At 39.9% G+C, this 57,671-nt stretch carries 54 protein-coding genes and 1 other RNA gene (1 of these 55 cut by a window edge); 10 read left to right on the top strand and 45 right to left on the bottom strand.

What is annotated here, in order from left to right:
• The 3 genes from PQ578_RS15495 to PQ578_RS15485 form a co-directional block, all read right to left on the bottom strand.
• Positions 1-1,459, bottom strand: partial view of an ATP-dependent DNA helicase gene (locus PQ578_RS15495; RefSeq protein ID WP_273835284.1) — the 5' portion only. The gene continues 839 nt to the left of window position 1, outside the view; 1,459 of the gene's 2,298 nt are visible here — the first part of the coding sequence; the start codon lies at positions 1,457-1,459; its stop codon lies off the left edge, out of view.
• Positions 1,460-1,470: 11 nt separating this feature from the next.
• Positions 1,471-2,742, bottom strand: coding sequence for a cytochrome P450 (locus tag PQ578_RS15490; RefSeq protein ID WP_273835283.1), 1,272 nt, complete (start codon positions 2,740-2,742; stop codon positions 1,471-1,473).
• Between the two features lie 113 nt (positions 2,743-2,855).
• Positions 2,856-4,097: an aminopeptidase gene (locus PQ578_RS15485; protein ID WP_273835281.1), complete on the bottom strand. Its 1,242-nt coding sequence runs from the start codon at positions 4,095-4,097 to the stop codon at positions 2,856-2,858.
• Positions 4,098-4,205: 108 nt separating this feature from the next.
• Between PQ578_RS15485 and PQ578_RS15480 the strand changes: the two genes are divergently transcribed.
• A complete protein-coding gene (locus PQ578_RS15480) occupies positions 4,206-4,844 on the top strand; it encodes an SIMPL domain-containing protein (protein WP_273835279.1) in 639 nt (212 codons plus the stop codon).
• Positions 4,845-4,871: 27 nt separating this feature from the next.
• Here the strand turns inward: PQ578_RS15480 and PQ578_RS15475 are convergent, their stop codons facing one another.
• Complete coding sequence (locus tag PQ578_RS15475; protein ID WP_273835277.1) at positions 4,872-5,285, bottom strand: CoA-binding protein; 414 nt, start codon at positions 5,283-5,285, stop codon at positions 4,872-4,874.
• Between the two features lie 642 nt (positions 5,286-5,927).
• Here PQ578_RS15475 and PQ578_RS15470 point away from each other — a divergent pair.
• Entirely contained in the window at positions 5,928-7,130 is a 1,203-nt protein-coding gene (locus PQ578_RS15470) for an MFS transporter (RefSeq protein ID WP_273835276.1), read from the top strand.
• A 225-nt stretch (positions 7,131-7,355) separates the two neighbouring features.
• Positions 7,356-7,556 carry a cold-shock protein CspD gene (cspD, locus tag PQ578_RS15465; protein WP_048309367.1) on the top strand — a complete coding sequence of 67 codons (201 nt, stop codon included), beginning with the start codon at positions 7,356-7,358 and terminating at the stop codon, positions 7,554-7,556.
• 314 nt (positions 7,557-7,870) lie between these two features.
• Here cspD and PQ578_RS15460 read toward each other — a convergent pair whose 3' ends face one another.
• Positions 7,871-8,884, bottom strand: a complete 1,014-nt coding sequence (locus tag PQ578_RS15460; protein WP_273835275.1) for a GNAT family N-acetyltransferase — start codon at positions 8,882-8,884, stop codon at positions 7,871-7,873.
• 239 nt (positions 8,885-9,123) lie between these two features.
• Here PQ578_RS15460 and PQ578_RS15455 point away from each other — a divergent pair, with 239 nt between their 5' ends.
• Both PQ578_RS15455 and PQ578_RS15450 read left to right on the top strand, forming a co-directional pair.
• The gene (locus PQ578_RS15455) at positions 9,124-9,342 is read left to right on the top strand and encodes a hypothetical protein (protein WP_160919640.1); all 219 of its coding nucleotides are present in this window, start codon (positions 9,124-9,126) and stop codon (positions 9,340-9,342) included.
• A 362-nt stretch (positions 9,343-9,704) separates the two neighbouring features.
• Entirely contained in the window at positions 9,705-11,072 is a 1,368-nt protein-coding gene (locus PQ578_RS15450; RefSeq protein WP_420541563.1) for a YjiH family protein, read from the top strand.
• 159 nt (positions 11,073-11,231) lie between these two features.
• On the opposite strand, the gene PQ578_RS15445 is transcribed toward PQ578_RS15450, so the two are convergent.
• Entirely contained in the window at positions 11,232-12,170 is a 939-nt protein-coding gene (locus PQ578_RS15445) for an NADP-dependent oxidoreductase (protein ID WP_273835272.1), read from the bottom strand.
• 58 nt (positions 12,171-12,228) lie between these two features.
• On the bottom strand, positions 12,229-13,131 hold the full coding sequence (locus PQ578_RS15440; RefSeq protein WP_273835270.1) for a hypothetical protein: 903 nt from the start codon (positions 13,129-13,131) through the stop codon (positions 12,229-12,231).
• Positions 13,132-13,266: 135 nt separating this feature from the next.
• On the opposite strand from PQ578_RS15440, the gene PQ578_RS15435 reads away from it, so the two are divergent.
• On the top strand, positions 13,267-14,187 hold the full coding sequence (locus PQ578_RS15435) for a ketopantoate reductase family protein (RefSeq protein ID WP_273835268.1): 921 nt from the start codon (positions 13,267-13,269) through the stop codon (positions 14,185-14,187).
• 31 nt (positions 14,188-14,218) lie between these two features.
• Here the strand turns inward: PQ578_RS15435 and PQ578_RS15430 are convergent, their stop codons facing one another.
• From PQ578_RS15430 to PQ578_RS15320, 23 genes are all read right to left on the bottom strand, one after another.
• Complete coding sequence (locus PQ578_RS15430) at positions 14,219-15,217, bottom strand: phosphotriesterase family protein (RefSeq protein ID WP_273835267.1); 999 nt, start codon at positions 15,215-15,217, stop codon at positions 14,219-14,221.
• A 1-nt stretch (position 15,218) separates the two neighbouring features.
• A complete protein-coding gene (locus PQ578_RS15425) occupies positions 15,219-16,886 on the bottom strand; it encodes a long-chain fatty acid--CoA ligase (RefSeq protein WP_273835265.1) in 1,668 nt (555 codons plus the stop codon).
• A gap of 26 nt (positions 16,887-16,912) precedes the next feature.
• The gene (locus PQ578_RS15420; RefSeq protein ID WP_273835263.1) at positions 16,913-18,148 is read right to left on the bottom strand and encodes an ABC transporter substrate-binding protein; all 1,236 of its coding nucleotides are present in this window, start codon (positions 18,146-18,148) and stop codon (positions 16,913-16,915) included.
• Between the two features lie 32 nt (positions 18,149-18,180).
• A complete protein-coding gene (locus tag PQ578_RS15415; protein WP_273835261.1) occupies positions 18,181-18,888 on the bottom strand; it encodes an ABC transporter ATP-binding protein in 708 nt (235 codons plus the stop codon).
• Positions 18,866-19,645 carry an ABC transporter ATP-binding protein gene (locus PQ578_RS15410; protein WP_098443788.1) on the bottom strand — a complete coding sequence of 260 codons (780 nt, stop codon included), beginning with the start codon at positions 19,643-19,645 and terminating at the stop codon, positions 18,866-18,868. The genes PQ578_RS15415 and PQ578_RS15410 overlap by 23 nt, the downstream gene beginning before the upstream one ends.
• Positions 19,645-20,652 (bottom strand): branched-chain amino acid ABC transporter permease, encoded by a 1,008-nt coding sequence (locus PQ578_RS15405; RefSeq protein WP_273835258.1) that lies wholly within the window; start codon positions 20,650-20,652, stop codon positions 19,645-19,647. Before PQ578_RS15405 ends, PQ578_RS15410 begins: the two co-directional genes overlap by 1 nt.
• A complete protein-coding gene (locus PQ578_RS15400) occupies positions 20,652-21,515 on the bottom strand; it encodes a branched-chain amino acid ABC transporter permease (protein ID WP_098443790.1) in 864 nt (287 codons plus the stop codon). Before PQ578_RS15400 ends, PQ578_RS15405 begins: the two co-directional genes overlap by 1 nt.
• A 115-nt stretch (positions 21,516-21,630) precedes the next feature.
• Positions 21,631-22,422, bottom strand: a complete 792-nt coding sequence (locus PQ578_RS15395; RefSeq protein ID WP_224880513.1) for an enoyl-CoA hydratase/isomerase family protein — start codon at positions 22,420-22,422, stop codon at positions 21,631-21,633.
• A gap of 21 nt (positions 22,423-22,443) precedes the next feature.
• Positions 22,444-23,211 carry an SDR family NAD(P)-dependent oxidoreductase gene (locus PQ578_RS15390; RefSeq protein ID WP_273835251.1) on the bottom strand — a complete coding sequence of 256 codons (768 nt, stop codon included), beginning with the start codon at positions 23,209-23,211 and terminating at the stop codon, positions 22,444-22,446.
• Between the two features lie 15 nt (positions 23,212-23,226).
• Positions 23,227-24,978, bottom strand: coding sequence for an acyl-CoA dehydrogenase FadE (locus tag PQ578_RS15385; protein ID WP_273835250.1), 1,752 nt, complete (start codon positions 24,976-24,978; stop codon positions 23,227-23,229).
• The gene (locus tag PQ578_RS15380; RefSeq protein WP_273835249.1) at positions 24,959-25,714 is read right to left on the bottom strand and encodes a 2-phosphosulfolactate phosphatase; all 756 of its coding nucleotides are present in this window, start codon (positions 25,712-25,714) and stop codon (positions 24,959-24,961) included. Before PQ578_RS15380 ends, PQ578_RS15385 begins: the two co-directional genes overlap by 20 nt.
• Positions 25,715-25,722: 8 nt before the next feature.
• Positions 25,723-26,784, bottom strand: coding sequence for a phosphotransferase family protein (locus PQ578_RS15375; protein WP_273835248.1), 1,062 nt, complete (start codon positions 26,782-26,784; stop codon positions 25,723-25,725).
• A gap of 53 nt (positions 26,785-26,837) precedes the next feature.
• Complete coding sequence (locus PQ578_RS15370; protein WP_098443796.1) at positions 26,838-27,242, bottom strand: acyl-CoA thioesterase; 405 nt, start codon at positions 27,240-27,242, stop codon at positions 26,838-26,840.
• A gap of 18 nt (positions 27,243-27,260) precedes the next feature.
• Positions 27,261-28,037 carry an enoyl-CoA hydratase gene (locus tag PQ578_RS15365; RefSeq protein WP_273835247.1) on the bottom strand — a complete coding sequence of 259 codons (777 nt, stop codon included), beginning with the start codon at positions 28,035-28,037 and terminating at the stop codon, positions 27,261-27,263.
• Entirely contained in the window at positions 28,037-28,921 is an 885-nt protein-coding gene (locus tag PQ578_RS15360) for a 3-hydroxyacyl-CoA dehydrogenase family protein (RefSeq protein WP_273835245.1), read from the bottom strand. The genes PQ578_RS15365 and PQ578_RS15360 overlap by 1 nt, the downstream gene beginning before the upstream one ends.
• A 79-nt stretch (positions 28,922-29,000) precedes the next feature.
• Positions 29,001-29,570, bottom strand: a complete 570-nt coding sequence (locus tag PQ578_RS15355; protein ID WP_273835242.1) for a TetR/AcrR family transcriptional regulator — start codon at positions 29,568-29,570, stop codon at positions 29,001-29,003.
• 75 nt (positions 29,571-29,645) lie between these two features.
• Complete coding sequence (locus PQ578_RS15350) at positions 29,646-31,259, bottom strand: long-chain-fatty-acid--CoA ligase (protein ID WP_273835241.1); 1,614 nt, start codon at positions 31,257-31,259, stop codon at positions 29,646-29,648.
• Between the two features lie 18 nt (positions 31,260-31,277).
• Positions 31,278-32,030, bottom strand: coding sequence for an SDR family NAD(P)-dependent oxidoreductase (locus PQ578_RS15345; RefSeq protein WP_273835240.1), 753 nt, complete (start codon positions 32,028-32,030; stop codon positions 31,278-31,280).
• A gap of 11 nt (positions 32,031-32,041) precedes the next feature.
• Positions 32,042-33,211, bottom strand: a complete 1,170-nt coding sequence (locus PQ578_RS15340) for a thiolase family protein (protein WP_273835238.1) — start codon at positions 33,209-33,211, stop codon at positions 32,042-32,044.
• Positions 33,212-33,228: 17 nt separating this feature from the next.
• Positions 33,229-34,002, bottom strand: a complete 774-nt coding sequence (locus PQ578_RS15335) for an SDR family oxidoreductase (RefSeq protein ID WP_273835236.1) — start codon at positions 34,000-34,002, stop codon at positions 33,229-33,231.
• Positions 34,003-34,017: 15 nt separating this feature from the next.
• The gene (locus PQ578_RS15330; protein ID WP_273835234.1) at positions 34,018-35,226 is read right to left on the bottom strand and encodes an acyl-CoA dehydrogenase; all 1,209 of its coding nucleotides are present in this window, start codon (positions 35,224-35,226) and stop codon (positions 34,018-34,020) included.
• Positions 35,227-35,328: 102 nt separating this feature from the next.
• Positions 35,329-36,867 carry an acyl-CoA carboxylase subunit beta gene (locus PQ578_RS15325; protein ID WP_273835232.1) on the bottom strand — a complete coding sequence of 513 codons (1,539 nt, stop codon included), beginning with the start codon at positions 36,865-36,867 and terminating at the stop codon, positions 35,329-35,331.
• Between the two features lie 14 nt (positions 36,868-36,881).
• A complete protein-coding gene (locus tag PQ578_RS15320; RefSeq protein ID WP_273835230.1) occupies positions 36,882-38,510 on the bottom strand; it encodes a class I adenylate-forming enzyme family protein in 1,629 nt (542 codons plus the stop codon).
• A gap of 214 nt (positions 38,511-38,724) precedes the next feature.
• Here PQ578_RS15320 and PQ578_RS15315 point away from each other — a divergent pair, with 214 nt between their 5' ends.
• Positions 38,725-39,102, top strand: coding sequence for a hypothetical protein (locus tag PQ578_RS15315; RefSeq protein ID WP_273835228.1), 378 nt, complete (start codon positions 38,725-38,727; stop codon positions 39,100-39,102).
• Between the two features lie 30 nt (positions 39,103-39,132).
• Here the strand turns inward: PQ578_RS15315 and PQ578_RS15310 are convergent, their stop codons facing one another.
• Complete coding sequence (locus tag PQ578_RS15310) at positions 39,133-40,659, bottom strand: carboxypeptidase M32 (RefSeq protein ID WP_273835227.1); 1,527 nt, start codon at positions 40,657-40,659, stop codon at positions 39,133-39,135.
• Between the two features lie 163 nt (positions 40,660-40,822).
• Here PQ578_RS15310 and yppF point away from each other — a divergent pair, with 163 nt between their 5' ends.
• Positions 40,823-41,029: a YppF family protein gene (yppF, locus tag PQ578_RS15305; protein ID WP_273835225.1), complete on the top strand. Its 207-nt coding sequence runs from the start codon at positions 40,823-40,825 to the stop codon at positions 41,027-41,029.
• Between the two features lie 83 nt (positions 41,030-41,112).
• Here yppF and PQ578_RS15300 read toward each other — a convergent pair whose 3' ends face one another.
• The gene (locus PQ578_RS15300) at positions 41,113-41,421 is read right to left on the bottom strand and encodes a hypothetical protein (protein WP_273835223.1); all 309 of its coding nucleotides are present in this window, start codon (positions 41,419-41,421) and stop codon (positions 41,113-41,115) included.
• A gap of 159 nt (positions 41,422-41,580) precedes the next feature.
• Here PQ578_RS15300 and PQ578_RS15295 point away from each other — a divergent pair, with 159 nt between their 5' ends.
• Complete coding sequence (locus tag PQ578_RS15295) at positions 41,581-41,820, top strand: hypothetical protein (RefSeq protein ID WP_224594088.1); 240 nt, start codon at positions 41,581-41,583, stop codon at positions 41,818-41,820.
• A gap of 65 nt (positions 41,821-41,885) precedes the next feature.
• Here the strand turns inward: PQ578_RS15295 and PQ578_RS15290 are convergent, their stop codons facing one another.
• The 12 genes from PQ578_RS15290 to PQ578_RS15235 form a co-directional block, all read right to left on the bottom strand.
• Entirely contained in the window at positions 41,886-43,025 is a 1,140-nt protein-coding gene (locus tag PQ578_RS15290) for a THUMP domain-containing class I SAM-dependent RNA methyltransferase (RefSeq protein WP_273835218.1), read from the bottom strand.
• Between the two features lie 207 nt (positions 43,026-43,232).
• Positions 43,233-43,630: RNase P RNA component class B (rnpB, locus tag PQ578_RS15285), an RNA gene on the bottom strand.
• Between the two features lie 149 nt (positions 43,631-43,779).
• Positions 43,780-44,100 (bottom strand): cell division regulator GpsB, encoded by a 321-nt coding sequence (gpsB, locus tag PQ578_RS15280; protein WP_098443813.1) that lies wholly within the window; start codon positions 44,098-44,100, stop codon positions 43,780-43,782.
• Between the two features lie 90 nt (positions 44,101-44,190).
• Entirely contained in the window at positions 44,191-44,766 is a 576-nt protein-coding gene (locus PQ578_RS15275; RefSeq protein ID WP_273835216.1) for an SLOG family protein, read from the bottom strand.
• Between the two features lie 55 nt (positions 44,767-44,821).
• Positions 44,822-45,346, bottom strand: a complete 525-nt coding sequence (locus PQ578_RS15270) for a CotD family spore coat protein (RefSeq protein ID WP_273835214.1) — start codon at positions 45,344-45,346, stop codon at positions 44,822-44,824.
• 418 nt (positions 45,347-45,764) lie between these two features.
• A complete protein-coding gene (locus PQ578_RS15265; protein WP_273835213.1) occupies positions 45,765-46,487 on the bottom strand; it encodes a 3'-5' exonuclease in 723 nt (240 codons plus the stop codon).
• Between the two features lie 2 nt (positions 46,488-46,489).
• A complete protein-coding gene (locus tag PQ578_RS15260; RefSeq protein WP_273835210.1) occupies positions 46,490-48,394 on the bottom strand; it encodes a DUF294 nucleotidyltransferase-like domain-containing protein in 1,905 nt (634 codons plus the stop codon).
• 15 nt (positions 48,395-48,409) lie between these two features.
• Positions 48,410-49,651, bottom strand: coding sequence for a ribonuclease H-like domain-containing protein (locus PQ578_RS15255; protein WP_273835209.1), 1,242 nt, complete (start codon positions 49,649-49,651; stop codon positions 48,410-48,412).
• Entirely contained in the window at positions 49,635-51,932 is a 2,298-nt protein-coding gene (locus tag PQ578_RS15250) for a DEAD/DEAH box helicase (protein ID WP_273835207.1), read from the bottom strand. The genes PQ578_RS15255 and PQ578_RS15250 overlap by 17 nt, the downstream gene beginning before the upstream one ends.
• 86 nt (positions 51,933-52,018) lie before the next feature.
• Positions 52,019-52,744: a nucleotidyltransferase domain-containing protein gene (locus PQ578_RS15245; RefSeq protein ID WP_273835205.1), complete on the bottom strand. Its 726-nt coding sequence runs from the start codon at positions 52,742-52,744 to the stop codon at positions 52,019-52,021.
• A 56-nt stretch (positions 52,745-52,800) separates the two neighbouring features.
• Positions 52,801-54,861, bottom strand: coding sequence for a thioredoxin domain-containing protein (locus PQ578_RS15240; protein WP_273835204.1), 2,061 nt, complete (start codon positions 54,859-54,861; stop codon positions 52,801-52,803).
• Positions 54,862-54,941: 80 nt separating this feature from the next.
• Positions 54,942-55,481, bottom strand: coding sequence for a DUF6241 domain-containing protein (locus tag PQ578_RS15235; RefSeq protein ID WP_273835202.1), 540 nt, complete (start codon positions 55,479-55,481; stop codon positions 54,942-54,944).
• Between the two features lie 246 nt (positions 55,482-55,727).
• On the opposite strand from PQ578_RS15235, the gene PQ578_RS15230 reads away from it, so the two are divergent.
• Complete coding sequence (locus PQ578_RS15230; protein ID WP_273835200.1) at positions 55,728-55,982, top strand: hypothetical protein; 255 nt, start codon at positions 55,728-55,730, stop codon at positions 55,980-55,982.
• A 62-nt stretch (positions 55,983-56,044) separates the two neighbouring features.
• Here the strand turns inward: PQ578_RS15230 and hutH are convergent, their stop codons facing one another.
• Entirely contained in the window at positions 56,045-57,562 is a 1,518-nt protein-coding gene (hutH, locus tag PQ578_RS15225; RefSeq protein ID WP_273835199.1) for a histidine ammonia-lyase, read from the bottom strand.
• Positions 57,563-57,671: the final 109 nt, after the last annotated feature.

The following is a 57,671-nucleotide window of genomic DNA, read 5'->3' as shown; positions in this document are numbered from 1 at the left end:
CGTAAAGCTTTGCAATCCGAATAAAGTTTTGCGCTAAAAAGTACGTTTCTAAAAGAAGCTCATCATCTCCTTGTTGCAACAACTCTTTCTCACTTTCTTGTACAAACGTATCCAGTTGCACAATAATTTCTTCATCCACTTTTGACAAAACGAGAGATCCATTTTGAGTCGATTTCCGATAATCCAGGAATGTACGATTAAGCTTAGCTGCAGCATCCGAAATGGCGTTGTTATGATTTTTATAAACGCGCTTCAGGTTCAGAAATGGGGATTTCGTTAATTCTGCTGAATACATTTCTCGCGCACGATCTACAAGATTATGTGCTTCATCAACTAGTACGGTCGTTTGCTTCTTTTGTTCGTCAATTAACCTTTTTAGCGAAACGCGAGGATCGAATAAATAATTATAATCACAAATAACCACGTCTGCTGTATAAGACAAATCAAGGGATAATTCAAAAGGACATAATCGATGCTTCTCTGCATATTGTTCAACTACGCTTCGGGTAATACGCGTTTCATTGTTCAAAAGATCAAGCATTCCTTCGTTTATTCGATCGTAATATCCATCGGCGAATTCACAATAATCCTTTTGACAGATTGTTTTTTCTTTAAAACAGATTTTATCTCTTGCTGTAATGGTTACGGAAGAAGTGTGGAGGCCTTTCTCTTCCATAAGTTGAAAAGCTTCCTGTGCGGTTTCCCTCGTAATGGTTTTCGCGGTAAGGTAGAAAATCTTTTTACCAAACCCTTCCCCTATGGCTTTCATAACAGGAAATAGCGTACTGATCGTTTTCCCAATCCCAGTCGGCGCCATCGCAAACAGCGTTGCTTCCTCCTGTACCGTTTTATAGACGCTTCCTGCTAACTTTCGCTGACCTTCTCTGTATGTATCGAAAGGAAACGAAAGAGCTTTACAGCTTTCGTTTCGCAACATAGTATGTTTCTGCTTCCACTTAGCAAACGGGGCATATTGCTCAATCATGCGCAGCATGAAAGCTCGTAGATCGCTTGCTGTTAGATCATGTTGGAATCGAATGATGTCATTTGATTCTGACTGAATATACGTTAATTGAATGGTAATCTGATCAAGGTTATATTTCTCAACAGCCATATACCCATAACATTTCGCTTGTGCCCAATAAACGGGGTGTGTCTGTTCATTCACATCAGAGAGCGGAAGTGATGTGGATTTAATTTCATCAATCATATAGTGATCACCGTTCATTAGGAGACCATCGCACCGTCCTTCGATATGAAAGGTCATTTTTTCGTAATGGAACCTGGTATCAAATGGCACTTCCTTTTTATCTAATTCACCATACGTTTTTTGAACCATCTGATGAAGTCGCGTTCCTTCAGTCATAGTTGTCGCTGTTCGAAAACGATGATCAATACTTCCACTTCGTAATGCATACTCAACAAGCGGTCGTACTGACACATTAATTATTTCATCCATCTTATCACCTATTATTTTCGTTTATGCACTTTCATTAAGAGACCACCTTTGATCCTTAGGGAAACCAGTGGCTCTGCTTGTACAGGGCGATCGTGCAGTTGTTGAAGATGAAAGCTTTTTCCTATTGTTGAAAATATTAATTGAGCCTCATAAGTAGCGAATTGACTTCCGATACAGCTTCGAGGACCTCCACCAAATGGGAAATAAGCAAATGGGGCATGCTTCTCTTTCATTCGGTATAGGGAAAACTGCTCTGGATTTTCAAAGAATGAGGGATTACGATGCATAACGTAGGGACTAATCAAAAACGATGACCCCGATTTAAATTGATACCCCATTAGTTCTACTGGTGTAATCGCTTCTCTTAATATGACCCAGGCTGCAGGATAGAGTCTTAACGTCTCTTTAAAAAACAGATGTGTAAGATCGTGTTGGTGAATACCTGATTCTCCTGCCACTTTCCATTCCTTTAAAAGCTGCTGTTCAATTTCCTCATTTTTGGAAAGTTCATACCACATCCATGATAGCACGTTTGCAGTTGTTTCATGGCCGGCAATAAGCATTGTTAAGATTTGACTTCTCACTTCTTCGCTCGAAAGAGGAGATCCGTCAGTATACGTTGATTCTTGAAGGAGTGAAAGTAAATGATCGCCTTTGGGTGTGTTTTGAATTAGCTGATCTGCCAGTTCATTTAAGCTGTTTTTTCCTAATTTGTATTGTTTGTTCCGCTTTGTAGGCACAAACTCCGGTGATGGGAAAGGGAGAAATAAGTCAGCTGCAGATTTCTCGATAATATGGGTCACCGCTGTGACAAGTTCGATACTTTCTTTCTTTGAGATATCTTGACCAAACATGGCTTTCATAATAATTTTTAGCGTTAACCTCATCATTTCTGAGCTAATACAAATGACTTCTCCATCATCCCACCCATCAATAAACCGTTTTGTTTCTTCGAGGATGATTGAGATATATTGAGTCATTTTCTCTTTATGAAACGCAGGCATCAACATTTTTCGCTGCCGTGCATGTGTTTTGCCTTCTGAGGTTAATAGCCCACGCCCAATCGTTTGGCTCAATAACGAAGCAGAGCTCCCTTTCTGGAAAGATTCAGCATTCGTAACAAGGATTTGTTTAACTGCGTCAGGTTGATGCACGACAAAAGAAGAAGCACCGAGCTCTACGAAATCCGCTATATCACGGGTTTTTGATAAAAAACCTAATGGATCCTTACGAAAGGAGATATAATTCTTCAAACGTATACCAGATAACTTTTCAACACTCACGTAAACCACCACTCACTATTTTTCTCTATTATAGAAAGAACTGGATAGTACTTGCAATTTATAAGAGGTTACGATACAAAAATGCTCCCGCTAATCAGCGAGAGCATTTTTGCTTATTTGACATTAATTGCCCAGTTACCGTTTCGGAAAATCGCTTCCGTCGTCCCATCTGCTTTGACGCCGTCAATATTGAGTTCTCCAGAACCCATCATAAAATCAACGTGTGTGATGCTGTTATTTACACCGTGACGATCCAATGCATCATCATCCATATCAGCTCCGCCTTTAACACTACTCGGATAAGCTTTGCCAAGTGCTAAATGACAAGAAGCATTTTCGTCGTATAACGTATTAAAGAAAATAAGGCCTGATTGGGAGATAGGCGATTGGTGCGGAACGATCGCAATCTCACCAAGTCTCCGCGAACCATCATCCATGTTCAATAGATTTTCAAGCGTTTCATAGCCTTCTTCCGCTGAAAAATCCACAACTTTACCATCCTTAAATGTTAATGAGAAGTTATTGATTAAGTTACCGCCATAACTTAATGGTTTCGTACTAGAAACCGTACCATTCACCCCATATTTATGTGGTAATGTAAAAACTTCTTCGGTTGGCATATTTGCATTAAATTCAATGCCCTGCTCGGAAATGGAAGATCCGCCTTTCCATATATGCCCTTCAGGTAGTTCAATTTCCAAATCAGTACCAGGTGCCTTATAAGCAAGTTTCTTATAGTTTCGATCATTCAGAACACCTCTAGCTTTAGCAAGAGTAGCGTTGTGATCATTCCAAGCTGCAATTGGATCTGTTTGATCGACACGCGTAATGGTAAATATTTGGTTCCAAAGCTTTTCAACAGCATCCTCTTCTGATGATTCCGGGAAAATTTTCTTTGCCCATTCACCATTTGGGATCGCAACGATGGACCATGTGATCTTGTCGTTCATCGTATACTTACGGAAATTTTTCATTGCTTCGCCACTCGCTTTATTTGAAGCAGAAATACGTGATGAAGCAATCCCTTTTAATAAATCAGGATTGGTGGAGCGGATTGAAAGAATAGCAGCGCCTTCTTCAGCAAAGTGATCATACATTTTCACACGCCATTCAGGGACATTTCCAAGCACATCTTGGGCGGCATTCTCATACCATAAACGGTCAAGATCATCGTCACTCCAGTTAATATGTACAGTCTTCGCACCTATTTCGTAGGCTTTTTTTACAACGATTCGAGTAAATTCTGCACCTTCAATAGAGGAGTTAATTACAAGCATTTGATCTTTTTGTAAATTAACCCCTCTTTTAAGAGCAAGTTCAGCATACTTTTCTAACATGATTTGTTCTGGCAACATAATTCCTCCTTCGTATCCTTACGACTACTTAAAATTTTAACAAAACAGACTCTTTCTGTCCTCTTAATCCGGATGATTTGTTTAAACTATTGGAAAGTAGTGTGCAAAATGACAAATATGACGTTCAATGATCAATGTGTTTGCGATCATACCATTACAGTATTTGGAGCGGGAGAAGTAAGTGCTGCACCGGATAGAGCGGTCGTTGTTACTGGAGTTACAACAACTTCAGAACAAGTAGCAGAAGCTCAAGAAGAAAACGCTGCTCTCATTTCCTCCATTGTATCGTCTCTTCATTCTCTCGGTATTCCATCAGAGAATATTCAAACAACCGATTATCGGATTGAAGAAAACATACGCTATGAAAACAACGTGAAGATCTTTCTTGGTTACAAAGTAACGCATCTCCTTAAAGTATACGTCGAACCAGTGAGCAGAACTGGCGCGGCAATCGATGCAGCTGTAGCCTCAGGAGCAAACGTAGTCTCGGATATTCGTTTTGAATTAAAAGATCCAACGATCGCCTACCAAAAAGCTTTAGCCATTGCGATTAAAGATGCAAAGGAAAAAGCTAAAACAATTGCACAAGCGATTAACATTGTCCTTCCACATTCACCACATCAAATTATTGAGCTTAGTTCATTGTCGCCTTCCCCACGGATGTTTAGTGACGTTCAAGCAACTCAAATCCAAACAGGTCAATTAGTGATTAACGCTCAGTTAAAAATGAGTTATCTTCTTAAATAAAAAAAGGGCGTTCTAAACGCCCTTTTCTTATTTCGTCATCGCATGTTCAACTTTAATGCAACGATCCATGATGACTTTAATATCATGTTTCTTTCCATATTCATACGCTTCTTCATTGATCACGCCGAGTTGGGCCCAGAAAACATCCGCCCCAATATCAACGGCATCTTCCATAATATCTGGAAGAAACTCACTTCGTCTAAAGACGTTAACGATATCAACATGACCTTCAATTTCTTTCAGAGAATCTACCGCTTTTACTCCAAGCGCATCATCAATCGTTGGATTAACTGGGATAATGTTGTAACCCGCATCCTGCATCGCCTGAGATACCATAAAAGAGGTACGATTAGGGTTGTTCGATAAACCTACAACAGCAATTCGCTTCTTCGTTTTTAGGATGTTACCAATCTCTTCCCTTGATGGGTTTTGAATCGTCATTTACGCTCGCCCCTTTGTTTTTTTGTATAAGTCCATTATAAAAGATGTCCGACCACAGCAACACTATTTCGCTCAAATGCGAAAATAGAACCATTCCTCTTATGATCAGCTTGGGGCACATAGGGGATATTTTGTCCTCCATGCTTGGCCTTTATGTAAGCTGAACAAGGAGAAAGACTTGTTTAATTTTGAATTAACTTCTTCCATACTTTTATCTAAAGAAAACAGGACAGACTTACTTTTCCCATACCCTGCTCGGTTATAGGCTAAAACAGTAAGTTCGTGAGCCACCAATCCCCTATAACAATAAGATTGACATAGCATGGTAATTAGAAAGAAAATATTTAATAATCTCATTTTGGAGGTTGCTACGTATGAACCTCATTTCCATTCCCTCCAGTTATCCAATCGCACCTTAAAACGATAGGTAGAACAATAATTAGATTTATTCTTTTTTTCAAAAAATGAGTCGTGTCACGAGAATAGTTTTGCTATAATTTCTCTTAACTAGTGGAAGGGAGAAGGTAATATGTTAAAAATTCTGGAGCTAATGTCAATACACAGGAGGGACGAATGGCTTTAATGTAAATGACTCCCTCCTGTCTTTCCATTGTCAGAACTCACAATGAAAGTTGGAGGATCATGTCTTCTTTATCAACACGTAATCTGACCCTATTGTTCTGGGTACACTTTTTTGGAACGATTAGTTTCTTACAGCCCGTTTTAACATTATTTTATGTAAAAAATGGATTAAGTGAGGCAAACATTCTTGTTCTTTTAATATGCTGGAGTGGCGCTGTTTTAATAGGAGAAATTCCAACAGGTGTTTTCGCAGATCGTTATGGTGCTCGAGTGTCATTTCTTACAGGTTCCATTATTAAACTAAGTAGTATTGGTATCCTTTTACTTGCTAATAGCCTCGAAATGTTTATGCTATTTAGCGTTCTAAACGGATTATCGGTTACTTTTTTCTCCGGAGCGGACGAAGCGCTAATATACGAGTCATTAAAAAAAGATAATCAACAGCAAAAAATGGATGAAGCTATGGGAAAAATCCAATCAGCAGGGTTTATCGCTATGATGATCGCTGTTCTGTTTGGCTCATTTTTTGCAAGAGACCTTGAACAAGAACAGTTTCAGCTGCTGATTCTATTAAGCATGGTCTCCTATATCGTTGAATTCGTTCTTTTGTTCTTTATTCAGGAGCCTTCTGGTAAAGTGAATATACCCGGAACTTCGATCGAGAATGTTTTAGAAGGTGTACGAGTGATAAAACAAGCTCCGCGGCTTTTAGTTATGTTTTTGAACCTTACACTCGTCTTTATACCAACAGTTGCGGTTTTTCAGAAATTTGACCAACCTCTTATGATCGGTTCCGGACTTCCTGTCTACTTTATCGGACCAGTTTACGCCGTAGGTGCTTTACTCGCATTCTTTTCTTCAAGAAGTATCGGTATGTTAAATAAAAATCTTTCTTATTCAGTTTTAATGTACACGTCCGGTCTTCTTTCCGCTTTCGGGCTGTTGTTGGCTGCTCTGTTTCAAAATCAGCTATGGATAATCTTGTTTCTAGTATTGTTTTTAAGGTGGGTTGGTGCTATTCGCTATCCGATCTATTCCAAGTTAAGCAACAACATTATTCCGTCTCATGTAAGAGCGACAACGATCTCACTCCTATCTATACTTGACTCGTTATTTGACCTGGTGATTTTTTTGTTATTAATTTCTTTTGCTGAGGAAGGTATTCAGGGTATTTTATTTGGCGGAGCAGCGGTAGCCCTTATTGGATCAGTACTTCCAATTCAGCAACGAGAGAAAATGCGCTCCAGCCCGATAAATCGGTAAATAAATTTCCAGAATGGTTTGCAATTTAGAAGAGCCGGTGCTATTATATATTTAAACCATTTTACTATTAATATATTTAGGATTTAAATTAGCTGTAGCTTCGAAAGAGGGTAACAAAGTTAAATCCTCTTCCAAAAGCTGCAGTTTTTTAATGTAAACGTATTACAATGGTAAATGGTGAATTTTAAATTATGTACGATGAGGTACATTAGGAGGCAATTTTTTATGCAAAACGGTAAAGTAAAATGGTTCAACGCTGAAAAAGGTTTCGGTTTCATCGAAGTTGAAGGTGGAGACGACGTATTCGTACACTTCTCTGCAATCAACGGCGAAGGTTTCAAAACACTTGACGAAGGCCAAGAAGTTAACTTCGAAATCGTAGAAGGTAACCGCGGACCACAAGCAGCTAACGTAACAAAAGCATAAATCGCTTTACAAGCCCCCGACGAAACTTTCGTCAGGGGCTTGTTTATTTACTATAAATAACGAGTGTGGAACTCTTCCAAGTGTTCATAACATCGGATAACGGTAGACATTGCTAAGGATGAAACATCGTTTGTCTATTTTTGTTTAGGACGTGTGCTTCGCTAATAGCATAACAACCATCAACAGCTTGATTATTATGAAACCACACAAGAATGTCCTGATGCGTTACATGATTTCTTGCCTTAGCATGAAAGCCGTAGCTATTGAGTGAAGAAGACGATGAAACGAAATTCCTTGAAATCATTTCTAACAACTTAATAAGATGAAAGCTTTTTATAAAGAATCAGCTCATCATGAATTGGAATGTTTTGCTCTCCAATTAGCGGAATTTCAGGCTTTGCTTGTCGAGCGCGATCGACTGCCCCTTGAATAACTTCTTTTAATCGGTAACCTTTTCGTTGATAGAAGTTTAAAGCACGTATATTATCATTTGTGGTAATCACTCTAATGAGCGGATATTGATATTCTACTGCGATTAACTCTACCATCATAATTAATCTTGAGCCTATCCCCTGATTTTCTAAAACACTATCAAGTGAAATAATTTCAATAACACGATCATGACGCTTAAATGTGACAGCGCCAATTATTTTTCCAGTTGAACTGCAGGCTACAAATCCCTCTAATTCGTGAAGTTTGTATGTACCTGTCGAGATGACCATTTCTGAACTTCCCCACGATTCAGTAAAGAATTTTGTTACTTGTTTTTCATGCATACAAGAGAGCGGCTGAATTCGATATGTAGCAAAGTCATTAACCATTAAGAAACAGTCATTCCACTTACCTTCGTGGTATTCATGGTTCGGAATAACACCTACCTTTGTAAACCCAACATGCTCATAACAGCGAATCGCTCTTTCGTTCCATTTTTGTGGGTCCATTACAATCATAGATCCTTTTAAAGTCGTTTCAATATAAGAAACGACCGATTGAACAAGATTTTTCCCAATGCCTTGATTCCAATACGACGTTTCTCCTATAAACTGATCCATACCATAAGTGCTTGTAGGAAGAGTGATTCCATCAACCTCTATCATTAAATAAAATTGGATATAGCCAATTGGAGTATTCTTAAACAGCACCAGGCATCTTGTTTCATCGTCATCTAAAAAGAAATCTTCTAAAACTTTCTTGTACGTATACGGACGATCTTTCCCTTCATAATAAGTTAATACCACAGGATCTGTTAACCACTTTAAAAGGTATTTCTCATCTCCGTCTTTTAGATAACGGATGCTCACATCTCCTTTTTTAATAATAGGATGCATTTAGATCCTCCTAACTGATTTATTCTTCTATAACTCCTTTTTACTTTATCGGAATAGCATTATATGAATATGAATGAAAGCTGGAAAAATTTTTTAGAAAAAATACACAATAATAGTAATAATATTATCCTATTTCGGGTATAGTAATAAGTTTAGGATGTATAAATGTTATCATTAGTATGTTACACTAAGGGAAACTTATTAGAGATGGGATATGATAAATATATATGGGAAAATACATGATTGACCACCAAAAACAAATTGTCCATAGGACAGCTTACGCTGGTGATGAATGTCATTTACCCGATACTCCGATTAAAGACCGAACTGAAGCCAATCACGAACAAGAATTGCTTGTTTACTTAAGGCAAAAAGGATACAGTAAATGTGCCTCATGCTTTTTTGGCTCAACTTTTGAAGAATCTTATCAATTCGAGAATCCACATAGACACGCATAAATATGGATGATGATAAAATAAATGAGAATAAACTTATTCTAGAGGCAAGGATGCCACATCCTTGCCTTTTTTCTTTACTTATCAACCTTAACTAACAGAATAACAACTTGAGGTGATTTGCTTCGATAATAGTCGGTTTGTTTACTATTAATAACTTTCCATCTCTAATAACTTCTTTAATTGTTAGCGATTTCACGATATAATGCAATTGGTCGCTTTTTTCTGAACACTTTTTTTATTCAAGAGTTTGTATTTTCATGTTACATAAAAGGAGTTGATATGTTATATTCATAACTATGTTTTTATAAAAATACGTTTAGTTTGATAGAAAATCCGTTGCGAAACGACAGAGGTGACACTACGTGAACAGTACTCATCAAAGAAAAGTAACTTCAGAAGGTTTATTAAAATTCATAATTCCATCTCTCATTGGTATTTTCTTATTCATGATTCCAATCCCCAATGATGAAGGTGTTACCATTCCAATAGCGAAAATGGCTGGTTGGTTACAAGGCTTATTTGGAACAACCATTCCTTTTTCTCTATCCGCTCTTATGACGATCATTATTTCAATAACTGCTTTACTAAGTGCCTATGCAGTTATCACAAAACCTGATTGGATTACAAATCGTCCATTCCTCACCAGTCTTCTTCAAGTTTCATGGGTCTGGTTAATCGCTCGTGTTCTGGGCATGATTTTTGCCATATTAACTCTTTATCAGGTTGGTCCTGAATGGATTTGGTCAGATGCCACTGGTGGTTTGTTATTAAATGATCTTATTCCTATTCTCTTTTCTGTATTTTTATTTGCAGGGCTATTTTTACCACTGCTCTTAAATTTCGGTCTGTTAGAATTTTGCGGTACGCTTCTTACAAAGATAATGAGACCGATCTTCACACTCCCTGGTCGCTCCTCGATTGATTGCCTTGCATCATGGATGGGCGATGGAACGATTGGTGTATTATTAACAAGCAAACAGTATGAAGAAGGCTATTATACAAAACGTGAAGCAGCGGTTATTGGAACGACCTTCTCAGTTGTTTCGATTACGTTTAGTATTGTCGTACTTCAACAAATGAAGCTTGAGCAATATTTCATTCCCTACTATTTAACGATAGTACTAGCAGGCGTTGTAGCAGCGGTTATTATGCCTAGAATACCGCCTTTATCGCGTAAGCCAGATACTACTTATGAAACAGCGGCTGAAGCACCGGATGACACGATCCCAGAGGGGCACTCTCGTTTTCAATGGGGCGTCCTTCAAGCAACAAAGACTGCTGAAGATAATCGCGCTTCAAATGTCATTAAAGGCGGCGTTCAAAATGTACTCGACATGTGGATGGGCGTAATCCCAATCGTAATGGCTATTGGAACAGTTGCTTTAATTATTGCTGAAACAACGCCACTATTTAGTTACCTTGGTGCTCCATTCGTTCCGATTCTTAATTTAATGCAAGTACCAGAAGCAGCTGAAGCAGCTCAAACTATGGTAATTGGATTTGCAGATATGTTTTTACCAGCGATTATCGGTGCAGATATTGAAAGTGATTTAACCCGCTTTGTAATTGCCAGTCTTTCAGTTTCCCAGCTCATCTATATGTCTGAAGTTGGTGGTTTATTGCTAGGTTCTAAAGTACCTGTTCGATTTATTGATTTATTTATTATTTTTCTAGAACGTACGATTATTTCACTACCAATAATCGTAGTAATGGCACATATTATCTTTTAACAGGAAAACCGGGACAAATTTGTTCCGGTTTTTTCTTTTTTCTTTTGATTGCTTTATAGTTTTTAGTTACTGTTGTTAAATTATTTTATATATAGTACGGTATATGAAATTTTACAAAACACCAAAATAAAACAGCGGCAGTTAAGCCACTGTTTCGGTTTACTTATTAAAATTAATTACAATTTTTCCTTTTGCATGATGAGATTCGCTTAGCTCGTGTGCTTCTTGAATACCTTCTTGACTGAACGGAAAACGATGGCCAATCGTTGCTTTAATATGACCATTTTCCATCAAAGATGCGATCTCTTTCAACTGCTCTCCATTTGGCTCAAGCCATACATTCCCAGATCTAACGCCTTTTTCTTTTGCTTTCTCCTGGTCAGGTTCACCAACGATTGAAACAAGGCGACCTCCACCACGCAAAACATTAAAACTTTTTTCTTGTATGTCTCCTCCCATTGTATCAAGGACGACATCATACTCTTCTAATTCTTCCGAGAAATCTTGCTCCCGATAATTAATAACTTTGTCAGCGCCAAGTGATTTTAAATAATCTTCATTCTTACCACTTGCAGTAGTAGCTACATAGGCACCCTTATATTTTGCAAGCTGAATGGCAAAGCTTCCTACACCACCAGCACCAGCATGGATCAATACTTTTTCACCCTTTTGAATATCAGCAAAATCAATTAAACATTGCCACGCGGTTAATCCTACAAGTGGTACAGATGCTGCTTCTTCATAAGAAATACGATCAGGAATATGGGCAAGCAAATGATCATCTACGACAACTTCCTCTGCATATGTACCATTTGCTGTTGTTGCCGGTCTGGCAAATACTCGGTCGCCTTCTTTGAACCCTTCAACAGATGAACCGACTTCTTTAATCACGCCAGCAATATCCCACCCAAGAATAATAGGAAAGTTAAAAGGAAGCATCTCTTTTAAATAACCTTCTCTTAATTTCCAATCAATTGGGTTAATTGAAGTTGCATAGCTCGTTACCACGACCTGATTTTTGTCCGGCGTTGGTGATGCCACCTCTTTTTCAACTAGCTCATCTTTACCGCCATATTGTTCGATTACAACTGCTTTCATAGTAGAAAACTCCTTTCAATCAATGTCTCTCTACTATGTTCCCTTTCTTTCCTCTTTTCTAAACAGTCGAACTGTCGATACGATCAAATTTAGATAAAGTAATCAAGTTTTGGACAGTTAGTATTCCCTGCCATTCTTTTTTAGCAATTTCCCAATGATTTTCAAATTGTCCCCATGACCAGGTTGGTTCCCAGCTTCCATTCTCACGCTGATTTTCAATTAAATAATCTAAATTCACATTCAACTCCTGATTGAGTTCTCTAGCAAAAGGCGATTGGACAGAGTCCACCAGGAAAAGAGGCTGAACTCCATATTGATCCCATTTTTCTGGACGATCCACAATGTATGATAATTTCTTTTCAATCTGCTTGTGAATCTCTTGCTGGACATCTACGCCTGCTAGCCTTCCTAAGCGTAGATAACATTGCACCTCATGAATTTCATATTCATTTAATTGACTAAGATGATCCATTACCTTATTTAACATCTCTTTTGTGACATGATGGTGCATGTTATAGTGGAGGAGATATCCAACGATCTCAGCGTCAGGATTAGCAGAATAGGGGGATTCCTTTTCCGATACATGCCACCACGGTGCATGCGGAACATCATTCACAAGATTAGGTACCGTCTGCCAACCTTTCCTATCCTCTCGAAAAGTTTTTAGGAAATACTTCGTACCGTCAACGATAAACGGATGGTCAGCGTTTACTCCAAGATGGCTGAGATATTGAAATGCTACTGTTGTGGCTAAGGGAGATGATTCTTGCAAACGAAAGTCAGGCTCAATATGATTCCCAAAACCACCATCTTCATTTCGAAAAGCTTCAAGTTCGTGAAGAACTCTCTCTTTGTCTCCATTCCCTCTCCAGTATTCGAAATACTCTCGGTCGAGCGGTCTTGCATGTAGCTCTATAAATTGACTTGCTTTTTCATACTGTCGCTCTGATAAGGTTTTCATATTTATCATTCCTTTCAATCTTTTCCTCATTTAAGCTATTTCTGGACGATATTTTTATCTCCTGCCTTCTTGAAATTATGACACTAAATAAGTAGAGTAATAGAAAGAAAGCGATTTCGAAAAAGGAGGATGTTTATGAATATCATTATCATTGGAGCAGGTGCACTTGGTACATATTTTGGAGCGCGATGGATAGAAAGCGGTGCGAACGTATCATTTTTTGTACGTGAAGGAAGAAAAAAGCAAATAGAGCGTGAAGGATTACAGGTTACAAGTGTAAAAGGTGACACAAGAATCTCATCTCCTACACTTCTGACAAATCCTTCTCAAGCTTCTGCACCTAATTTAGTATTGTTAGGCGTAAAAGGATACCACCTTGATGAAACGATTCCAGTACTTAAAGAATTTGTAGCAAAAGGAGCAAAGGTACTTCCCATTCTAAATGGTATTGAACATATTTCCATTCTAAAAGAAGAGCTTGGGGAAGAAGCCGTTTTAGGTGGATTATCTTATATTATTGCAACACTTGATAACCGGGGGCATGTCCATCATACAAGCGAACTCCATGAATTGATATTTGGTCCACTCCATCCATCACAAAAAGAAATTTGCGCAACATTAAACGAAATAAATGAACGTGCGAATTTCAACTCACAATTAACTTCTACCATCGAAGAAGAAATGTGGAAAAAGTATATGTTTATTTCAGCTATGTCTGGTATAACCACAGCTGGAGATATACATACAGGAACCATTCGAGCTATACCTGAAACGCTCAAACTTGTTGAGAATGTGATGATGGAAATCAAAACTCTTGCTTCCTACTACGATGTTCACATTAATCAGGAAGATATCGATCGTCGTATGAAATCATTTCACTCCCTACCGTACGAAGCAACATCGTCAATGCATCAAGATAAAAGAAAAAAAAATAACCTTGAAGTTGAACACCTTCAAGGTGGTGCGTTACGTCTTGCGGAAAAGGTAGAGTTGAAACTTCCTTATACGGAAACGCTCTATCGATTAATAAAGCCTTACGAAACGCAAAACATTTAAAGCAAAAAAGCGAGGAGAACCCTCGCTTTTTTTACGCTTTCACACTAGATTTTGATAAAAATAGCTTTTTCGGATTTTCTTCAAATAAAATAGCTATCGTTTCATCCGAAATACCCGCCACCTTCAATTTAGGAATTATCTCTTCAAAAAGATACACCGGCTGCCAGTTTGCCATGATTTTTTCAACTTGTTCCGGTAGAACAGGGGGACGTCCCATCCAGTAGTTAACGGTATCATGTGAGAGCATAATTTGTTTTTCATATCCGCTATTCAGTAATCCAATTAACGTAATGAGACGCTCTTTATCGTAAGGCGCGCCAACGAGTCCCTGTATCCCAAAACGATCGAACCCGATGTTGACTCCCCATTCTAATGTTTTTAAATGGTATGCGGCATCTGTATTGCCACACATATGACCGATGATAATGGACTGTGGATTTACGCCATCTTCCACAAGCAGCTTCGCTTGGTCAGGACCCATTGTCCCTTCCTGAGTATGGGTAAGTATTGAAATGCCTGTTTCTTTATGAACTCGAGCAGCCGCTTTAAAAAACATCTTCTCATAACCCGTTATCTGATCTTTACTGGACGCTAACTTGATAATGCCTGGTTTAATTCCAGTCGTTCCAATGCCGTCTGTTATTTCTTTTATAAACATTTCGTAAATATCTTCTTCCGCCGTACCAAGACCTTGCCTAAACTTGAAATAAGGCGTTGCTCCTTCTCCTTCATAGTAGTAACCTGTCGCACAAATAATTTGAAGGCCAGTCTCTGTTGATATTTTCTGAAGAAGCTCTGGATTTCGCCCACATTCATTTGGTGTTGGATCTACAACGGTTTTCACACCGTGTGCCATAACACTTTCAGCTACTGAAATCCCAACTCGAAGCGCCTCCTGAAAATCAAAAGCACCAAGTGAAATATCGCCACTAAATCCAGGATAACCAAAAGCAAAATGTTCGTGAACTAATGTTTTCCCCAACTGACCAATCGCGATTGGTCCAGTAACCGTCTCGACTGTTTCCCCCACCTTACTTCACTCTCTCTGCTTTTTGACGTTCGTTATCCTGGAGCTTTCTCCATAAAATCTTACCACTACTCGTTGTTGGAAAAGCGTCCATGAACTCAATCATTCTTGGGTATTTATAAGCAGCCATCTGCTCTTTAGACCATTCGATAATCTCTTCTTCTGTAACTTTTCCTTTATCATTTTCATTCAAAATGACGAAAGCTTTCACTGTTTCGCCGCGCCTAGGGTCCGGTACACCAACGACACAAGCTTGTTGAACAGCTGGATGCTTATATAAAATTGATTCTACTTCTGTTGGCCAAACTTTAAAACCTGAGGCGTTGACCATGCGTTTCACACGATCAATCATAAAGAAGTATCCCTCTTCATCATAGCGACCAATATCTCCTGTTCGGAAAAAAGACTTTCCATCAAGTTCAATGAACGAACTGCGGTTTTCGTCGTCACGATTGTAATAGCCATCAAACACCTGTGGACCGTTAACAACGATTTCGCCAGGCTCACCAGGACCGAGCTCCTTCATTGTATTTGGATCGATGACACGTGCATCTACATCGAACGACGGTACACCAAGACACTGAAGTTTAGGAAAATCTGGTGGGTTGAAATGCGTATGAGAAATCGTTTCAGATAACCCGTATCCTTCAATAAATCGTAATCCAGTTAAGTTGTATAATTTCTCTCCAACCGCAGCTGGTAAGGGCGCGCCTCCCCCAGCAAGTATTTTCAATGATGAAATGGAGTAATTTGGTATATTTGGATTCGAAAGAAAATCGATTAACATTGTACTAATATTCACCCAATTAGCAACTTCGTATTGTTCAATGTATTTCGCAGCCAAATTGCGATCCCAACGTGTCATAATAACCATTGGTGCCCCGCTATAAATCGGTGCATGCATACTATGAAGCATTCCGGTTACGTGAAACAATGGAAGCGTTACAAGATGCATGCCATCCGCGGTAATATTCATCCACTGAGAGGCGCCTACCGCATTTGCTTGTAGCGTTCGATTCGGATGGATACACCCTTTTGGTAAACCTGTTGTACCAGAAGTATATGGCATAACCGCAACATCATTGATGGTTCGTACATATTTTCCAGGTACATACGAATGATGAATCGCATCTTCCCACGTATAGTGGTTCGGTTTATTTACTCTTTTTGCCTCTAAAGCCACTTCCGCAGGCATATCACTTTCATTACCAGCATAGTGAGAATAGGCTGCCGTAATCACATTAGTAAGAGTTGTTGTGTTCACTAAAGGCTCTACTTTCTCGTATAACTCCTGACCCACAATAGCAGTTTTAATTTCGCAATCTTTAATATAAAAAGATAGCTCTTCTGCTGTTAACATTGGGTTAATTGGGACAACGACGGCGTTAGCTCTTAAAATTGCATAGTAGCTAATTACGAACTGTGCTGAATTTTGCATGAAAAGAAGAACATTTTCTCCCTCTTTTACATGCAACTGCTCAAGAAATGCTGCAGTCTGATCGACTTCATGAAGTAACTCTTTATACGTCATCTTTGCTCCATAATAAAGAATCGCTTCTTTATTAGGATACCGTTTAGCAGATACAGTGAGGTTATCATAAATGGTTGTTTCAGGAATGGTTAGTGAATAGGGTACTCGTTTTGGCCAGAATTGAAAATGATTTGTTTGCACCTTGTTAGATCCCCTTTCAATTTCTCTTAATTTTCCACTTTCACAACTTTCCCATCTTCAACTGCTCCAATAGCAGGTTTCCAGTCAAATGCACCGCCATTATAAATACCTGTTAAGTGCCAAACCATCTTTTCATCAGGTAGTGATTGGATAGCTGCATCCATGCTCTCCATAATCTTCGTTGGATCTTCGACTGAACCTGATTCAGACATGGCATTGACAATGACATGCATCGCTTGATAGTTAAATGCACCTTCAGCAGTTGGAATTCGATCAAAACGTTCTTTGTATTGGCTTATAAACTCTTCTGCACCTGGCGCATCGCTATCAATAATTGGTAGTGCTCCAATTGTCCCCTCTAACTGATCAAGTCCACCTAGTACCGGCTCAATTTCCTCAATTTTTGCTTGGTCCATCAGCATAAATCCACCTTCAAAGCCTAATTCTCTAGCTTGTTTAATAACGAGGGCTGTTGGCTGTGATGGTCCCCCTACAAAAAGCACGTCTGGATTGTTGCTTAATGCTTTTGTGACAATTGAGAAAAAGTCAGTATCTTTACTAAAATCAATTGACCCTTCAAAAACGACTTCTCCACCATTCTCTTCCCAAACTGGTTTTAGTGCTTCCGTCCAGTCTTTTCCGTACTGAGATGAGGTTGGTAGCATTGCAATTTTCTTACCAAACCGTTCCATTTGATAGTTTGTAAAAACTTCAGGATATGCGCTGTACGCAGGTGGAATTCCTAAAGTAAGTGAATTATCCTGTTCCATAATTTTGGGTTCACTTGTATAGGCTGCGATTAAAAATTCTTCTTGTTCATTAAATACTTGTGTTGCGAAAACACCACCGCTATGTGGAACAAAAACAATCGGCGTATCATTTTCTTGAACAAGCCTTCTCGCGTTCGTTCCTGTTTCATTAGGCAAATACTGATCATCAAGCGTTACGAGATTGACCCCGTATTTTTTGCCATCAACTTCAAAGCCTTCCTTGTTAATTTCATCTACAGCCATCTCTAAACCACTTAACGTATTCTCTCCGTAGTAAGCTGCTGGTCCACTTAAAGGACCACTAAATCCAATATTCACAGTATTTTCGAATGTCGTATCTGCACTTGTATCCTTGCTTGTATCTTTCGGTTCGCTTGTATTTGAAGCCCCTTCATTGCTAGAGTTACTAACAGAACCCGCCGCACATCCCGCCACCACGATCATTCCAATCAACATCACCATGTAAACAAAAAGCTTTATCCCGATTCTCATTGTTTTCCCCCTATTCAAATCGATTCCGTTTTTTATGCCCCAATATAAGCTTTTCGAATTTGATCATTAGACAGAAGTTCCTCTTTACTTCCTTCAAGAACAATCTTGCCACTTTCAATTACATAGCCACGGTTAGAAATTTGTAGTGCAGCATTGGCGTTTTGCTCAGCTAGAAGAATCGTTGTTCCCTGTTCATTGATATCCTCAATAATATGAAACATTTGCTCCACAATGAGGGGAGCAAGTCCTAATGAAGGTTCATCTAGTAAAAGAACTTTCGGTTTGGCCATTAATGCTCGTCCAATCGCTAACATCTGCTGTTGACCACCACTTAGAGAACCTGCTGCCTCATGCCGCTTATCATATAAAATAGGAAAAAGGGAATACACCTCCTTTAAGCTCTGTTCCATTTCTCTTCGATGTTTTCGATGAACAAAGCTGCCCATTTTCAAATTTTCGTAAACGGACATTTGTGGAAACAACTTTCTACCTTCAGGACATTGCACGATCCCTTCTTTCACTAAAGTATGGGGCGATTTTCCAGTTAACTTACGATCCATAAAAACCACATCACCAGAGGCTGGTTTCATCAAACCACTGATCGTACGAAAGATTGTACTTTTTCCAGCTCCATTTGCACCAAGTAACACCACTGTTTCACCTTTTTTAACTTCGAGTGAAATATGATGAAGTACGGAAGAAGCGCCATAGTTCACATTAATATTGTTTAACTGGAGCATGAGCTTCACCTCCGAGATAGGCTTGAATAACCGCTTCATTTTGACGAATTTCATCAGGTCGTCCTTCTGCAATTTTCTTCCCGTGATTTAAGACAACGATTTGATCAGCAAGGCTCATGATCATTGGCATCTTATGTTCAATTAAACAGACAGTAATGCCGTGATCCGCCATTTTTCTCATTAAATATGCTAGCCCATCCGTCTCGTCAGGATTAACTCCAGCCGCCGGTTCATCAAGAAGAACCAGTTCTGGATCGGTTGCTAATGCAAGAGCAAAGGCAAGTCTCTTCTTCTCTTCCTGCGTAATAAGTGAGACAGGATGTTCAACAACATGCATCATTTCAACAAATTCCAGTGCGTCGAGTGCTTTTTGATAAGACCTTTTTTCTTCCTCTTTTTCTCTTTTCGTTCGAAAAATCGCATCCCATATCCCTGATTTTGTGCGCAATCTATGTCCGATTAGAACATTATCTAGAACGGTCGATTGCTCAAACAAGTTAGTCGTTTGAAATGTTCTTCCGATTCCAAGCCGTGCAATTTGCTGTGGGGGCATTTTTGTAATATCACGATCTTTGAAAAGGATTTTCCCTGAAGAAAGCGGATGGATCCCACTAATTAGATTAAAAAAGGTAGATTTCCCAGCACCATTTGGACCGATAATTGCCGTAATCGTACCTTTTTCAACCGATACACTCACATCTTCAACGGCTGCTAATCCCCCGAAACGTTTTGTAATCCCCTCTGTAGAAAAGAACATTACCCTGCCTCACCTACTTTCCTTTTCACTTCCTGTTCTTCATTCGCTATCTTTACTCTTTGCTGTTTCTTTCTTTGTAAATAACCGTTTATACTTCCGGTGATTCCACGCGGATAGTATAGAACTAATAGAACAACAACCGGACCAAAAATAAGCATGCGATATTCTTCAAGAAACTGTAATGATTGAGTAAGTGAAATGACAATAAGCGTTCCGACTAGAGGACCTGCAAGTGTTCCAATGCCACCCACTAGAAGATACATCAGCATTTCAAATGTTACGGTAATCGCTGATATTTGCGGACCGATAAAACGGATAAATGAAGCATATAACGCACCTGAAAGACCGGCAAATAAAGCAGATAAGGTAAAAGCTAACAGTTGGTTTTTCATAATGGAGATCCCAATTGTTTTGGCAAGTTCTTCACTGTTTCTTATCGCAATAAACGTTCGCCCTAGAAGAGAATGAACAATGCGGTAACAAAGGAAAATTGTAAAGGTTAGAAAGAACAAAGCAAGGTAATATTGAGAGGTTAATGTATCAAACGTAATGGGCCCTATGTTACTTGGTGCTGGTATCCCGATTAATCCACGAACTCCACCCGTTAAGCTATCCCACTTGTCTATTAAAAGATAGACAATGACACCTACACACATGGTGTAAATAGCAAAAAAATGAGATTTTGTTCGGAGAGCAATCACTCCAACTAAAGCCCCGGCAATAGAAGTGATAAGAACTGCCAGAAGGAGAGATAGCCAATAAGACATGCCTGCTTTGGTTGTTAATAGACCAAGTCCATATGCTCCAATTGCAAAAAAACCAGCATGTGCGAGAGACAAATACCCTACGTACCCTGAAATAATATTAAATCCGTAAACCGCGATCGACCAAATAAACACAAGCGTAAGTAATTGGAGAACATACATATTTGGAAAAACGAGGGGAAATAAAACAGCAGCGACGGCAACGATACCGATTAGCATTCGCTTCGATAAGACATTCAGCATTACTGAACCCCCTTCGTAAATAACCCAGTTGGCTTGGCTGTTAGAATGACTACGAGTAGAAGAAACGCAATAACGTCTTTATAATCAGATGATATGTACGTTGCCCCAATGCTTTCGGTTAAGCCAAGCAAATAACCACCAAGAATCGCTCCGGGGATACTTCCCATTCCACCGATGATGATGATAACGAAAGCTTTCATAATGACCAGGTTTCCCATAGTCGGAAAGACAAGATTAATAGGGGATGCTAATGATGCGGCAGCAGCTGCTAATCCACCGGCGATCGCAAAAGTAAGCCAAGCCACCTGATTTGCATTAATACCTACAAGGAACGCGCCCTCTCGATTTTGAGCCATTGCGACAATCGCCGCTCCTATCATTGTTTTTGTTAAGAAAAAATGTAGTGCAAGCATAAGGATGACAGCAGCAACTATAATTAAAAGACGTTGTAACGTTACAGTTAGACCAAATAAATTAACGACCGATCCATAAGGAGTGTCCATTCTGTGGTATTCCGTTCCCCACATAAATTGACCAAATGCTTCTAGAAAAAGGAGAATCCCGATGGCAGCAACCATCATCCTCATCCCATCTGCGCCTTCTAATTTTTTAAATATTAGCTGCTGTGTGACAACTCCAAGAAGAGCAACAACAGCCACTGAAGCAATAATGGCGATCCAATAATGAAAACCAAAACCAACCATCATCATTAACGTAATATAAGCACCAACCATATAAAAAGCACCGTGTGCAAAATTGGGAACATGTAAAATGCCAAAAACAAGTGTTAAACCAAGGGCGACAAGAGTGTAAACGCTTCCAATTGTAAGTCCGTTAAAAATCTGCTGGATAAGGAGCTCCATCATCTTCCTCCTTCTATTAAATTAGATCCAGACTAGGGGGACGGCGGACTTATGAAGGGGATTCAAGATGTAGGAATAAATCTGGATTGATATACTTCAATCCAGATTCAGAAAGTTATTTACCTTTAAATTGTGGCGCGCGTTTTTCTTTAAATGCATTTGCTCCTTCTTTGTGGTCGTCTGTCGTTACCATTAGCGCCTGTGTAATGCGCTCTTGTTCAAGTACTTCAGACAAAGAAGAGGTTAGCGAAGCATCTGCAATTTTTTTAATGAACCCATAAGCTTTACCCGGACCTTTAGAAAGCTTCTCAGCATATGCCATCGCTTCTTCTTCAAGACTAGCTATCGGATAAGTTCGGTTTACAATGTTCAACTCTTTCGCTTCTTTTGCTGAAATGGGTTGAGCTGAGAAGAACAGCTCTTTCGCCTTATAAGGACCTATTAAGCGAGGAAGAAACGAAAGGCCCCCGCCATCTGAAATTAATCCAACCTGAGAAAAGCTTAATACAAAACTACTATCTTCAGCTGCCAGAATAATGTCACTAGCAAGTGCTAGATTAAAGCCTGCACCAGCAGCAAAACCATGAATCACTGAAATGATTGGTTTCTCAAGATCCCTCATAGCAAGGACGAGCTCATTTAACTTACCTATGTGTTCATAAACTTCAGTTGAGGTTGTATCCCCCATTGTTTTAACATCACCACCTGCGCTAAAGGAACGGCCTGCACCTGAGAGCATAACTACTCGTATCTCATCGTTCTCCTTAGCATCTTGAATAGCTTTCGTCAGTCCTAAAATCATCTCTGGACTAAACGCATTTAATGCCTCAGGACGATTAAGCGTAAGATGAAGCACAGCACCATGTACATTTACTTTTAGATGTTCCGTTTTTACAGTCGTTTCCATTTTTAAACACTCTCCTTTTTTTTATACGATGAGCCAGCCGCCGTCGACTAATAAATCTGAACCAGTCATATAACTCGCTTCAGATGAAGCCGCAAATGAAATCACGTTTGCTATTTCCTCAGCCTGACCCACTCGTTTTAATGCTGTATTCCGTTTAATGGACGCCTCGAACTTTTCGTTTTTTAAACCTTCTTCAGTTAATGGTGTTTCAATAAACCCTGGCGAGACTGAATTTACTCGAACGTAAGGTGATAGTTCAACTGCAAGTGCTCTTGTAAAATTGATGACCGCTGCTTTCGCTGCACTATAATGAGGAATTTTCGCCCCTGCTTTATGACCAGAGAGGGAAGCAACATTAACGATAGAAAAGTCCATTTGATCTTCTTTCTTGGCGCTTTCTAACATCAGTTTACCGAGAGCTTTCGAGACGAGAAAAACACTTTTTAAGTTTGCATTTTGCGCATGATCCCAGTTTTCTTCAGTCATCTCAAGAATCGGCGATCCTTGAGATCCTCCAGCATTATTAATTAAGACATGAACGGTTCCTGTCTTTTCTTTAATAAAAGAGGACAATTGATCGACCTGCTCCTGACTCGTTACGTCTGCAACAAAAGTAAGAACATCACCTTCTAATTCTTTAAGCTCATCTCTCGTTTGCATTAACTTTGATTCAGTCCGACCAACAAGAATAACTGTTCCACCTTCCGATGCGATTCGTTTAGCTGTCATCGCACCGATACCACTTCCGCCACCAGTTATCACTGCTGTTTTTCCTGAAAATCTCTCCATTCTCCCCACCGCTTTCTAAACTTCGTACTTTAATTTTCCATAGCTATGCATTGCGATCATTCGATTTCGTTCAAGTGAATTTCCAAAATCATAACTTGAAAGTTCTCGAATAATAAGATTTATAACCTCGCTTTTTTCTCGAGTAGGAAGCAAACTCATGATTAATTTACGAGCTGACGCTTCCACTTGTAAGAGCGATTCTTCAAGGAATGTTCTCGTTAATGCTTTTTTAATATTGTGATCATCTCTTTGTGTATGTTTTACGGCACGTAATACGGAAGATTCAGCTGCGTATAGCATGATGGCTATATTAGCAAGTTTTATCACTGATTCCTGGTGCTTCATTAGTTCCTCACCATGCTTTTCAAACGCAACTCCGACACACAATAAAAACACGTTTCGTATGCTTCTTATCGCATCTTCTTCTGTTAATGAATCTTTTCCTTTTGAAGATAACTCTCTTTTCGCTTTTTCAACAAGCTCCTCTAAAGCTACCTCGCCTTTCAACGCTTTTTTGAGTAAATTACCTGGAATCAATAAGCGATTCACTTCATTTGTTCCTTCGAATATCCGGTTAATGCGTGAATCACGGTACATTTGTTCAATTGGATATTCTTGAATAAAACCTGCGCCACCATGTAACTGAAGTGATTCATCAACAACTTGATCCAGTGTTTCAGATCCAAAAACTTTACAAATCGCACATTCGACTGCATATTCCATCATTTGTTTCCCTACGATTCGATGGTCCTCTTCATCGTACAAATCTTTCATCGCCTCTTCTAGAAGGGATGCTGTGCGATATTGGAGCGATTCTGAAGCGTAGATTCGAGCCATCATGACTGCTATCTTTTCTTGAGTAGCCGTAAAACTTGCAATGGTTTGGCCGAATTGTTTGCGTTCATTTGTGTGTTGTAACGCTAAGCTTAGCGCGTGCTTTGCTCCTCCAGTACAAGCTGAACCCAGGTTGAATCGTCCCAGATTCAGAACATTAAGTGCAATAACGTGTCCTTTTCCTACCTCACCTAGAAGATGATCAATTGGAACCTGACAATCCTCTAAAATGACCGATCGTGTGGAAGATCCTTTGATTCCCATCTTTTTTTCTTCAGGTCCTAGAGATAGCCTTGGAAAGTCCTTTTCTACAATAAACGCTGAAAAATGCTTTCCATCAATTTTGGCATAAACGATGAACGTATCAGAAAATACCGCATTCGTAATATACAACTTCGTTCCGTTTAAAATATAATGAGTGCCTTCGCTATTTAATACAGCCGTTGTTTGAGATGCTAGCGCATCAGATCCTGCATTTGGCTCCGTTAAACAATAAGCACCCAAATATTCACCCGAAGCAAGTTTAGGTAGGTATTTTTGCTTTTGTTCATTTGTTCCAAAGTGCGTGATTGGAAGCGTTGCGATACACGTATGATTGGATTGGGCAACGCCGTATCCACTCGTCCTTCCAACAACTTCTCCTACAATCCCTTTTGATATCTTATCTAGCCCAAGACCACCGTACCTTTCTGGAATACTGTGGCCAAGCAATCCAAGTTCTCCTGCTTTTTTTAATAAAGTCACAACCTGATCAAAATCTTGTTTTTCAATTGTTTCTCTATGAGCTTCAACTTCCTTTGTAACAAACTGATGAGCTGTTTTTGCGATCATCTTATGCTCATCCGTAAAATCTTCTGGTGTAAAAATATCTTCAGAACCAGAAGACTGATACAAGAAATCAGCTCCCGATCGACTAGATCTGGTTTGTGTCATGATGAACCTCCTCTCGAACGACTGTTTTTTGACCTTTAACGAAAGGAACAATCGAAAAAATTCCTTCTGAAGCAACGAAACTTACTTCATCCTGAAAACCATACTTTTTAATCATTTGACCGACACGTGATGAAAGCAAAACTTCCTCTCCCCCATTGACGCTACCTGAATAAAAAGAAAGAGCAGCGCGTGAAGAATCTGTTAACTCCCATTTAGGTTCGGAAGAAAGCATTTGATCAATGAGATATCCAGCTCCATAGAAATCCTCCAGCGCGAACTCACCAGAAGAGCCTGAACAAACAATTACAATCGTTTCGTCGAAGTGATGATCATTGAGCTTTTTTGCAACTGCCTGACCATTAAGTAAAGAAGCAACATACACTTGTTTGGCTTCACTTGTTCGCTTAATTGCTACGGTTCCATTCGTTGTTGATAGAATGAGAGTTTTTCCCTTGACCGATTTTTTTAATTGCAATGGATTGGGGTCAAGGAACCCTTCTATCGTCCGACCTTCATATTCTCCTGAAAGCAAATAACTTCCTTCAGGTAACGTTTTTGCTACATGCATCGCCTCATGTTGATCGAGGACAGGGATAACCTGTTCTGCACCAAACTCAAGTGCAGCCGTAATCGTTGACGTTGCTAGCAGAATATCAAGAACAACGGCAATTTTATCTTCACTTATTTTTGCCTGATCAATGTCTTCTTTTTTCAAAACCACATGTATTTTCCCCATATGAGCTCCTAACGCTTTACTCTGGCATTGTCACGCGCGTGTGCAATTAGGCTAGCGACGAACTGATTAAGATGTCGGAACCGCTCGTCAGTTGTTTGGCCCATTTTCCATCGATAATAGATTTGCTGACAAATGACAGCTAGTTTAAAATAGGCAAACGTTAAATAGAAATTCATTTGAGATACGTCACGCCCAGATTTCTTTGCGTAAGACTGTATAAATTCATCCCTCGTAATAAAACCAGGCATAACTGTAACTGGTGCTTTCCCCATTCCAACTTTTAAAATATCTGGGTCATCCTGTTGTAACCAGTAGCCCATCGCTGCCCCTAAGTCTGCAAGCGGGTCTCCTACCGTCGTCATTTCCCAATCAAATAATCCAACAATTTCACTGTAGTCATGAGCGAACATCGCATTGTTTAATTTGTAATCATAATGAATAACGGTAGGACTTTGAGATTTAGGTATATTTGACGCCATCCAATTTGTAAGTTCATCAATACCTGGAAGATCGTCTGTTTTTGATCGATTGTATCGTTTAATCCAGCCGTGTACTTGCCGTTCCATAAATCCATCTGGATGAGTAACATCCGCTAAATTCGTCTTTTTGTAATCAATGCTGTGCAGGTCCACTAACGTATCTACCATCGTTTCGGAAATGCTTCGACACAAACCTTCAGTCGGTTGAACGCCTTCAGGAAAGGATGTATCAAGAACAATGCCTCTTCTTCTCTCCATAAGAAAGAATGGAGCATCAAGCAAAGTCTCATTGTAAAGATACGGTTTTGGTGCTAGTGGAAAAATAGGATTTAATTCTTTTAATATTGTAAACTCTCGCTGCATGTCATGAGCTTTCGGTGCTACTGGTCCATGTGGAGGTCTACGTAGCACCGCTTCCCAATCGCCAATTGATAGCTGATAAGTTAAATTGGAGTGCCCAGTACCGAACTGTTCAACGAGTAAAGGATCATCACTCAGATCATCAATGTTTTTCTTGATAAATTGCTCAAGTTTCTGTTTATCGAGCTCCTCTCCGTCTCGGACAGGGATCGTATCGTGTGAATAAGCCATACGCCACACTCCTGATTACATAATATTCAGTCATCAACTCTTAAAAAAACAAGTTAGAGGAGCTGATAAGATTCTTCAAGTTTTAATCGTAAGTCTTCTGGGATCACTTCACTCGCTTGTTTTTTGAAATCAAAATAAACGACTGTTGCTTCTCCCTCTGCTACAACGGTATCACTTGCCGTATCTTTTATATGATGCATAAGGGTAAAACTCTTTGTTCCAATACGTTTCACAGTCGTTTCAACATGTAAAGACTGTTTGAAATAGGCCTGTTTCAAAAAATCGCATTTTGTAGAAACGAGAATAAACGGCCAATCGTCTGTTCCAGATCGTTTACCAAGATAATCAAAAAACTGGACTCGCGCTTCTTCTAAGTAAATAAAATAACTTGTATTATTCACATGTCCGAGCGCATCCGTCTCACAAAATCGTACTCTTACACTTGTATGCACACTCATCAAACTTCCTCTTTTCTATTACCTGTGAGTAAAGGCAGGCTTTCTTTTTTCCATAAATGCTTGTACGCCTTCTTTAATATCTTCTGTTTGAAAAACTTCTTCAAACAATTCTGCTTCAAGTTCAACGGCAGATTCAATTGGAAGGTGCGCACCATTGTTCACTGCTTTTTTGATTCGGGATAAAGCCTGTAGTGATTGACCAGTTATTTTTGAAGCGAGTCCCTGAGCATAAGCCATGCCTTGTCCGGATGGTACCACGTGGTTTACAAGACCGTAACGATCTGCCTCTTCAGCTGAAATTGGTTCACCTGTGAACATCATTTCTTTTGCTTTGGCTTCTCCTATAAGTCTAGGAAGACGCTGCGTTCCTCCACCACCTGGGAACAGTCCTAACTTTATTTCAGGAAGTCCTAGCTGAGCATGTTCTTCTGCAATTCGCATATCACACGTCATTGCAAGTTCACAACCGCCACCGAATGTTAGTCCATTAAGCACAGCAATTGTTGGTTTTGGAAAATGATCTAAATAATTTAATACTTGGTGAGTTTCCATTACGATATTTTTAAAACCAGACTGTCCAATCCAATCTGGAAACTCTTTAATATCTGCACCAGCCATAAAGGCTTTGTTTCCAGCACCTGTTAAAATAACTACTACAGCATCTTGATTCGCTTCTAACTCTGTAAAAACCTCAAAAAGTTCAGTGGATACTTGTTTGCTCATAACATTTAAAGGGGGATTATTAATCGTAACGATAGCCGTCTTTTCATGAATTTCATACGTCACCATTTTCATTAATTTTTCACTCCTTCTTTTGTATAGTCATACCAGCCTTTTCCTGTTTTTCTTCCTAGTGTTCCAGCTTTTACTTTATCCTCAATGGCTTTCGAGGGCTTGTCTTCTGGATTTCTCGTTTCGTTATAACGTTGCTGCATCACGTAATACCCAACATCTATTCCAGATAGATCCATTAATTCGAATGGCCCAATCGGGTGATTAAGAGCTTTGCGACAAATCAAGTCGATATCTTCGAAGTCCGCAATTCCTTCTTCGTACAGATACATCGCTTCTTTTTGCAATGCACCTAGAATCCGATTCGCAACAAATCCAGAAATTTCTTTTTTTAGTAATACCCCTGTCCGATTAATGCGCTCGCAAACCGCCATCGTAAGCTGGGCCGTTTCTTCAGAAGTTGCTTCACTCATGACCACTTCCACACAGTCCATAACTAGTGGTGGGAAGAAGAAGTGCATGTTTACGACTTTTTCTTTACGATTCGTTGCGGATGCAATTAATGAGTTCACAATTGTAGAACTATTAGTCGCTAGAATCGTATTTGGATCTGCTAATTGATCGAGCTTTTCAAACACTTCACGCTTCACATCTAATTTCTCAACTATTGCTTCAATAATGAAGTCAGCTCTCACCGCTGCTTCTTCAAGATTTGTTGAAAATTGAAGTCTTCCAAATGCTTCTGTCTTTTGATCCTCAGTAATTTTACCTTTCTTAACCCACTTTGACATTATTCCTTCAAGCTTTTCACCTGCATCTTTTAGAGCAGCTTCATTGATGTCCTGAATCATGGTTTCATACCCACCAAGCGCACAAAGCATACCAATCTGATGGCCCATAGAGCCAGCTCCGAGTACTGTTATCGTTTTAATTTCTTCTACTTTCATTCTATTTCCTCCTCAAAGTAACTAACCGGTTAGGATGTAAAATCAGCAAGCGCTTTCATATGTTTGGGAAAAGGAAAGCTTATCTGCTTTCCTCAATCCCATTTAAGACCATATCAACAAAAATACTTGCTACTTCTTTATCTGACACTGGACCGTTCGGCTTGTACCACTGATAGGTCCAATTTGTAATACCTAGAATGGCAAACGTTACAATATCAATATTGAGTTCTTTTCTAAACTCTCCATTTTTGACACCTTGTTTTAGTAAATCCTGAAAGTAATAGCGGATTTGATCACGCTTTGGAAGGATTTCAGCGAGATTTTCTTCTTTTAAATTCTTCATTTCTCGAAAGAAAACTCGCGCACTGTGCCCTTCTAATTCAACGTTATGGATGAGCATATAAACCATATCATAGAGTTTTTCTTTACAACTCTTAGACACATCTTCTAAAATATCTTTCTGTTGCTTAATCATGCCATCGATATAAGAAGAATGGATGTCCATTAACAATGCTTCTTTACTCTTAAAATAATAGTAGAACGTTCCTTTTGTTACGCCGATTGCGTCCACAATATCTTGAATCGACGTTTCACTAAATCCATTTTTTTCAAATAACTCAATACTTTTAACAGTTAGTTTGTGTTTCATGCTAGTACCCTCTCAATCTATCAATCTACATTGATTAAGATTATATCATATGGAGGTTACTTCAAAGCATCCAACCTATACCTGACGTGCTTCATCACGGATGGAACGTCTTAAAATTTTCCCTACACTCGTTTTAGGAAGCTCATTACGAAATTCTATAATCTTCGGAACCTTGTAAGGCGCCATTTCATCCTGACAGTAAGAAGTAACCTCCTCCTCAGTCAAAGTTGCTCCTGGTTTCTTCACAATGACTGCCTTCACAGTCTCACCGCGATAAGGATCTGGGACACCTACAATTACTGCCTCCATAATACTTGGATGTTCATAAAGAACCTCTTCAATATCGCGTGGGTAAATGTTATAGCCGCTAGCAATAATTAGATCTTTCTTTCGATCAATGATTGAAACATAACCATCCGCATCCATTTTTGCGATATCTCCTGTAAACAACCATCCGTCACGCAACGTGTTCGCTGTTTCTTCTGGCAAATTCCAATACCCTTTCATCACCTGTGGCCCTTTAATAATAAGCTCACCGGATTCACCAAACGGCACCTCTATTTTCCCTTCACCTAGATCAACAATCTTGTACTCTGTTGAAGGAAAGCCAATGCCGACACTCCCAGGCTTACGCTCACCAAAAGGTGGATTAACATGCGTCGTCGGAGAAGCTTCACTTAAGCCGTATCCTTCAAGAATTTTAGCTCCAGTTTTTCGTTCAAACTCTTTCATTAATCCAACCGGCATCGGTGCGCTTCCACTATTACACGTTCGGATGCTTCCAAGATTATATTTTTCCGCATCTGGATGATTCGTTAAAGCGACATACATTGTTGGAACACCAGGAAACATGGTTGGTTTCTCTGTTTCTATTGTTTTTAAAACTTCATTAACATCGAACTTAGGCAAAATTACGCTCTCTGCCCCAATTCGAATCGATAAATTCATACACGATGTCATTCCAAAAACGTGAAACAGAGGAATGACTGTTAAACATTTTTCTTCACCAAACGTGAATTCATCTTTAAAGAATTCGAGACATTGCTCAACATTTGCAATCAAATTACGGTGAGTTAGCATAGCTCCTTTCGATCTTCCAGTCGTTCCGCCTGTGTACTGCAGAACAGCAATCTCTTCTTTAGGATCGATTGAAACTTCTTTTAACGTCATAGACGTACTTTGCATAAATTCATTGAAAGTAAAATCATGAGCGAAATTCGCTTCAGTAGGCTGAAGAGAAACAACAATTACATTCTTCACGTTTGTTTCGTTCTGTATGGCTTTCAACCTTGGGTAAAGAGCATCATAGATAACGATCGTTTCTGCTCCAGAATCAGCTAATATGTACTGAAGTTCACGTTCTACAAGCATCGGATTGATCTGGGTAATCGTACCTCCCGCTTTTAACACCCCATAATAACTAATCGCAAACTGAGGACAATTTGGTAACATAAGAGCAACGCGATCCTTTGGTTGCATTTCACAAGTATGCTGAAGGGCTGATCCGAAAAGGGATGAAAGATGTCCAAGTTCTTGATACGTTATTTTTTTATGATAAAAAGAGAGTGCGACCTGATCTGGATAGTCTTTTACTGTTTTCGATAACATGTCTTGTAGAGATACATTTGGGATATCAATTGTACTAGAAATGGAGTCAGGGTAATGCTTTGTCCAACTTTTTTCGTTCATGCTTGCACCTCCGAGTAATTAAAACGTTAATCCGCCTCCGTCAACAAGAAGACTTGTTCCTGTAACGTAAGAAGCTTCATCCGAGACTAGGAATAACACGGCGTTTGCAATTTCCTCTGGTTGTCCTACCCTTTTAAGCGCATTGGCTTTTGAAATAATGGGCCATTTACGTTCATCTTCTCTCCATGGTGTCACAATGTTTGTATCAATTACTCCAGGACAAACGGCATTCACTCGAATATTCTTGCTTCCGTATTCGAGTGCAGCATTTTTTGTTAATGTAATAACCCCACCTTTGGATGCGTTATAAGGGGCCATATATTTTTTCCCTTTAAAACCCAATAGACTTGAAGTGTTAACGATGGAGCCACCATTTCTCTTTTCCATCAATGGAATACTAAATTTCATTCCAAGGAAAACACCCTTCAAATTTATCGACACTACACGGTCCCATTCCTCAACAGAAACATCCGCTAATTTCACTTCTTCGTTACTAACACCTGCATTATTAAAAAGAATGTCGAGGCCACCATAGTGCTGTTCACACTCTTCTACAAGCGCTTTCATTTCTCCTTCATTTGCCGTGTCCGTTTTTACAAATATGGCATCTCCACCCATTTTACGAACTTGTTCGACAGTTTCTTCACCAGATTCTGCGTGAATATCAGAGACGACTACTTTTGCCCCTTCATCAGCAAAGCGAAGTGCGGTTGCTCGACCGATTCCTCCACCGCCTCCAGTTACAATTGCAACTTTATCCTGCAGCCTCATTTCATCCCTCCTTATTCTCGCTCTAAAACGGTGGCTATTCCTTGACCTCCACCAATACAAGCAGTGATCAGCGCATATCTTCCTTCTCGACGATCAAGCTCATAAATCGCTTTTGTTGCTAAAATAGCTCCAGTTGCACCTAATGGATGACCATGTGCAATCGCGCCGCCGTTTACATTCACAACATTTTCATTCATTTTCAATTCACGATCACAAGCAAGTACCTGCGCGGCAAAAGCTTCATTAATCTCAATAAGATCCATTTCCTCAAGAGATAATCCGCTTTGTTTCATTAATTTTTGCGTAGCTGGAACGGGACCAATTCCCATTATATTCGGATCGACTCCGCTAACCGCATATCCTCTCACTACCGCAAGTGGTTTTAATCCAAGACTTTCAGCTTTTTCACGGGACATCACAATAAGAGCAGACGCCGCATCGTTTAAGCCAGAGCTAGACCCCGCTGTAACGCTTCCGCCTTTTTTAAATACGGCAGGTAATGAAGCAAGACGTTCAATCGTTGTTTCAGGCCTTGGATGTTCATCCTTTGTTACTTTAATCGGGTCGCCTTTTCGGACAGGTACATGAACAGGAGCAATTTGGGAGTCAAAATAACCTTCAGCCATCGCTCTCCCCATCCGTTCTTGACTTCTTTGTGCAAATGCATCTTGTTCTTCTCGTGTAATCTGATATTTTTCCGCTAAATTCTCCGCCGTAATTCCCATAGGAGGATCGCCAATTTCCTCAGGAGAAAGGCGTGATTTCATAAATCGCGGTGGCATCGTACTAAATGGCTTTGATGGTTTTTCCATTAAGTATGGCGCCTGACTCATGCTTTCTGCTCCACCAACGACATACACATCCCCATCTCCTGATTTAATCGCTTGTGCAGCCAGATTTATCGCATTCAAGCCCGATCCACACTGGCGGTCAATTGTTAGTCCTGGAATTGTAAGAGGAAGACCTGCCTGCAACGCTGTTAGCCTCGCAATATTCCCTCCTCCACCAATAACGTTTCCGAAGATCACGTCATCGATTGATTCTACATCTAAGTTGATACGTGCTACCGCTTCTCTAAGCGCGATTGCGCCAAGCTCATGTGCTTGAATTCCAGCAAACGCACCTCCCTGTCTTCCGATCGGTGTTCGGACGCTAGAGACAATAACTGGATCACGATTCATATAATTTTCCCCCTTCATTACATTGCATGTTGTCCACCATCTACAATTAAGATATCTCCTGTTACGTAATTCGAAGCATTTGATGCTAGAAAAAGCGCCGCCCCTTTCAGATCATCGTCAGTTCCAAACCGATTCAATGGGGTCGTTTCTAGCATCCTTTCACCACCAGCGTCAATTAAACCTTTGGACATTTTTGTAGGGAAAAAGCCTGGAGCAATCGCATTAACATTGATATTATAGCTCCCCCACTTTACAGCAAGGTCTTTCGTAAATGTAATCACTGCACCTTTACTCGTGTTATAACCGATTGCATCCATGTAGCGCGGGTCAGCGCCGCCAAGACCTGCAACAGAAGCAATGTTAATGATCTTTCCACTTCTTTGTTTAATCATCTCTTTCCCAACTGCTTGGGCAAATAAGAACGTACCAGTGACGTTAACCTCCATTACTTTGTGCCAGGCTTGAAGCGGCATTTCCACTACAGGTGCCCCCCAGGAAGCGCCACTGTTGTTAACAAGAATATCGATACGACCAAATTCTTTCATTGTTGCATCAACGACATCCTGAACCTGTTCTTGGTTTGTAACATCACATTCAAATGCTAATGATTTCACTCCAGCTTCTTTTAGCTGCTCGCTAACGGCTTCACAAGCTTCTCGCTTCCTTGAACAAATTACAACGTTTGCACCTGCCTCTGCAAATCCTTCAGCGATTTGCTTGCCTAGCCCTCTTCCTCCTCCTGTTACGATTGCTGTCTTTCCTGTTAAGTCAAATAATTGCATCACATTCATTTTTTATCCCCCTTATCAACGGTATTTCTTCAATTCCTGTCTTGCGACTGCACTGCGATGTACTTCGTCAGGACCGTCAGCTAGTCGAAGCGTTCTAGCGTTAGCCCAGTGAGCTGCCAATGTATAATCATCACTTACACCAGTACCTCCAAATGCTTGAATAGCTCGGTCAATCACGCGAAGAGCCATATTCGGTGCAACTACTTTAATCATGGCAATTTCTGCTTTAGCTTCTTTATTTCCAACTGTATCCATCATATAAGCTGCTTTTAGTGTAAGCAGTCTCGCCTGTTCAATTTCGATGCGAGAATCGGCTATCCACTCGCGAACGACGCCTTGCTCAGAAATTTTCTTTCCAAAGGCTTCGCGACTTTGTACGCGCTTACATAAATCTTCAAGCGCTCGTTCTGCCGTTCCGATTAACCTCATGCAATGGTGAATTCGTCCAGGACCAAGTCTCCCTTGAGCAATCGCAAAACCTTTTCCTTCTTCCCAAAGCATATTTGAAGCGGGCACCCTGACATCTTTGTACTCGATTTCTGCATGTCCGTGTGGGGCATGATCATAACCAAAAACGGGGAGCACTCGCTTTATCGTGACGCCTTTCGTATCAAGTGGAACGAGAATCATGGACTGTTGTTCGTGTTTTGCTGCATTCGGATCATTTTTGCCCATAACAATGGCAATTTTACATCTTGGATCTCCAGCACCAGAAGACCACCATTTTGTTCCATTAATGACATACTCGTCTCCATCGCGTTCGATTCTAGCCTGAATATTTGTAGCATCAGAAGAAGCAACATCTGGTTCTGTCATTGAGAAACAGGAGCGAATTTCTCCAGAAAGGAGAGGTTCTAGCCACTCTTTCTTTTGTTCGTCTGTACCGTAACGTACTAATACTTCCATATTTCCAGTGTCAGGGGCGGCACAGTTAAATACTTCTGGACCAATCATTGATCGTCCCATCACTTCGCAAAGAGGAGCATACTCAGCATTTGTTAGTCCAGCGCCATATTCACTTTCGGGAAGAAAAAGATTCCATAACCCCGCATCTTTTGCTTTCTGTTTCAGTTCTTCCATAATTGGCGGAATACGTGACCATCTGCTCTCCTGTTCTGAGAGCTGTTTTTCATACACTTTTTCATTTGGGTAAACATGTTCATCCATAAAAGCTGTTAATTTTTCAAGATACGATTGGCAACGCTCGGAATAGTCAAAATTCATCTATTGTTCGCTCCTTTTAACCGATATCTAACTAACCGGTTGGTATGTTCTTACAAACAGTATAAATTTATTATTCTTAATATTCAATACATTTTACCAAAATTAAAATCCAGTTGGCCAATTTGCTAGCTTTCTTTCACTTATTGAGCCTTTTTTATAACATGCCAGTTCTAGCGTTTTAGCAAGAAACTGCCTCGTTTCTCCTGGATCAATCACATCATCAATTAAATGTTTTGCAGCTGCTTTATAAGGTGAACTATCAAAACTCCATTTTTCTAAGAGCTTTTCTCGGTCCTCTTTTGGGTTTTCAGATAACATCAATTCTCTTCCATAGACGACATTGATCCCAACTTCTGGCCCTGTAAAATTGATTTCAGCAGATGGCCATGCAACGACAAAGTCTGCTCCCATCGTAGGACCACACATATTCCCGTAAGCCGCGCCTACGCTTTTCCTTATCACAACAGATACCTTAGGAACCGTGGATTGTGCAAGGGCTTGATTCCACATCATAATCTTAGTCGGAATTTTACTTTTCTCTGCTTCAGAACTTACTCGAAAACCCGGTATATCGTGAAGAAAGATTAAGGGAATATGAAATGAATCGCACATACAAATAAAATCTGTCGCCTTTTCGCATTCTTGAACCCCCGCAGCGCCAGCATATTTCATCGGTTGATTTGCAATAATCCCCACAGACCTCCCTTCGATTCTCGTTAACAAGGTTAGAAGTGCAGGTCCAAATTCTGGTTTTATCTCAAAAAAGTTCCCATTGTCAACTAACGCTGCGATTACTTTTTTCATATTGTAGGCGCGATTTCGTTTTTCAGGAACAACAGATAGTAACTGATCAACTTTTCTTTCTACCGAATCATCATTTAGAGAAAGTGGCGGTTCTTCTTCGCTATGAGATGGAAGAAAGCTTAAGAACATCTTCAATTGAGCAATACATTCTTCCTCAGTCTCAGCGGATTGATCAATCTGTCCAGTATAGTGATGATGTACTTCAACGCCGCCAAGTTCTTCTTCTTCTACTTTTTCTCCCGTAGCCATTTCAAGCATTCTAGGTCCAGCTACTCCCATACACGTTCCATTTAATTGGGTAACAAAATCAGAAGATACCGCAAGCCATGTCGGTCCCCCAAAGCTATCACCAAGAATGGCCGTCACCATCGGAACTTCACGGTGATGCGTTAACATTTCTTGAGGAAAAAGCTTATCGCTAATGCCATCAGACCCCATTCCATCTGGCATTCGAAGACCTCCTCCTTCACTTAAATTAACTAAGGGCAGACCTCTTTTTAACGCATAAGCATGCGCGGTTTTCGTTTTTCGAATATGAACGGCACCTTCAGTACCGGCAAACACCGTTTTATCGCCTGCCTGAACAACGACTGGACGACCATCTACACGACCTACCCCACAAATAACGCCATCACCGGAACTCTTTTCTTCATAACCAGGAATTTCAGAGGTATTCAATTTACCAAACTCAAGAAAAGATCCTTCATCGACGAGGAGCGCAATTCGTTCACGTGCCGTCTTTTTTCCTACCGCATGAAGCGCATCGATTTTGTGTTGACCGCCCATTCGTTCCGCACGTAGTCTACGATTCTTCAAATCTTCTACATATGATTCCATCATTCCACTCCTTTTTACTTCTTTAATAACCTTCTTAATACTTTCCCTGAAGATGTAGCAGGTAGACTTTCACGAATTTCGATTATTTTGGGTGCTTTATAAGCAGCCATATGATCTCTAGACCACGCCATTAACTCTTCGATTGTTGTGTTAGAATGATTAGGATGTAAGACGACGACTGCCTTAATGATTTCTCCTTTTTGTTGATCGGGTATACCGATAACCGCTGTTTGCTTAATAGCTGGATGTTCATTCATTAATGCTTCAACGTCCTCTGGAAACACGCTATAACCTGAGCTTTTAACCATCTCTTTTAAACGGCCTCGAAAATATAAGTAGCCTTCTTCATCAAGATAACCGATGTCACCAGTGTATACCCACCCATTCTTTAGAGAAGCAGCTGTCTCATCAGGTCGATTGTAATATCCCTTAAAAACCCCTGGACTCTTAATTACGATTTCTCCCTCTTTAAGTGGCCCAACTTCTTCGCTATCCGTATTTAAAATTTTCAGATTTGTCTTGTGAATAGGAATGCCGCAGCTTCCAAACTTCACATGTTCAGTTGGCATAAACGTGTCACATGTATGCGTCTCACTTAAGCCATAGGAAGCTTCATATAGTAGACAGCCATTCGTTGCTTTCTTCCATTGATCTGCGAGATTTCTAGTTACTTGCACGCCAAAGCTTGTCGCTAAATTAAGTCGAAGCGATGTTAAATCTCGTTCGTTAAGACCAGGCATTTGCAAGATAGCCCCGTTCATAGGGGCGATACTATACCACATTGTAATGCGATGATCCTCAATTGCTGATACGACCGTTTCTGCATCAAACCGACTCAGCAGGACAGTTTCATTCCCGCTATAGACAGGTAAGTTAACTCCCATTACCATTCCAGCAATATGACATAATGGGGCGATCGCTAACAATTTGTCTTCCTGTTTAATTCGATTGCAGGTCACCGTAGCAGCAGTTTTAAATAAAGCATTTTCATAAGTAAGCATTGCTGCTTTAGGTCTCCCCGTTGTTCCTGATGTAAACACCATTAAGCACACATCATCTAATCTCACAGGGACAGCTTGAAATGAAACTTCTTCTGTATCATAGAGAGACTCTAGAGTTGTAAATCTTGAAGATTTAATAGGGAATTTTATTTCAGATGGCACACGATTGGATTGCTCAGGGGAAAGGATCGACGTATAAGAAACCGTTACGATAAAGGAAAGAGCTTCCTCAATTTTTGCTAACATTGGTAAAAGTTCTATCCCACATATGATTCCTTTCATGTCTGCTTCTTTAATTAAGTAAGTAAGCTCAGAGGTTTTATACATGGGATTTAACGGAACGACAACTGCTCCAAGCTTTTGAATGGCATAGTGAGCAATTAGATATTGTGGACAATTTTGCATAAACAAAGCGATATGATCACCTTGTTTGACACCAATCCGTTCCAAATAGTTTGCTAGTTGATTTGAGTGTTCATTCCATTTTTTCCATGTTAATTGATAACCATAGTAGTGAATGGCAATTTCGTTTGGTTTTCGCTCCGCTTGAATGGAAAGATATTCGTGAAGGGGCCTTTCTCCATCTCGATAAGTTAATGTAGAAGGTACTGTTTCCGGCCAAAATGATTTAAACTGTTTCATTTTACCACCCTTTCATACTAACCGTTTAGTATGTTCTGCTTTTATCATACAATTTCTGATTATCTTATTTCAACAGAAATTTCATGTTTTACCATATTAAAATTGGGAAATATAGTTTTTATTCATAATTGAAAGGATGAGCATCATAAATGAAAACTTATACCACCTTACGCGTGAATATGAAAAATTCACGGATGAATGCGAAGGGCAAAACGTGCCGGAATTTGTAGAAAATTTCATTTATGGATCGATGGACTATAACGAGGAAAACCTTCCTAAACTAACGGAGGAAATGGGGAAACAGGCTCAAGGAGAGGATCCAGATAATTTCAGAAAAGCTTTTGATGAAATGCTTCTTTATCTTAGAGATCGCTTTGTTGCTCTCGACCCCGACAAGGAATATTGGCCGCTTCATTACCGTGAAGGTGTTAGCGCCTTCGTTGCGATGATCGATGGGTTAATCGTACAATATTTCTCTGGACTCTATTCAGTTGAAGATTTAAAAGAAAGAACACCTCTATTTGCTGCGATTATTCTTAATGGATTTGTAGGCATTAATGAAAATGAATACGAAACGTTATCTACAGACTAAAAAAATCCTGCCCATGGCAGGATTTTTGAATTATTTACTTTGTAAACGATAAACGCTAGAATACTTCTCTTCAAGGTATTGAATCAAATATTCAGCATTCAAGCCCTCTCCAGTGATATCCTTAATAATTTCAATTGGCTGCTTTAGTTTACCATACTGATGAATGTTTTCTGTAAGCCACTCTTTAATAGGCAGTAAATTCCCTTGTTCTAAAAGTTCATCAAACTGTGGGAGATCTTTTAGCATAGCACTCTTTAATTGTGCTGCATAAATGTAACCTAACGCATACGAAGGGAAGTAACCAAATGAGCCACCTGACCAGTGCACATCCTGAAGAACGCCTACTGCGTCGTTATCTGGCGTGATCCCCAAATACTCCTCCATTTTCTCGTTCCAGATGGTTGGTAGGTCTTTCACTTCAATGTCTCCATTAATTAACCCTTTTTCAATTTCGTAACGGACCATAATATGAAGAGCATACGTCATTTCATCTGCTTCAATTCGAATTAACGACGGACCCGCAACATTAATGGCACGGTAATAGTCTTCTAACGAAACGTCGTCAAACTGTCCGGTTGAATAACTTTTAAGCTTTTCATAGTTATTTTTCCAAAATGACTGATGACGGCCAACAAAGTTTTCCCAGAAAAGAGACTGTGATTCATGAATTCCCATTGACGTGCCAGTACATAAAGGCGTTCCAATTAATTCAGATGATAAATTTTGTTCGTAAAGAGCATGTCCACCTTCATGAATGGTCCCGAAGATTGCTGTACGGAAGTCTCCTTCATCGTACTTGGTAGTAACTCGAACATCACCTGGGTTTAACCCTGTCGCAAATGGATGAACCGTCTTATCCAAACGACCCGCTTCAAAATCGTATCCCATTTTTTTTAATATATCCATACTAAATGCTTGCTGCTTATCTTCTGGGAAATGTTCAAACAAAAAGTCGGTTTTCGGCTGATCACTTGCTTGAACAACTTGTTGCACGAGAGGAACAATATGCTCTCTAAGTTGGTTAAAGACGCGATCAATCACCTTAACCGTTACCCCTGGCTCATACATATCAAGAAGCGTATCATATTTATTTTCTTCATAGCCCCAATATTCGACAAATTTTTGGTTGAATGCCACTAATTTTTCAAGGTAAGGTCTGAACAACTCAAAGTCAGCTTTTTCTTTCGCTTCCTCCCAGATTGTTTCTGCTTTTGCACTTAAAATAACATATTCTGAATACTCTTTCGCCGGAATTTTAATATTACGCTCATAATCTTTGCGACACTCTTCGACTGTTTTACGTGTGATTTCACTTAAATCTGCTTGAACGTCTTCTTTTGTAAGTTGATCAAGAAATCCTTTCATTTCTGAGGAAACCGACATTTCAAATACTTCAGAAGACATCATGCCAATAACTTCAGAACGCTGCTCAGCGCCTTTTTTTGGTGCGCCAGTACGTAGGTCCCAATACATGACGCCAATGGCTTCATTAAAGCTCATCATTTTTTTAACATATGTTAAAAATTGCTCTTCTACTTGCTTCAATTCCGTCGTCATATTCATATTCCCCTTTTTTAATAGTATGTTGCTTCCCAGTAAATTCGACACATCTCGTTTCATTATGTAAGGATTTGTCGGAAGTTAAAAAATTCTAAAATAATCGATCTGAACATTCTCATGTTATCCTTTTGGTAAGCAAATAGTTCAAGGAGGGATTCAGATGTCTATTCAGAATCTGATACACACATTCGATCAGGTAAAAGGAAGAAAACCAGCTACCGCAGACGAATTACTAGACTTTATCCAGGTGAATTATTTACAAGGTTCGATCTCGTTAAATGAGTATCAAATCTACTTTAAAGAACTTCATGCACAAGGTGCTAAGAAACCTGAATACTTCACGCATGAAGAGATGAAAGCCTTTTAATCCCTCTTGTTCTATCCTACCATAAGTTACGAATGATACGTATAGGAAAAGGCATACATGCCTTTTCCTATACGTTTTCCATTTCAATCGATTTCTTTTATTTTTTCGATGTTCCTCTTATTAATGTAGAATGAATCAAACATCCCAATCGCTACTATTTCTTTATTATTCCATAATTTTGTTCGATAAATTGAAAAAAAATATGCTTCCGTTCGTGATGTTTGATCTCTTACATATGGAACAACTGCAAGATCTACGCCTAACTCAAACAGTGCATTTTGATCTTTCTTTAACTGCTTCCCAACCCATCTACTGTAATCATCCTGACTTGGATTCGTAAGGAACATTATGACAGCTACTGAAATAATCATACCCAAAATCGCTTTTTTCATAAATGCACCCCCTTCACAGTCCCACTCTTCTTACTCTATGAAACAAACTTCCTTCAAATGATTTAAGCTCATGATGGTCTATCCACATTATTCCGTTTAAAAGCGATAGTCACGTGGTAACAAAAAAGTAAATCAAATTTTGGGAAAGGGGATTTTTTCATGAGACAGCATCGAATCAATACGTTAAAACCTGGTGAGCACTATAAAGCAAAAGAACTCGACAGCTTTGTATCGACAACCGATATTGTGCTGTTAGCTAGTAACGCTTCACAACTTTTTTCTGATCCAGAGCGAGAATTCAAAGTGGTTCATGAAGTTGAAGGGTTTTTTGAACATTCGGCTGACGACGGTGAGAAATATTTCCGTGATAAGCGCGCGTATGTAGTTGAAAAAGTTTAATAAAATGTTTTATAAATAATGACAAAAGCACCTCTCCATAAAAGGAGAGGTGCTTTTGTCTAAAGTTAATTTTTTGGCGGTCTTGGTCCAAAGAACTGATAGTAATGAGTTTTGATATCACCATTGTATAGCTTACGATTCTTCGTCGCTCGCTTTCCATAAACTTCCTGGAAACGAGGGTGAGAAGTTAGAATGTAAACAGACCAGGTATCAAGTCGCTCACGGAACGCTTTCCCCATTTTCCGATACATTTCTTCGACTTCTTCACGTTCACCGAGTCGCTCGCCATACGGTGGGTTACCAATAAGGGTTCCATACTCAAACCTTGAGCTAACGTCCGTTACTTGCATTTGCTTGAATTGAATCATATCTCCGAACCCAGCTTCAAGAGCATTATTTTTTGAAAGATCAACCATTTTTGGGTCAAGATCGCTACCAAAGATGTGAAGAGGCTGATCATATTTTGCAAGATCTTCCGCTTCAATCATAGCTTCTTCCCAGCGTTTCTTTCCAATCCATGCCCAATCTTCAGATGCAAATTCCCGATTAAATCCTGGTGCGATATTTTGACCAATCATCGCTGCTTCAATCGGAAGTGTACCTGAGCCACAAAATGGATCCATGAAAGGTTTATCGGCATTCCAATTCGTTAGCATCACCATTGCAGCCGCCATGGTTTCTTTTAGCGGTGCAGCACTATGCAAGTAACGATACCCCCTACGATGCAGACCTTTACCGCTTGTGTCGATTGTAAGAATAGCTGTGTCCTTATGAATGGCCACTTCTATCTTAAATAGTGGTCCATCCTCTTCAAACCAGGAAACATTGTATTTTTCTTTCAGGCTTTCTACAATCGCTTTCTTCACAATCGCCTGACAATCCGGTACGCTATATAACGTTGATTTAACAGAACGTCCACTAACAGGAAATTCTGCATTTTCAGGTAAAAGCTCTCCCCAAGGTAGTGCCTTCGTCGCTTCAAAAAGCTCGTCAAACGACGTAACTTTAAATTCGCCAACTTTTAGTTTTACACGATCTGCTGTTCTTAGCCAATAGTTCGATCGACAAATCCCAATTTCATCACTCTCATAAGTAACCTTACCATTTTCTACGCGTACATTTTCAAAACCTAGATCTTTTACTTCACGAGCAACCAATGATTCGAGCCCCATGGTGGCCGTTGCAATTAATTCGTATTTCGCCATCTTTTCCACTCCAATCTTTTTCGCTCTTCTATGTAATAGTAGTTGTCTTAGTAATCATACAAAAAATGAATATGTTATGTTAGTCCTATTTGAATTTAATGAGTTATTGCTTATCACGAATCCCTCTTAGGTTTTCCATTCAAACACGATTTATAGCCTTAACATACAAAAAAGCCCCATAAGGGCTTTTCATCAAAGATGATAACGTTCTGTAAGCCATGTTCTGTTCTATCGTACTGCGAACGGGTCTCCCCTCGTACTCAAGTGGTAATCATCTATCTCCAGACGCGTCCTCACCGCCTGGCTTTCTCTCCGTTTAATTCCTTCGAGAAAGCTCCCCTACCATAATTTGGGTTTCTCGCTCGTGGGGTTTACCTCGTTCCACTCTTAATGTTTCCATTAAGACTTCGTCACTGTGGCACTTTCAGAGTATTCGGGCCTTATCCGTTAAGGACTTAGGCCGTTTCCCCGCCGTTAGCCCAAAATGGACTACCCTGACTTATTGTTTCATCAGGCACGAACACTACGATCATCTCAGACCGTGCGAGCATGGACTTTCCTCTATATGCTACTTAATGTGTAACATACAGCGATCACCCGAACGTTATCATTGTTAGGACAGCAAAAGCAATTATATCTTATATTCTGCTTATATGCAAGGTTGCTTAGTGAAATGTTTTGTTTTGTTATTTATAGTATAGTACGGTAATTGAAATTTATCAAGCCCTTAAAAAATAAACCACCAAACGGCGGTTTATTCATACAACTTACTTCCAAAAACATGTTTTTCTAAATTAGAAAGTCGCTTTAAAATATCATAGTTCGTATTTCCTGGTTGCGTCTGAGAGCGTGTCTGCTGTCGCTTTTGCTGCTCGGACAGTCGATCCATTTCTCTTCTTAAACGCGTGTTTTCTTGACGTAGTTGTTCGATATCGTTCTCGAAACGCTCATAATCTTTAATCACGACATCTAGAAACTTATCAACGTCGTCCTGGTCATATCCGCGAAAGCCGCTTTTAAAATCTTTTTCAAGAATATCCTTAGCTGTTAATTGAGTCGGTTGTTGCTCGGCCATTTTATCACCTCTGTATGTATGCGATTATTGTCTTTATTTTATTCTTCCAAAAGAGTTCCCTCTTGTCAATTGGAATCTCTTCAATTCGCCTTATTGCTTGTAAAAATCTGGATCACTTTCACGTAAATCCTGTTCTAGTAAATCAAGGTCAATCGGCGTGATTGTAAAAACTTCGTACCCTGCATCAGTTCTCTGTCTGTTCTTCGCTTCTTTTAAGTAATAATCTGGAGAACCTGGCGTTTCTTCGTCATATAAAATGAGCATTGCGTGACTTTTACGTACTAAAAATTCATTCTTTGCTTTTAACTGCCCTGGATTTTCATAAGGACGGCTTGTAATCGATTCAACAAAATCAGCTTCCGAGAGTATCATATTATAAAAATCTTGCGTCGGTTCTTTCCATTTGCTTTCTTGTTCTAAAAATGGCGTCAAGACAGCAAGCTTTAAATCAGGATAAAGCTCTCTCAAATCAAGTGCCACTTCACCCGCCCAGAGTTCCACTCCAGTCTGTCCACTTATTAAAATCCATTCCACATCTTTTTCTTCAATTAACTGCGACATTCTTCCTTGCAAAGCCGCCTTTATAATTGGAAGACCTGGATGATCATCACTAAATATTCCTAGCTCGTGTGCCTTATAACCAGTAACAAGCAAAACGTTTGCCACTTACACACCTCCTATGTAAAAACGAACTGGAAGCCCAGTTCGTTTCATTTTTTCATTATTTTCTTCTCTTTTGAGCCGGACTTACTTGACCATACATATCATTTGGCCCCTGCATAGCCCCTGCCACTTGAGATGGGCTTGTAGGTGCGTATCCTGCCGGCATGGCACCCGTTGGACGTGGTGGTGGATAGTTATTCATATGTGATGCTAACACTTCATCTGACTCCGTTAAAGGATAACTATGATTGTGCTCATACATATGATGATGAACATTTTTAATATGGGTAGGATGAATGTGATCGACGTTGTGCTTATAGTAATGATTCTTCACACAACATTTTGTCGGATATACTACAGGACTCGTTGGACATGGACCTCCAGGACCTTGCATGGCTGGACTTACCTGACCTGGCATTCCGCCTTTCATAGCAGGGCTTACTTGATTCGGCATATTCGCATTCGGTCCCTGCATAGCTGGACTCACTTGATTTGGCATATTCGCATTCGGTCCCTGCATAGCTGGACTCACCTGATTTGGCATATTTCCATTTGGGCCCATGCGATGATGTCTATGAAACATAGTGTAGGTTCCCCCTTCTTAATTTGGTGATTTCCCTACTAGCCTATGTTCATTGCGATGTACATGTACTGTGTATTCGTCCTTATTTCCCCAATCTCCCCCTGAAATTCACGCCTATTTTTGAACAATGACCTCATTATCACTGTAATTATGAGCTGAATCACTAATTTGACTCATTACAACGACTGTTAATGCAATTACTATAAAGAACATAACCATGATTACCTGCTTCAATTTCCATCTCTCCATTACATTCAATCTCAACTATTTCTAAAAAAACTCAGAAACTTCAATATACTACTCAAAGTTACAACAAGAGACGACAAATGTAAACGGTGTTTCAACAAGTTTTCTAAAAGAAATCGTCGAAAGAATGCCCTTTATGCGCTTGCCCGGGGAATAATGAAAAGAAATAAAGTTATTTCCTACCGAATACGAGATTATCCCTCGTAATTCGCTGTCTTATTTCCTCATCATGACCGTCGTTCATGTCTAACTTGTCAAACATTACTAATAAAAGTTCAGCAGTCATTTTGGCGTCATTTAGAGCATGATGGCGTTCATGACGATCTATATTAAGTTTTCTTATTAACGAGTCAAGCTGAGGATTACTTCTTGGAAATAATTCCTTAGCAAGTGCTTCAGAATCTAAATATGGCGGCAAGTAGTCTGGTAATCCCCATCTTTGAATAAGGTTTTGCAAAAAATAAACGTCAAATTTAACAGGATGAGCAACAAGAGTTGTTCCTTTACTAAAGGATAAAAATTCTTCAAAAGCCTCTATAAATGTCCACCCTGCACGAATTTCATCAATGGACAATCCGGTTAATTGCCGAACAAATCTCGGAACTTTCTTAATGGGACGGACTATGCGATAAAAAGACTCTTCCAGAATACGACCTTCAACAAGATCAACTTTAACTGCTCCAATTGAGATCACTTCATCTCCAATCGCTGGATAAAACCCCGTTGTTTCAAGGTCAAAAACCGTAAAATAACGGCTGCTTGATTCTTGATATAACAATAATGAATCATACAAGCGTTCATATACAGGTAATGTTTTGTCTGTTTTTATTTTTTTTTGCCATTTTAAGCGATCATAAAGATAATAACGCAATAATTTAAAACCTATGGACGACATTGTTAAATACTCCGATTCCTTCGGAAGCTTAATTCACTTACCTGTTGCATTCTTTTCGCAACAAGTAACGCTTCCCTCATTTTCCTTCTTTCCTCTTTCTCCCACTCAATAGGCCTAACTAAATTGGAAATTTCCGATCCTTTCTCCAATTGATAAAGATTCTGTCTTACTCGAAAGGTATACAAATAATGAAGAGAGGTTTCAATATTAATTACATCACGATGATGAAAGATTTCTTTTTTCTTTAACTCGTGTAGACGTTTAATTGTATTTACTTCTTCAACGCCATATTTCATTGCGAAAATCCGAATTCCATTCACGATTTGCATAATTGCAGCCTTTTTTAAATCAAGCGTTTTTTCTTTTCCTCGAAGCTGTAATTTCCCAAGAGGATTAAGCGGAACACGAAATCTAATTGTATCTTTCATTAACAGCATTTGTAGCGTATGTGCTTTTCGAATTCGTTCTGTTATACGACTTCTGAGGGCTCGTGCTAAATCAAAGTCGCCATACACTGGGCGAAAGTCCATAAAGATCGTAAAGTTACGAATTTCTTCAGCATCTGTTTCCGTAATCCACCGATTCACTTCTGTTTGCCAATTTGAGAGAGACCGTCTCCACTTCTCATTTTTGGCCATAATTCCGCCATCACATTCTGGCAAACCGCATGTTGTAAGCATTGCATTGATTTTCTCTGCAAACACTTTAAAAAACGTTTCGATTTCTGTTTTATGTTCAAGATGTTCATAATCATCGATAATTAGACCATTATCCTGATCTGTGCTGAAAGCCTGTTCTTTTCTTCCTTCACTTCCCATCACAATAAAACAGTAGTTCACAGGTGCTCTTCCGTATCCTTCTCTTATCATTTCCTTTTCAGCCAGTAAAATAATGCGACGGTGCATTTCATCATTATAATTGGACATCATTTCACATATCTCATATCCCAATGTATTGGCATCGAGTAATTCTTGAATAAAGGCACGAAACTCTTGATGAATAGGAGGAGAAAGATTCATTATTTCATCAAGTTCTTTTGCTCTTGATAAGCGATAAGATAAATCAAGATAAGCAGATTCTTGAATGCCGAGAAAAGATTTCGCAGAAACCATCCCTACTATGCGATCTCGCTTTACTACGGGCAACAGTGACACTTTATGAAATTTCAAATAAGCAAGCGCTTCGTAACTGAACGCATCTTCCTCAACAAGGTTGGGCTTCTGATACATCCATTTATGAATCGGATCCTGGTATTGTCCCATCGTAAGGGCATTTATGATTTCAAGAGGAGTGACCGTTCCTAATACACTCTCACGATCTTCACTCACGATTACACCATCATAATTTTTCGTTCGAAACAGATCCGCTGTTTCTAGTACCGTATAAGTAGGCGGAATTGTTACCTTGGAATCCATAATGGCACTAACTCTCGTTCGATAAAGAGCGATGTTTTCTCCATCTGATTCGCGATCTCGCTCCTGCTTAATTTCATCATAAAGACTACGCATCCGTTCCCCAATTGTATCAAGAACATTATGCGAAAAAGCAGGATTTTCCGTCATTATCTTTAACATTACTTCTTTTTTTATTTGAATGACCTGACAATCTTCATTTGCTTGAACTGAAAAAGTCATCGACTCATCCGTTAACATAATCATTAACCCGACCAGGTCGCCCGGGTAGTAAAATCGCATCGTAGCTTGCTGGCCATTTGCTTTATGAACGATGTTTTTTGCAATACCAGTAACAAGGAGATAAAGGGTATTTGCATCTTCATCTTCATGATACAAAAATTCACCTTTCCGATAAGTAGAGAACTTGGCAGATGCCATTAATTTCTCAATCTCTTCATCGCTCAGTGAATGGAAAGGTTCCTTTTTCTTAAGTACGTCATAGAAATCCTGCATAACAACCTCCAATCGTTAACGGGCTTCCTTTTGCTCAAGCCGTTCAATTCTTTTCATATACAACAATCGCTCATTCTCTTCTTTATCTTTTAAAATCCGTTTCTTCTCTTTCCACTTTTGATACGCGGATAAAGCATAATATAGCGCTTTTTCATAGTCTTTCACTTTATGCTCGTAATATTTAGCAAGTTCAATGTCACAGTCTTCATCATTTGTATTCTGTGATAACGCAAGCCAAATGTCTATAGATTTATGAATTTGACCTTGTTTTTTGTAAATTAGAGCAAGCGCTTTTTTCGCTTCTTTCTCATATCGTCCAATTGTTTTTGCATAAAGTACCGCAGCGTGATCTTCTTCTCCTACCGCTTCCCACCAACGAGCAGATTGATACTGCTCCTCAGCGGTTAAGGACTTCCCTTCCACGTCGAGCAGAAGATGAGACATTCGAATATACAGCGTAATTAACGACAAAATATCTTCTTCGTTGTGCTTTAATACCCCTTCAATGAGCTCTGGATCAGGATCTTTCACAAATTCGAAATAAAGCATAGGGGCTAAATAGCCTGGAATGTCTTCTTTACGCTCAAAACCTAACTGCTGTTCTTCTACATTGGCGAGTCTAACAGATTCCATTTCATTTTTCCAAAAACGTCTTGCTCCGTGCAAAAGATCAAAGTGGCCAAATTGAGGTAACTTCGGTACTTGCTCGCGTATTAACGTATGACGTGTTTTCACCTGCGGCCAATCAAACGCTTTGCCATTGTACGTCACAAGGTTCTTCAGTTCGTTCACATCGTCGAGAAAAGCCTTGTACATAGGCACCTCCGCACCTGGTCCAGGTAAAAAATACTGATTAATAGATATTCCATTTTCTGTATACTGACTATAGCCGAGCAAAAAGATCGTATTGCCAACTCCACCACCTAGACCCGTTGTTTCTGTATCAAAAAACAGCAAATCAGAAGGGGTAAGATGCTTAGACGAAAGCGGATGAGCACGGTGGTGATTATTCCAGCGTTCCACCACGTTTTCAAGCTCTTGAAACACATAACGACCATGCTGATAGCCAGTCGGATATTGCTTTCTTCTTACAAGTGCATAGTCTCCGTCAAGAAAATAGGGATGCGCATGGAGCTCTTTCCATTTTTGAAGGTGAGGCACGTCGACAGTAGGCTGCTCCACTTTTGCTTCAACGTCATCCGCTTCGCTCAGGTTCATATGCTTTTTCATTCGATTTAATTTAGCTTTCAGTGACATGAGAATGTTCACCTCTTAAATATTCAAGTAAATAAATAGCGGTTTGCTTGCTATTTTCTCCGGTTTCACCTGATACTCCAACACAGGATGGGCAGCCACTTTCACATTCGCAATTCACGACAATCGATTCCGCTTCCTTTAGAATGAAGCCTAATTCTTTGTATACTCTTTCGGATAATCCTATTCCTCCTGGATAACGATCATAAAAGAAAACGGTCGGCTTGTTTGAATGCACAGCTTTAATTTGAGGTGTAACATGCAGGTCAGACACATCGCACATGACGAAGAGAGGAGCAACGTTTCGAAGGACATTCCCAAGACCGAGTAGTCCCTCCTCCAACCGATTTTCTCCCATTGTTTGGACAAAGCTTTCCGGGAAATCAAACCAGCATGCATTCGTATGGAGCTCTTCTTCAGGGAGATGAATCGGACCAGATCCGATATTTTCATGCGTCTCAAATTTGATTTTCTTAAATATCGTTGCCATTGCGTTAACCATCACTTCTCCATAAGTAGCTGTTGTATGTGGCAGTGGTTCATGCTTGTCTTCTTCCAACACCTTCAACTGCACAGCAAGATTAGCATCCGTATAGTAATCGACATCCACTTCTCGGACCCACGCCTTTTTTTCATCATAGTCGAGCAGTTCCACTTGATATTGCACACCCTGATGAAGATAAATCGCTTCTTCATGAAGCAATGTCATGGCACTAAACCGATCCATCTCTCCAATCACTTTTACATTCGAAGCTGTCGTTTGATCAATAATGACTACATTTTCTTGCGACGCAGAGCGAAGGCTTACGTTGTGAGCTGGGAAAGCATCGTTCATCCAGAACCAACGATTTGCGCGATGATGTAGGAGCTGTTCATCCGTTAAAAACTCCAGCACGTCTTCAATGTTCTCTCCACCAAACGTATCTCCTTGCTGAAAAGGAAGCTCATATGCAGCACATTTTACGTGATCAACAAGAATAATTAAATTATTAGGGTTTACTCGAGCTTCTTCCGGGTTTCGTTCAAAAAAGTAATCCGGATGAGTGATCATATATTGATCAAGGGGACTTGAGCTCGCAACAACAAACACGACAGATTCATCCTGGCGACGCCCTGCACGACCGGCTTGCTGCCAGGTGCTTGCAATGGTGCCTGGATATCCTGTTAAAACACACGCCTGAAGTTGACCAATATCAACACCTAGCTCGAGAGCATTCGTACTAACGACCCCTTTAATATCTCCATTTCGGAGACCTCTTTCAATCTCTCTTCTTTGTTTAGGTAAATACCCTCCTCGATACCCCATGATCGAGCGTGGCCCTAACTCTCGCTGTTCCAACTGCTGCAAGTAGGTGAGGAGGATCTCAACACGAACACGACTCCGTGCAAAAACGATTGTTTGAATGTTGTTTTTTAACAGTTCTACTGCTAAATTTCTTGCTTCAAGCGTTGCGGAACGCCTGATATTAAGCGCTTGATTGACAACAGGAGGATTATAAAGAACAAAATGCTTCCGGCCGGTAGGCGCGCCATTGTTATTAATTAACGTAATTTGTTCTCCCGTTAGCTCTTCGGCAAGCTCTTTCGGATTCGCAATCGTTGCTGATGTACAAATAAAAATAGGGTTACTTCCATAAAATTGACAAATGCGCTTCAATCGTCGAATCACGTTAGCAACATGGCTTCCAAACACACCACGATACGTATGAAGCTCATCAATCACAATCACTTTAAGGTTTTCAAATAGTGAAACCCACTTTGTATGGTGAGGAAGAATAGCAGAGTGCAACATGTCTGGATTCGTCATAACGATGTGTCCTGCTTTACGCACGATTTGTCTAATCGTTGGAGACGTATCGCCATCGTACGTATACCCTTTTAAATCAACTTCCATCTCATCAATTAATTCATTGATCTCACTCTTTTGATCCTGTGCAAGGGCTTTTGTTGGGAACAAATAAAGAGCTCGACTTGAAGGATCTTTCAATATCGTATCTAGAACAGGCAAATTATAGCACAAGGTTTTTCCTGAAGCGGTTGGTGTAACAGCTACGAAGCTGTTTCCTTTTGAAGCCTCATCATATGCTGTTGCCTGATGGGTGTATAATTGTTCCACACCTCTTTCTTCAAGAGCTTTCTGAAGCTCTGGCTGAAGCCCTTGTGGAAAAGGCGCTGTTTTCGCTTCCTTCGGTTCAATCGTTTTCCAGGTTACGATATTAGACCGATACTTTTCCTCCTGCTGAAACATCTCCAGAAGCTCTGGCAGTTTCTTTTTTCTTTCCATCCGATCACCTCAAAAATTATTCTATGTCTATTGTAGCGAATACGCGTTCGAATGGATACCGTTTTGATTGGTAAGTCCCCTTTCCATTACCTTCTAACGATCGATCGAAATACACAATCAATCCTATTTTGATCCATTACACGCCTTTCTTTTAAGAGCCGAGCTTTTTTCTCTAATTGATTTAACTCTTCTTCAAGATTGCCTATTAAGTGCTCTGGCTTACTGAGCGTTTCTCTTCTGAATAAAGTCTGTCCCTGTATTTTTATATGATCATTAAGCGATGAATCTTGGAGAAGTTGAGGGAGAGTTAACCGAGGAAGGCTTTCATTCACCAAGATCCACCTTCCAAAAAGAAGCGATTTTAAAGCATAAAGCATCCCTTTTTGGTCGGATCGTTCTTCCTGTGCTTTTAAATTTGTTATTCCCATCTTAATATAATGAAACAATAATGGTTTTACTGAAAAACAATCAGTGCTTAATTCCCTAAGCATTTTCACTTCTTCCGTTTCCTTGTAAATAGTTGGTGAAATGAACCACTCCAGAATGGAAGGATTCGATTTTCCTATTAAAAAGAGCGTCTTTTGTATATCCCACCCATGGAATTCAACTTTTCCGCTGTTAACTTCTAAAACATCCGTCTGAGGAAATACCGTTAAATACCAGTCTAGATCGTGCGTGTAAATAAACCGTATATCATGATCACTGTTCTTATTCTCATAACCGAAAGCGCGACTCCCCGCTTCACATGCAAATAAAATTGTAATGTTATTCTTTTCTTCTATCTCCTTAAGCTTTGCTAGGATCGCGTGCATAACCTCACCTCTTTATCGACAAAAAGCTACCAGGTTTAGCCCGGTAGCTTTTTCGTTTATTTTTCTAATTCTTTAATGACTTTATCCACGTCCCTCTCAGGAAGCGAACAGCTGAAATTCTCACAAATGTATATGGTCGTTTCGCTTGTCTTCTCAAAGTTAGCTGCAAATGGTGCTGCTTCAGTTAGTTCCGTCGGATCTTCGACGCTCATTACGGTTAGTTCAGGTAAAAAGTTTTGCTGTAGAAACTGTATCAATCTTTCTTTATTGCTATCTTGGTTTGAACCGACGATAACCACTTCTTTAGAAGAAGTTCGTGCATAGAGCTTACTCATTAAGAAATAAGCATGACCACTTGAATACGATGAGACATCACCTGAAAAAGCGGTAAACATCCGATTAGCCCACTCATCATATTTCATTTCGCCTGTTAACTTCGATAAACGGAGCAACTGAAGAACAGCAACGCTGTTTCCAGATGGGAGAGCGCCATCGTGAACATCTTTCGGTCTTGCGATCAATCGATCAGCATCATGGCCATATAAGTAGAATCCTCCAGAACTCTCATCCCAAAACAATTCGTGCATATCATCAGAGATTTTTTTTGCTTTAACAAGATATTGGGGATCATACGTTGCTTCATACAATTCATTTAACGCCCAGAGTCCATATGCATAATCGTCATGATACGCTTTGAATTTCACTTCTCCATCGCGATAACGAGCCATTAAACGTCCATCGACCACCATGTTTTCTTCAATAAACCGATACGACTTTTCTGCCAATTGAGTGTATTCAATTTGTTGAAATGCCGTTCCCGCTTTCGCAAATGCCGCAATCATTAACATGTTCCAACTCGTTAAAATTTTATCATCTTTATAGGGATGAACGCGTTTTTCTCTCTCGGCATAAAGTTTCTTTCTTGCTGTCTCCAGTTGAGTTTGGACGTCTTCTTCTGTCAGGTTGAATGATTTAGCAATCTTTGAAAGATTTGTTTTGATTAAGTTAGGGATGTTTTTCCCTTCGAAATTTCCACTCGCTGTAATGTCATACACTTCAGCGTACAGAGAGCCAAGTTCTTCACCTAAGATTGTGTGAACTTCTTCTTTTGTCCACACATAAAACTTGCCTTCTTCCCCTTCAGAATCAGCATCTTCTGCGGAATAAAACCCTCCATCATTACCTGTCATGTCACGTTGTACATATTCGAGTATCTCACAAGCAACTCGTTTGTAGCGTTCGTTCCCAGTAACTTGAAATGCTTCGGTATAGGTAAGCGCCAGCATGGCGTTATCATACAGCATTTTTTCAAAATGAGGAACAAGCCATTCCTGATCAACAGCGTACCTGGCAAAACCAAACCCTACGTGATCATAAATACCGCCATTTGCCATGGAATCAAGCGTTCTCGTCACCATTGTTAAGGCGAGATCGTGTTTATAATGACGATAATACCGTAGCAAATACATCAGCATATGAGGGGATGGAAATTTCGGGGACTGACCGAAACCACCAAATATTGTATCAAAGGAATTTTGCATCTGTTCAAAAGCTTTATGAAGCGGCTCCTCTGTTAATTCCCCACCTTCCGCATTCATTCGTTCTTGCAATGACGCGGTTATTTTATCGCCAATTCCTGTAATTCGCTCAGGATTGTCCTTGTATTGCTGATAAAGCTGAATGATCGCATCTTTAAATCCCGGTAGATTGTATCGGCTTTCTTTCGGAAAATAAGTTCCGGCATAAAATGGCTTTTGATCAGGCGTAACAAAAACGTTCAGCGGCCATCCCCCCTGACCGGTTAATCCCTGACACACCTTCATGTAAATGGAATCAATATCCGGACGTTCTTCCCGATCGACCTTAATCGCTACAAAGCGGTCGTTTAGAAGTTTTGCAGTTTCCTCATCCTCAAAGCTTTCTCTTTCCATCACATGACACCAATGACAAGTCGAATATCCAATCGAAACAAGCACAGGCTTGTTCTCTCGTTTCGCTTTCTCAAACGCTTCTTCTCCCCATGGAAACCAGTCTACTGGATTGTGGGCGTGCTGGAGCAAATAGGGCGATTTTTCATGAATTAACTTATTTTCGTGCGGTTGATCAGTGTTATTCAATTTGTCATCCTCCGTTTCTTCGCATTATTCTCATTTCAGTTTACCAAAATGTTGTGCGTTAAAACAAAAAATAAGCGGAATCACCGCTTATCGTAAGTTTTATCAATATAGGCTTGTTCTTCTTCTGTTGTCATTAATCTTTTCGCTTTTCCTATCGTTCCTCCATTTAAATTCCAGATGTAGTTATGGACGTCCACGGCATTGGTAAAGTTTCCTTTATCCCATTCTGTTAAAGCTTCCGTATAAAAATCCTGATACTTATACTCTTTTGGCGTCCCTTTAACTTTATCTAGCACCTCGAGCATATTATCGATCCGCTCCTCAGAAATTTGATAGATCCCCCACTTATCTTTAGCTATAACTTTTTGATGGGTCATTCCATGTATATAATCCTGAAATTTACTTTCACTTGGAACACCATCTGACGTAATGGATTCTTCACTATCATCCACGTAACGCTCTGGGTCAACAGTTGAACCCTTTTCATCACTTATAGCTTCAGCTTCTTGTGTTTTTTCTTTTAAACTCCAATCTAAATCTGAAATAAACCAGTACGTAAGTCCAAGGATAAGGACTACCATTGATGTAATTGAAATAACTAACGTTTTTGTTGAAGGCATTAAATGCGACAGCTCCTTACCTCTAATTCCGCCTGTTTGACGTACAGCGTTTAAAATTGTTACTCTCTCAATCTAACAAAGGGTATTAATACCTATTTTTACATACATTTCTATAAAAACAAGAGAAACAACCTTATTTTCTGAATATTTATCATAAAATCAATGAACTGATAGCTTTAACTAGGCGAATGGATAAGCATGTCCGAGACCTTCTACATAAAGTATTGATAGATAGGAGGTGGTAATATGGGAAATCGTCGAAGTGCTAATAACCGAAGAGCTAACATTAAGCGAAACCGTACTGAAGGTGAAGCAAGAGGTGGTTGTGGCTGTCGAGATAATGACACAGCGGGTCGTGAAACCGCTCCAAGCTGTTCTCGATATTGCTCCAACGTTTGTCGTCGTTTATTTCCTCTAGATTTCACACGTTGTTTTAACGATTGTGTCTCGTGTCAGGAAGATGTTCTTTTTGAAACGGATCACGAGTTTTACGAAGATTAATCGCTAATCAGAAAGGACAATCCCTTTTTACAGGAATTGTCCTTTTTCCTTCCACAAACGTATTACCCAAGTATAAATTGACCGTGAATATTCCAATGAAATTGATCTGCACGTAGCCACGTAGTAAGAGCTTCAATATCATCTGAAAAGACGCGATCTTCCTCAATCGAGGATACGATAGCTCTTCCTTTCTCATATAACTTCTGAGCAGATGTAGAGGCTAATGAGATGCCCCGGATTTCTAATGCTTGCATCGCACATATCATTTCAATCGCGACAACTGTTTGGGTATTTAGGATGATTTGATAAGCATGACGAGCACCAATTGTTCCCATACTAACGTGATCTTCCTGATTCGCGGATGAGGGGATGCTATCCACACTCGCTGGATGGGCAAACGTTTTGTTCTCTGATACGAGTGATGCAGCCGCATATTGCATAATCATCGCACCAGACTGGAGACCAGGATCCGGGCTTAAAAATGCAGGCAAATCATTTAACTGAGGATTAACGAGCCGTTCCACTCTCCGTTCTGATATATTAGCCATTTCGGCTACGGCGATTTTGAGAAAGTCCATCGCAATGGCAATAGGTTGACCGTGAAAATTCCCACCAGAGACGACCGTTTTGCCGTTTTCTAAAATAAGTGGATTATCTGTAGCAGCATTCATTTCAATCTCTAGCTTTTCTTTTACATAAACTAGACTTTGTCTTGAGGCCCCGTGAACTTGTGGCATGCATCGGAGGGAGTAAGCGTCCTGCACGCGTTTTTCTCCTTGATGTGTCACGAGTTTACTATCACTCGTTAACTTTCTTATTCGTTCAGCAACCTCCATTTGCTCAGGGTACCCTCGTGCTTCATGTATCGCTGGATGAAAGGCGTCAATAATCCCTTCCAGTGCTTCAAGGGTCATAGCGCCGATCCAATCACACTGATCCATTAAACGCTCTGCTTCAATATAATTGATGATCCCCATCGCCGTCATCGCTTGTGTCCCATTAATAAGGGCAAGACCTTCTTTTGCCTTTAAGGTGAGTGGGGAAATACCTCGTTCATCGTAAACATCTTTTGTTGGTACAATTCTCCCCTGGTAATGAACTTTTCCTTCTCCTACAAGAACTAACGCAAGGTGAGAGAGCGGCGCTAGATCCCCGGAGGCTCCAAGAGAGCCTTGACTTGGAATTACAGGAATAATTTCTTCATTTGCTAGATCACAAAGACGTTCGACAACACATGGGCGAACGCCGGAATACCCTTTTAATAATGCATTAAGTCGTAATACGACCATGGCTTTACTGACTGGTTCAGGAAAGTATTCCCCTACCCCACAGGCATGAGAACGAATAAGGTGAAGTTGAAGAGTATCGACATCTTTATCTTGAATCCGAACGTCGCTGAATTTACCGAAACCTGTATTAATTCCATACACAGTCTCCCCACTTGCTACGATCTTCTCAACTGCTAACCTGCTTTTCATAACCTTTTCCATACTTAGCGGATCAATCGCAATTTCTTCTCCTTCGTAAATGACACGTTTCATTTCCGTTAAAGTTAACGTAGAGCCATTTAAGTGAACCATACCTATCGCCTTCTCTCATTCAAATTGATCGTCTTAAAATAAAAAGAGGCGGCAATGGAACATAACGTTCAAATACCCCCGCCACCACACCCCGTACTTTAGGCAGCCG

The sequence above is a fragment of the Guptibacillus sedimenti genome (assembly GCF_028610665.1).
In the GTDB taxonomy this organism is placed as follows: Bacteria; Bacillota; Bacilli; order Bacillales; family Guptibacillaceae; genus Guptibacillus; species Guptibacillus sedimenti.
The sequence above is the reverse complement of the archived record's forward strand: the minus strand, read 5'-3'. Positions and strand labels throughout refer to the sequence as shown.

Bases quoted from the DNA above. Each gene is read 5' to 3' on its own strand.
- PQ578_RS15485 (WP_273835281.1), bottom strand. From the start codon at position 4,097: ATGTTGCCAGAACAAATCATGTTAGAAAAGTATGCTGAACTTGCTCTT.
- PQ578_RS15480 (WP_273835279.1), top strand. From the start codon at position 4,206: ATGACAAATATGACGTTCAATGATCAATGTGTTTGCGATCATACCATT.
- PQ578_RS15475 (WP_273835277.1), bottom strand. From the start codon at position 5,285: ATGACGATTCAAAACCCATCAAGGGAAGAGATTGGTAACATCCTAAAA.
- PQ578_RS15470 (WP_273835276.1), top strand. From the start codon at position 5,928: ATGTCTTCTTTATCAACACGTAATCTGACCCTATTGTTCTGGGTACAC.
- cspD (WP_048309367.1), top strand. From the start codon at position 7,356: ATGCAAAACGGTAAAGTAAAATGGTTCAACGCTGAAAAAGGTTTCGGT.
- PQ578_RS15460 (WP_273835275.1), bottom strand. From the start codon at position 8,884: ATGCATCCTATTATTAAAAAAGGAGATGTGAGCATCCGTTATCTAAAA.
- PQ578_RS15455 (WP_160919640.1), top strand. From the start codon at position 9,124: ATGATTGACCACCAAAAACAAATTGTCCATAGGACAGCTTACGCTGGT.
- PQ578_RS15445 (WP_273835272.1), bottom strand. From the start codon at position 12,170: ATGAAAGCAGTTGTAATCGAACAATATGGCGGTAAAGATGAGCTAGTT.
- PQ578_RS15440 (WP_273835270.1), bottom strand. From the start codon at position 13,131: ATGAAAACCTTATCAGAGCGACAGTATGAAAAAGCAAGTCAATTTATA.
- PQ578_RS15435 (WP_273835268.1), top strand. From the start codon at position 13,267: ATGAATATCATTATCATTGGAGCAGGTGCACTTGGTACATATTTTGGA.
- PQ578_RS15420 (WP_273835263.1), bottom strand. From the start codon at position 18,148: ATGAGAATCGGGATAAAGCTTTTTGTTTACATGGTGATGTTGATTGGA.
- PQ578_RS15415 (WP_273835261.1), bottom strand. From the start codon at position 18,888: ATGCTCCAGTTAAACAATATTAATGTGAACTATGGCGCTTCTTCCGTA.
- PQ578_RS15410 (WP_098443788.1), bottom strand. From the start codon at position 19,645: ATGTTCTTTTCTACAGAGGGGATTACAAAACGTTTCGGGGGATTAGCA.
- PQ578_RS15405 (WP_273835258.1), bottom strand. From the start codon at position 20,652: ATGCTGAATGTCTTATCGAAGCGAATGCTAATCGGTATCGTTGCCGTC.
- PQ578_RS15400 (WP_098443790.1), bottom strand. From the start codon at position 21,515: ATGGAGCTCCTTATCCAGCAGATTTTTAACGGACTTACAATTGGAAGC.
- PQ578_RS15395 (WP_224880513.1), bottom strand. From the start codon at position 22,422: ATGGAAACGACTGTAAAAACGGAACATCTAAAAGTAAATGTACATGGT.
- PQ578_RS15390 (WP_273835251.1), bottom strand. From the start codon at position 23,211: ATGGAGAGATTTTCAGGAAAAACAGCAGTGATAACTGGTGGCGGAAGT.
- PQ578_RS15385 (WP_273835250.1), bottom strand. From the start codon at position 24,978: ATGACACAAACCAGATCTAGTCGATCGGGAGCTGATTTCTTGTATCAG.
- PQ578_RS15380 (WP_273835249.1), bottom strand. From the start codon at position 25,714: ATGGGGAAAATACATGTGGTTTTGAAAAAAGAAGACATTGATCAGGCA.
- PQ578_RS15375 (WP_273835248.1), bottom strand. From the start codon at position 26,784: ATGGCTTATTCACACGATACGATCCCTGTCCGAGACGGAGAGGAGCTC.
- PQ578_RS15370 (WP_098443796.1), bottom strand. From the start codon at position 27,242: ATGAGTGTGCATACAAGTGTAAGAGTACGATTTTGTGAGACGGATGCG.
- PQ578_RS15365 (WP_273835247.1), bottom strand. From the start codon at position 28,037: ATGAAAATGGTGACGTATGAAATTCATGAAAAGACGGCTATCGTTACG.
- PQ578_RS15360 (WP_273835245.1), bottom strand. From the start codon at position 28,921: ATGAAAGTAGAAGAAATTAAAACGATAACAGTACTCGGAGCTGGCTCT.
- PQ578_RS15355 (WP_273835242.1), bottom strand. From the start codon at position 29,570: ATGAAACACAAACTAACTGTTAAAAGTATTGAGTTATTTGAAAAAAAT.
- PQ578_RS15350 (WP_273835241.1), bottom strand. From the start codon at position 31,259: ATGAACGAAAAAAGTTGGACAAAGCATTACCCTGACTCCATTTCTAGT.
- PQ578_RS15345 (WP_273835240.1), bottom strand. From the start codon at position 32,030: ATGAGGCTGCAGGATAAAGTTGCAATTGTAACTGGAGGCGGTGGAGGA.
- PQ578_RS15340 (WP_273835238.1), bottom strand. From the start codon at position 33,211: ATGAATCGTGATCCAGTTATTGTCTCTAGCGTCCGAACACCGATCGGA.
- PQ578_RS15335 (WP_273835236.1), bottom strand. From the start codon at position 34,002: ATGAATGTGATGCAATTATTTGACTTAACAGGAAAGACAGCAATCGTA.
- PQ578_RS15330 (WP_273835234.1), bottom strand. From the start codon at position 35,226: ATGAATTTTGACTATTCCGAGCGTTGCCAATCGTATCTTGAAAAATTA.
- PQ578_RS15325 (WP_273835232.1), bottom strand. From the start codon at position 36,867: ATGGAATCATATGTAGAAGATTTGAAGAATCGTAGACTACGTGCGGAA.
- PQ578_RS15320 (WP_273835230.1), bottom strand. From the start codon at position 38,510: ATGAAACAGTTTAAATCATTTTGGCCGGAAACAGTACCTTCTACATTA.
- PQ578_RS15310 (WP_273835227.1), bottom strand. From the start codon at position 40,659: ATGACGACGGAATTGAAGCAAGTAGAAGAGCAATTTTTAACATATGTT.
- yppF (WP_273835225.1), top strand. From the start codon at position 40,823: ATGTCTATTCAGAATCTGATACACACATTCGATCAGGTAAAAGGAAGA.
- PQ578_RS15300 (WP_273835223.1), bottom strand. From the start codon at position 41,421: ATGAAAAAAGCGATTTTGGGTATGATTATTTCAGTAGCTGTCATAATG.
- PQ578_RS15295 (WP_224594088.1), top strand. From the start codon at position 41,581: ATGAGACAGCATCGAATCAATACGTTAAAACCTGGTGAGCACTATAAA.
- PQ578_RS15290 (WP_273835218.1), bottom strand. From the start codon at position 43,025: ATGGCGAAATACGAATTAATTGCAACGGCCACCATGGGGCTCGAATCA.
- gpsB (WP_098443813.1), bottom strand. From the start codon at position 44,100: ATGGCCGAGCAACAACCGACTCAATTAACAGCTAAGGATATTCTTGAA.
- PQ578_RS15270 (WP_273835214.1), bottom strand. From the start codon at position 45,346: ATGTTTCATAGACATCATCGCATGGGCCCAAATGGAAATATGCCAAAT.
- PQ578_RS15265 (WP_273835213.1), bottom strand. From the start codon at position 46,487: ATGTCGTCCATAGGTTTTAAATTATTGCGTTATTATCTTTATGATCGC.
- PQ578_RS15260 (WP_273835210.1), bottom strand. From the start codon at position 48,394: ATGCAGGATTTCTATGACGTACTTAAGAAAAAGGAACCTTTCCATTCA.
- PQ578_RS15255 (WP_273835209.1), bottom strand. From the start codon at position 49,651: ATGTCACTGAAAGCTAAATTAAATCGAATGAAAAAGCATATGAACCTG.
- PQ578_RS15250 (WP_273835207.1), bottom strand. From the start codon at position 51,932: ATGGAAAGAAAAAAGAAACTGCCAGAGCTTCTGGAGATGTTTCAGCAG.
- PQ578_RS15245 (WP_273835205.1), bottom strand. From the start codon at position 52,744: ATGCACGCGATCCTAGCAAAGCTTAAGGAGATAGAAGAAAAGAATAAC.
- PQ578_RS15235 (WP_273835202.1), bottom strand. From the start codon at position 55,481: ATGCCTTCAACAAAAACGTTAGTTATTTCAATTACATCAATGGTAGTC.
- PQ578_RS15230 (WP_273835200.1), top strand. From the start codon at position 55,728: ATGGGAAATCGTCGAAGTGCTAATAACCGAAGAGCTAACATTAAGCGA.
- hutH (WP_273835199.1), bottom strand. From the start codon at position 57,562: ATGGTTCACTTAAATGGCTCTACGTTAACTTTAACGGAAATGAAACGT.